Raw genomic sequence first — 57671 nt, 5'->3', positions numbered from 1 at the left:
TAAACAACCAATTGAAGAAGCATTAGTCGATGTAAAATTCAGCGGTATCTCTTGGCTTGGCAACGAGGGATTCTATTATTCGAGCTACGATAAGCCAAAGGGTAGTGAGCTGTCTGCAAAAACAGATCAACATAAAGTTTACTACCATAAGTTAGGCACGGCACAAGCAGATGACCAATTAGTTTATGGTGGCACAGAGGCTCAGAAACATCGTTATATTGGTGCTGATGTAACCCGTGATAATCGTTATTTAATAATTGCTGCAAGTACTTCAACTTCAGGTAATAAACTGTTTATCAAAGATTTAACTAAGCCTGACAGCGAGCTAGTGACTATTTTAGATAACACTGACTCAGATACCTCAATTATTGATAATGACGGCTCGAAACTGTATTTAGTGACTAACTTAAACGCGCCAAATAAACGTGTAGTGACTGTTGATGCAGCTGATCCAAGCCCTGAAAATTGGCAAGATTTAATCCCAGAAACTGACAATGTGCTTAGCCTTTCAAAAGGTGGTGACTACTTCTTTGCTAAGTATATGGTTGATGCGATTTCACAAGTAAAACAATACGATAAATCAGGCAAATTGGTGCGTGACATCAGCCTGCCAGGTGTGGGTACTGCATATGGCTTTAGCGGTAAGCACGATGCACAAACGCTGTATTACTCATTTACTAATTACACTACACCAGGCAATACCTATTCGTTTGATGTTGAATCAGGTAAGTCTGATGTATACCGCAAGTCGGGCGCTAAATTTAATAGCGAAGAATATATCTCTGAACAAGTGTTCTATACATCAAAAGATGGCACCAAAGTTCCGATGATTATTTCGTACAAAAAAGGCACCGAACTTAACGGTAAAAATCCGACTATTTTATATGGTTATGGTGGCTTTAACGTAAGCCTAACACCAAGCTACAGCCCTACAATTGCGGCATGGCTTGAGCACGGTGGTGTATATGCTGTTGCTAATATTCGTGGTGGTGGCGAATACGGTAAAGAATGGCATGTAAATGGTACACAGCTTAAGAAACAAAATGTATTTGATGACTTTATTGCTGCGGCTGAGTACTTAAACAAAAAACAATACAGCTCACCTGATTACCTAGCGGTACGTGGTGGCTCAAATGGTGGCTTATTAGTTGGTGCGGTTATGACACAGCGCCCTGAGCTATTTAAAGTTGCGCTTCCTGCTGTAGGTGTTTTAGATATGCTGCGTTATCACACCTTTACAGCGGGTGCTGGTTGGGCGTATGACTACGGTACGAGTGAACAAAGTAAAGAAATGTTCGAGTACTTAAAAGGCTATTCACCAGTTCATAATGTAAAAGAGGGTGTTAGCTACCCAGCAACCTTAGTAACAACAGGGGATCATGATGACCGTGTTGTGCCTGCGCATTCATTTAAGTTTGCAGCAGAGCTACAAGAAAAAGGTGCGAAACAAAATCCGTATCTTATTCGCATTGAAACAAATGCAGGTCATGGTGCAGGAACACCAACCAGTAAGATCATTGATCAATACGCTGATATTTATGGCTTTACCCTATACAACATGGGTGTTAAATCGCTATAAGATATACTTAACTAAAATGAAAACGCCGAGCTAAGCTCGGCGTTTTTATATCGATTAATTGGGATGTTTATAAATCGATACCCAGCGCGAAAATCATTTTGTAATCTTCTTTTTCTGGTACTACACCGTTTTCATCGGCAATCGGGTCAGCTAAATAGTCCCATACTAATGACATATCAAAATCAATATCATCGGTGATCTCAAACTCAAACGCAGCCATCGCATATTGAGAGTCACCACCTGCATCACTGTTTGCAGTTAGGTAGCGGTAATTAAAGGTAAAATCAATTTTCTTGGTGACCTCTAGCTCGTAATTAGTGCCGAGAAAATATGACCAAGATGAATTTGATTTTTCTTCACCCGTAGCGACAGTATCAAACTCAGTTTTTTGATAAGCAGGGCCTGTTGAAAAATCCCATTCTGTTTTATCGGTATCCATTACATAGTAACCAACACCGGCACCCACAGTGTACTTGTTAGCGATATTTTGAAACGGATCACGGTAGTACTCAAAGAAGATAGGGCGGTAATACATTTTTTGGGTCTGAAACCAGTCGAAGGTACCGTTAGCGCGAATGTTGTTTTTAGTGACTTGCTCATCGCTGGTGGTGCGATAACCTAAAAACTCTGCGAGGAAACGGCTAGACGCCGTACGGCGCTTGATATCTGCACGAGCCGAATATTCGGTTTGGTCAGTATTACCTTTTGATATATCGGCACCTAGTGATATTTTCACTGTCCATGCACTGAGTTCGCTTTCAACTGAAGGAGCAATAGAGACTAAATCGCGATAACGGTATTTAGCTTCTTGTTCGCCAACTTTCACAAAACCACCAGAGATATTTAATGTGCCGCTTAGCTCATTACCATCGTTAAAGCGCACAGTATGGTGACGATCTGAGATAATCATGTAGACATCTTCGCGATCAATAATTAATGTGTCGAGCACATCACTGTCGAACTCAATCTCTTTATCATACATGGAGACTAGCTCGCCTTTGAGCCATTCGCCCGAATTCAGCCGTACCCAATCGAAATGAGTGGCATCTTTTATGATTATGCCGCGTTCTTCAAGAAGCGGATCAGGAAGTGATTCTGCACTATAGCAAGCAAATGAGCTTGCTACAGCAGCACTAATAAGCAGGTATTTTTTGAGCATTATTTCAATCCATGTTAAATAAAATGCATTCAAGGGGTGAGGTTGTTATTACTATAACCTGTTTAATTTTAGAACAATTTCAACTACTGTTCAAAAATTACTTAAGCAGATGGCAAAAACAAGCGCTGATAGGTTTTATAAGCATATTCATCACTCATCCCTGATAAGTAGTCACATATTATGCGCATTGCATTATCACCTTGCTGGTGCGCATTTAGCCACATTTCTTGGGTTGTTTCAGGTAATAAGCGCATTGGGTCGCTGGCAAAAGCACTAAATAACTCAATCAACAGGTTTTGCCCTTTAAATTCAACTTGCTGCATCTTTGGCTCGCGAATTAAACGTTTAAAAACAAAATGTTTTAGCACGTTAAGAATTTCGGCAAATTCATCCGGTAGGCTTACTGTGTATTGCAGTATTTCTGATTCGAAATCTGCGTTTTGTACAACTAACTGAGCGTTAATAATAAAGGTGTTAACCAACTCACCAATAGCGTCTTTACGCTCATACTCGTGATGAGAAAAGAGTCTGGCGGTTATCGAGCTCAAATGGGTGGTTAGCCATGCAGAGTCAAGCTCTTGTAATTGTACAAGGGCATGATTTTGCCAATCAGCCAGCGTTAAAACCTCTGTAGCTATGGCATCTTCTAAATCATGTACGGCATAAGCAATATCGTCGGCTAATTCCATAATTGCTGAGTCTATCGATTTGTAATGGGTTTTAGCTCTAAACTCATCAACCTTATAATGACTACTCAGCAGCGCTTTATCGTTATTCGACAGTGGATCAATGATCCAGTCGAAAACATCTTTATCGTCTTTATATAAGCCTTTGGCTGGTCGCCAATGGTCAGCTTTAATAAAGCTACGCTGCTCACTCAAAGGTGGAATGCTGTGCCATAAATCATCAATAAAGGCTGGGTATTTAATAAAACCTAACAAGGTGCGTCTGGTTAAATTCATACCATAGCCATTTGAATAGGGCTCAAGCTTAGACACAATTCTTAATGTTTGCGCGTTACCTTCAAAGCCTCCATGCTCGCGCATCATGTAATTTAATGCTATTTCACCACCATGCCCAAAAGGAGGGTGGCCAATATCATGAGCAAGACATAGGGTCTCGAGTAGGCTACCGCTCGGAAAATTCGTAAATTCAGGGTGCTGCTTTTTTAGATGACGTAATAAACCACTGCCAATTTGAGCAACTTCTAAAGAATGGGTCAGACGGGTTCTATAAAAATCATTTAAGCCAATACCCATAATTTGGGTTTTAGCCTGCAACCGCCTAAAGGCTGCGGCGTGGATGATTCGAGAGCGGTCAACTTGCCAAGCTGAGCGGTTATCGTTTGGACGATATTTTTGCTGATCAATAATGCGAGCTTGCCAAGATTGGCACATAAAAATAACCTACCTTTTTCTCGTTTGCTTGCTTTTCAGTATACGCAAGCGCTTGAAAATTGCGAGTAAATTGGCGCTAAATCACGCTATTTTGGTAAAGGTTTAGGTAATTCTCTTAGGGCAAATTCGCCAAAAATAGAGGGTTTTGGTATACTTCGCCTTTGTGTGTGCGTGACGTTACCGCACATGAGTAGTAGTTTATATGAGAGAATACATGCTTAATTACGTTTTTCGAGCTTTACTTGCTGCTTTTTTTGCATGGGCGTTGTTATCGCCATTTGTAGATAAAGAAGTAGTAGAAAGTGGGTCTGAACAATCGCAGACAACGCCAAAAGGGACCCAGCGCGTAATCAAAAAAGAAAAGCCATTACATAATGTAAAACTGCCAGATTTTGCAGATTTTACTGATGTGAAAGAAAAGAAACATGCATTTTTTGATTTTATTCGCCCTCATGTTGAGGCCGAAAATAAAAAGATTTTACAGCAGCGTGCGACTCTAGAAATCGCGCGCATGATGCTGGAGTACAATGAGCCACTAAGTAGCAAACAGCAATCAGATATTAAAAAAATACTGAATAGCTACAAGTTGCCTACCACCATAGATACTTTATCGCTTACCCAGGCACTTCGTCGTGTTGATATCATTCCTAAAGAGCTTGCGCTTATGCAAGCAGCTAATGAGTCAGCATGGGGTACGTCACGCTTTGCACGTATTGGCTTAAACTTTTTCGGTCAGTGGTGTTATAAAAAAGGCTGTGGCATGGTTCCTCGTCGCCGTGCCAACGAAGCTGCTCACGAAGTGGCTGCATTTCAATCGGTACGTGCTGCTGTAAACTCTTATTTTAAAAATATTAATACCCATGCGGCGTATAAAGATTTAAGATCAATTCGTGCTGATTTACGTCGCCAGCAAAAGCCAATTGATGCAACTAAGCTAACACAAGGTTTACTGTCTTACTCTGAACGACGTGAAGCGTACATTGAAGAATTGAATAAAATGATAAATCAAAACAGAGCTTACTTTGATGAATAAACTCCTTCCATGGTTAAAAGCAGCAACCATCGCGGTTGCGCTAGGTGCAGTTGCTTCAAAGGCCGCTGCAACAGAATTTGTTGTTGCCTATGATGGCTTTTACGATCGTTTGAAAGTTGTTAATAAAGGCGAGTTTCAATACGCTCAAGTTAACTTTTATTTGTCTGATATTGCTAGCAACGAAGTATGCACAATTAAATCAGGTAAAATAATTACAGAAAAACAAGAGTTTGACCTAACATATACAGATAAGGCTCAGTTACTTTTACCTTTTGATAAGCAACTAGATACTGATAAAGCCGTAATTGTTGTTCAACCTGAAAATCCAAAACATGAATGCCAGTTAAAGTTACAAATTGAAGCAACTGATCTGGCTGATTTTGAACTCAGTAAAGCGAACTTATATACGTTAAATGAAGAATTTGACGAGCTTTTATCTGATTTGTCAGGCTTTTTTGTTAGCAAATTAATGTGGTTTTTACTGCCTGAACAACAAGGTGTTGTTCTTAAATTTAATGGCCAAGATGCTATTTCGGCAAATGACGTTAGCTGTAAAGAGCAGCGTTGTTCAATAAAAGTAACAGACGACTGGCAAGACGATAACACAGTGCTTAGCAGTCATGCTGAGCCCATCAGTGCCACACCGTGGATTGTTAAATAGCGACCATATATTGGTAAAGCGTTTTAATATTGACAAAAGGGACCTTATTAGGTCCTTTTTTCGTTGTGAAGCAGATAGTTCTTATGTCTCTTTTTTTAAAGAGTTTCCTCGTTATTTTGGTTTAGCATCAAAATCTGAAATTCATCGTAAGCAGTGCAGTTACTTTGACTGTTTATTTTATCTACATTATTCCCTTTAATTTATATCTTTTCTAACTATTTGTATTGCTGTGCATTTAAGAATTAGCGTGTTTTTAGATCTGAAAACAGTATGAAGATATGCGTTTTTACTGATTGTTTCTTGCTATAGATAAAAGGTTTAATTTTATTTTAGCATCCTTATTTTTACTTAATTACTAAGTGCTAACCTTCTATTTTTAAATGATTTTTCAAGAATTGAAAATATAGATTTAGATCAAGTTACTTAGCAATAACTGGCTTAAAGTAAAACTATAAAGATCTCAATATAGGTAGTTATAGTTTAAAAGGAGTCGTTATGCAGACAGTCAATGTCGAACCTGTATCAGTTAAACAGCAGAAATTAGCCGAAGCCAATGCGAAGCAGGATGTGGTTTTTGATCTAAATGTTAAAAACCCAAGCTTAAAGTGGAATGCTGACGGTAAATACCCATATAAACGCAAAATGGACGTAGTTGAATACGAGCGTCATAAACACGAACTGCAAATCGAGCTTTTAAAAATGCAAGACTGGGTAAAAGAGACCAACCAGCAAATTGTGATTTTATTTGAAGGTCGAGATGCGGCGGGTAAAGGTGGCACTATTAAGCGCTTTATGGAGCATTTAAACCCTCGTGGGGCGCACGTGGTGGCTTTAGAAAAACCATCTGCAAGAGAGCGTGATCAATGGTACTTTCAGCGTTACATTAACCACCTGCCAACAAAGGGTGAAATTATATTATTTGACCGTTCTTGGTATAACCGAGCCGGTGTTGAGAAGGTAATGGGGTTCTGTGATGATCACGAATATTTAGAGTTTATGCGTCAAACTCCTCAACTTGAACGTATGTTGGTGAATAGCGGTATTAAGCTATTTAAATATTGGTTTTCGGTCAGCAGAGAAGAGCAATTTAGACGCTTTAAATCTCGCCAAAATGATCCACTCAAACAATGGAAGCTAAGCCCAGTTGATATGGCATCACTGGCTAAATGGCATGATTACAGTGATGCCAAAGATGCCATGATGTTTCATACCCATACTAAGGATGCACCTTGGACACAAATTCGCTCTGATGATAAAAAGCGCGGGCGTATCAACTGTATGCGTCATTTCTTAAGCTGTTTGGATTACCCAGAAAAAGATCACGAAATTGTGAATCGTCTCGACCCGCTTATTGTCACAGAACCTACCCGCATGTCTGCACGTCAGTAAAGGAGAATACTATGCAAAATTCACAGTCAGTATTTGAGAAACGTCTTGCTAAGCTCGAAAAAATTCTCGAAAAGAGTAAAAAAGAAGTGGCCAAAACCACTGAAATTGCAAAAGATGCAGCACTTAAAGCACAAGCAGCTGTAGAGTGCGCTAGTGAAGCAGAGAAACTAGCCGAAAATGCTAAAAAGCGCTTGAAAGCAGCAAAAAAGCAATTAAAAGAGGCTAAAGTGTTAAAAATAGCGCAGAAAAATGCGTCGAAAAAGTCGGCAATAAAACGTGCTAAACGAATGGCAAAGAATAAAAAAGCTAAAACTAAAAGCGCTTAAAGTTAACAAAGGGCACAGGGCTCATGTGCCCTTTGTTTTTTATTAAGCGTATAGCTGGACATTTTTACGATTCTCGATATGCTAAACCTTACTTTTTCAGGGACTTAAAAGCATCTTAATGAAAACTTCAGCGCCTATTTTTGTTATTTTACTGCTATGTTCAGCTTGTAGCAGTCATTCACCTATCAACCAAGAAATGCAAACTAAGTTGCAAGGCTCATGGCAGTCTACAAATAGCCCAGTTTGTGAAGCTAATTTTCATACCATAACGTTTAAAAATAAAACATTAGAAATCTCTTATGATGAGCAGGGCTATATTTCCGCGTCTGAAGCGAGAAAAACCTTCGTTTACAATATTCTCTCAGCAGAGAAAAATTTAATCCGTGTGCAGCTTGAAAATGAAACCCGCTTAGATAAAAAGGGCAAGCCTGTGGTTTGGCATCTAAAACCTCTTAGAAATGATAAATACTGTTGGGGCAGAGATGATTGGCCTGACCTTGCTTGTACAGCTTCTCGTTACAAATGCACAGTAAAATAAATCAGTGATCAGTTTACAGAGGTCAGAAAATTAGAGCTTTCAGCCTGTAAATTGAAGAACCTGAGGGCCTATACCCAAAGCGCTTTGCTTTACGTGGTATCTCTACGAGATAAGCGCTTTAATTATCCCACGCTAATCATTTCAACTGACTCAAAAAGTCCGTATAATCCACGCCGAACTTTTTACTATGAAACATGGCTTACAAAGCCTGTATGAGCAGAGCAAATGAATCAAACTGATACTAGAAAAGAAACTCTTGAATTTAATAAACTTCAAAAGCGTCTAAGAAGGCATGTTGGTAATGCGATTACTGATTACAACATGATTGAAGACGGTGATGTTGTTATGGCATGTATCAGTGGTGGTAAAGATTCTTTTGCAATGCTAGATATTTTGCTTAATTTACAAAAAGCAGCGCCGATTAAATTTGAAGTGATTGCAGTAAACCTTGATCAGAAGCAACCTGGTTTTCCTGAGCACATTTTGCCTGATTACTTTGAAACGCTAAATATTCCGTATTACATCGTTGATAAAGATACTTACTCAGTAGTAAAAGAAAAAGTACCAGAGGGCAAAACAACCTGTGGTCTGTGTTCACGACTTCGTCGCGGCACACTTTATTCATTTGCAGAAAAAATTGGTGCAACCAAACTAGCACTTGGTCATCACATGGATGATATCGTTGAGACAATGTTCTTAAATATGTTCCATGGTTCACGACTAAAAGCGATGCCACCAAAATTGCGCTCTGATGATGAACGTAACGTGGTAATCCGTCCGTTGTCATACTGCCGTGAAAAAGATTTAATTAAATACGCTGAGCACAAAGACTTCCCAATTATTCCTTGTAACTTATGTGGCTCACAAGAAAACTTGCAGCGTCAATCAATCAAAGCCATGTTGACTGAGTGGGATAAGAAAACTCCAGGTCGTGTTGAGAGTATCTTTAAATCTTTACAAAATGTTAGTCCAAGCCAGCTTGCAGACAGAAACTTATTTGATTTTGAAAATTTACCACTTGATAGAGAAGGCAATCGTGAAAGCTATGACTTTAGCGAGGCGGTGGTCTCATCAACAAACATTGATGAATCATTATTTATTGATGTAACAAATATATAAAAAGAAAAAAGCCCCAAACTGGGGCTTTTTTAATGCATATTTAAAAGGTTATTTAGCAAGTGGGCTCACATAGCCGTCTGGTTTTAGTGCTAAAACATCGCAGTCAAGGCTATCAATAACATGCTCTGCTGTGTTACCGACAAGCGCTGCACTTAAGCCAGTACGTCCAACTGTACCTATCACTACTAATTCGCTGTTGAGGCGTGCAGCCACATCAGGAATAACATCTTCTGGTAAGCCTTCTTCAATGTGGCAATGAGCTTTATCAATATCAAACCCTTCAGCTAATGAAAGCGTTGATTCAAAGTGATGTTTTTTAACTGATTCGTTATAAACGCCTGGGTTGAATTCAGGGATTTCAATAGCGATATTAACTGGAGTTGCTGGGTAGGCATTAACTAAGTTAAGCGTTGCGTTGGCCAAATCACAAATGAAACGAGCGTCATTGATAATACGCTTATTAAGTTCAAGGTGTTGTTCATTCTCACTCACTGCGTTCACAGCAGCTAAAATATTGCCTTTTTCAGGCCACTCTTTCTCTTTAACAAGCAAAACTGGAGCAGGGCACTTACGAATGAGGTGCCAGTCAGTTGGGGTGAAAATAACAGACTTAAGTGTATCGTGTTGATGAGTGCCTTTGACAACAAGGTCAAAACCATCGTTGATCACGGTATTGATAATGGCTTCGTAAGGGCGGTTATGCCAAACCACACAGCTATCAATGGTAAGCTCTGGGTAAAGTGCTATTTGTTCATTTAACCATTCTTGGCGGTCTTTTATGACGGCTTCGCGCATTGCTTCACGCTCATCAGCAGAAAGCATTGTGGTCATTTCATAAGAGAAGTCGTAGATACTGAGGAAAGCGGTGATGGTCGCGCCAGATTTTTTGGCTAGATCAATTGAGCGGCTTAAACTATGTTGCTGCTCTTTGGTTGGGTCTATAACTGCTAAAATTCGTTTAATTGCGTCCATGTGCTGCTCCTTAACTGTTCCGCAAAAAGTAGTACTTTGAGTGTAACCTAAATTTAGAACAGTTAAAGGGGCAAACAATATAAAGTTGCGTTAAATCAAACTCTATTTACATTTAATCGCTGCTGTTGCTGCAAGCGCTTGCTGGTCCAAAATGGTGATAAATTTACCTTCAACCTTAATAAAACCTGCTTTTTGGAAGCGGCTTAAAAGGCGGCTAATTGTTTCAACAGTAAGGCCTAAATAATTACCGATTTCACCGCGTGTCATGGTCAAACGGAATTCTTTTCGTGAGAAACCACGTTCACCAAAACGCTCTGCAAGATTATAAATAAAACTGGCTAGACGCTCTTCAGCTGACTTTTTATTGAGTAACAATAACATTTCTTGGTCATAGTTAATTTCATTACTCATTAAACGCATAATTTGTTGGCGTAGCTTAGGTAATTTACCTGCTAATTCGTCTAGAGTATCGAATGGAATTTCACATACCATTGAAGTTTCAAGGGCTTGTGAGAAACTTTGATGAGCCATTTTGTTAATAGCATCGAAACCAACTAAATCACCAGCTAGATGAAAACCAGTAATTTGTTCATCACCTTGTTCTGACAAAGTATAAGACTTAAACGAACCAGAGCGTACTGCATAAATGGCATTTAAGCTTTCGCCAGACTCAAATAAATAATCACCTTTATGCAGTGGTTTCTTACGTTCGATGATTTCATCGAGACGATCCATTTCTTGACCGTTTAATGAAAATGGCAAACATAGCTGGCTGATACTGCAATTATTACAGCTAATTGTGCATAAGCCTTTTGACTTGTTTTGTGAGAAGTCCATACATCAAATCCATTCAAATAAGTTAACAACACGTAAGATTAATGAATTAGCTTATCGGTTGCTATAATTAATAAGTATATACCGTACCATATTATTACGCTGCCTAGAATAACCCTAGTCCAAACATGGTTGAAAATAGTGTTAATTTTCTGGCTGACGAGTCCTACGCTTATCATGGCAGGAAAGGTGCCTAACGCGAAAAACAACATCACACCTGCACCATGTGATGCTGATGGGCTAGTCAGTGCCCAGGTTAGCGCTGAATAAACTAATCCACAGGGCAACCAGCCCCACAAAGCGCCATAGAGTAGGGCTTTTGGGGTAGTATCGACCGGTAATAAATAACGATTAAGTTTAGCTAAATGCTGCCATACTAGGGTTTTGCCAAGTTTTTCTAGCCACTGTAGAGTTGCCGCTAAACGCATAATGTAAACCCCAACAAGGAGCATAAAAATACCACTCAAAAACGACAACGCTATCGATATAGAAGTATTTTGCGCTGCAAAGCGACTACTAATTCCTGCTACAAGAGCACCGGCAAGCATGTAACTGAGTGCGCGGCCTAGGTTATAAGCAACCGAAAAGCTCACTGCACGGTTTTTGTTGGCGGCAAGTTGTAAACTACTGGCAATGCCACCACACATCGCTAGGCAATGACCACTACCTAACAAGCCCATTATAAATGCACTAATAAACAGCGGATCAATCATTACTTTTGTTGTGCTGCTCTTTATCGTCTTCGAACAGGATACTGTGGCCCTGTTTGTTTAAATCAGAAAATTGTTCGCTTTTTACAGCCCAAAAGAACACCCCAATGGCAATTAGCACAAATAAAATGGCAATTGGGATAAGCATGTAGATGATACTCATAGTTTTAATAACCTTAATGAGTTGGTAATAACCAAAATGGAGCTTGCAGACATACCAATTACAGCCATCCAAGGAGCAACGAGCCCAAGGGCTGCCAATGGTAAAATCGAACCATTGTAAATAAGTGATAATGCCAAGTTTTGCTTAACAATACGGCGCGTCTTTTTCGAGACAGTAAGCAAATGCTCTATGGCTGTTAGATCACTATTGAGTAATACCACATCGGCACTATTTTTGGAAATATCAGCGCCGGTTTCCATCGCAATAGATAAATGGGCACTGGCAAATACTGGGCTGTCATTCACGCCATCACCCACCATAGCAACAATGGCACCTTTACTTGCAAGTGCTTCGACATGGGTTTGTTTGTCGCGAGGGCTACATGCAGCATGCACGGTATCTAAATTGAGCTGTTTTGCAATTCGCTCACCACTGTTAGAGGCATCGCCCGTTAACATATGGCACTTAATTTGTTGCGAATGAAGTGTAGTAATCAATTTTTCTGCGTTATTACGTAGGCTGTCGGCAAGATAAAAGCGCGCAATGACTTGTTTATCGATATATAAGGTTGCTTGAGCATCTGCTTTTTCGGTATCAAACCAACCGCTTTTGCCTATCGCAAGGTGCTGATCATTTAGTAAAGCGGTAATGCCTTTACCCGGTTCGATAGTCACATTTTCAATAGGGTTCACTGTGTCGTTGAAACCAGCGAATGCATTAGCAATAGGGTGCTCAGAGAAGCTTTCAAGTTGCGCCGCTAAGCGTAATGCATCAGCTTCACTGTATTGGGTGTTAACTAGTTCAACGCGTTCAATGGTAAAGCGACCTTGCGTTAAAGTACCTGTTTTATCAAAGGCGATATCTGTTAATTGTGGTAGCGTTTCTAACACATGGGCTTGTTTAATTAAAATTCCACGCTTCGTAAGGCTGGCTACAGCGCACGTGAGAGCGGTTGGAATTGCTAAGCTAAGCGCACAAGGGCAGGTTGCAACAAGTACAGAAATAGTAACCCAAAAGGCATGTTCAGGGTCTATTTGATACCAACCAATTGCTGTTATTGAGGCAAACACTAATAAACAGGCAACAAACCACTGCGCTACTTTATCTGTTATCTCAACTAATCGCGGGCGCTTGGTTAACGCTGTGTGTTGTAACTTAATAATTTGATTAAGGAGGGTATTTTGACCGATTTTATTGATCTCAATACGGATCACGCCATCATGGTTAATCGTTCCTGCGTAAACTTGATGGCTGACAAACTTATTAACGGGTTGATGTTCGCCGGTCATCATGGCTTCATCAACAGTTGTTTGACCTTTTGTAACAATACCATCAGCAGGAATTGTCTCGCCTGCTTTGATTAATACAACATCACCCAGTTTTAGTTTTTTAGCCGCAATTATCGACTCTTGATTATTCTCATCGATAATACGAGCTGTAAGCGGCAGTAACTTTTGCAAATTAGCGGTAAATTCACTGGCTTTTAAACGGGCTCTAAATTCTAAATATTTACCTAATAACAATAAGAAGGTAAACATACAGATAGATTCAAAATAAACTTCGCCAACCGACATTAATGTGGCATAACAGCTTGCCCCATAAGCACCAAAAATCGCTAATGAAACGGGTAAGTCCATATTCAGCTGTTTGGCTTTTAAACCATTAATGGCATTGGTTAAGAATGGCAGGGCACTGTAAAGAATAACTGGAGAAGCAAGCACTAAGCTTATCCAGCGAAAATACTGCTCAAAGTTCTCTTCCATGCCAGAGAACATGCCAAAATACATGGCAAAAGCAAACATCATTACTTGCATGGTCATCAGACCGGCAACCCCTAAACGGCGGATATAAGCTTTTGCGGCTTGTTGTTTTTGGCTCGCTTCAAGGTCTGCCTGAAACGGATAGGCTTTATAGCCGATTTCGTGTAATGAGGTGATAATTTGGCTAAGCGGTGTAACCGATTTATCCCATTGGATCATGGCACGATTAGTCGAAGTATTTACATCAACACGTTTGATTGCTTTTAAGTTAAGTAGTTGTTTTTCGATTAACCAAGCGCAGGCAGCACAGGTGATGCCTTCAACCGTTAATAGTACTTCTGATAAATCATTAGTGGCTGAAATAAACTCGTCTTGAATATCTTCGTTATCGTAACTTTTAATCAACTCGAGTTGCTCTGGAACAAGTTGTTCAACTTTACCAGAGCGCACAGTTCTAAATTTATAGTAATCGGTCATGCCTTGGGCGACGATATTCTCAGCAACCGTTTGGCAACCAATACAACACATAGGTTGTGCCTTACCGTCTATTTCGACAGTCGCATTAAAGCCTTTTGGCACACTTTCAAGACAATGAAAGCAATTATCGGACATTAGAGTTTACTACTTATATTCAGGGCTAATCGAAATCGTTTTATCAGTTGGCAAAATGACATCTTCTTTAAGTTTCCAACTGTTATCGATTGGTTCAATAAACACTGTGTATGCACCGTCAACATGGGTGTCGAGTAGGGCAGTAAAATCGCCATGGGCGTTTTTCATTAGGCTTACATCAAAGTCATTGGCTTTAATGGTGCGATGATAAAATGACATTTTTAAAGAGTGAACATTGCTTGCATCACCCTTGGTGAAAGTGAAAGTTACTTTGTCGCCTGCAACATTTAAATCGCCATGTAAATAAAGTGCTTTTGCTTTATTAAATTTGCTGAGTTCAAGGTTAATTGCTTTGCCTTTTTTATAGTAATCATCAACAACCATATCTGGGCCGTTGCCAATCGCCATATAAATAAGACCAGCACAGCCGATGATGGCTGCAAGAGGAAAAGAGATTAAAAACCATGGCCAAAAGTTTTTATACCAAGGAGTGGGTTTCATAGTACTTATACCTTTAAAAACGTTGTACGCATTTTATCGGATTTAAAAGCAAAAGACTAAAAAAAAGCCTCCAGATGGAGGCTTTTTTGATCTTAATTAATCTATTGAATTAAAAGATTAATTGTTTATACATTTTATTAACCGCGTGGTTATTTATCTTGCGATAAGCTGTAAACGTACGCTGTTAATAAGTGAACTTTATCTTCACCTAAAATGTCTTTCCATGCTGGCATTACACCGGCGCGGCCATTGATTAGTGTTTCTTCAACAGCACGTTTAGAACCACCGTATAACCAGATGTTATCTGTTAGGTTAGGTGCACCAAATGGTAAATTGTGTGCAACTGAACCTTTACCGTCAGCACCGTGACACGCAGCACACATTGCAAACTTAGCAGCACCTGCAGCAGCGTCTTTTTGGTTAACAGTACGGCCTGAAAGGCTAAGTACGTGAGCAGTCATTTCTTTAATGCCTTGCTCGCCAAGTGCATCACCCCAAGGTGGCATCGCAGCAACACGACCGTAAAGAAGTGTTTCTTTGATCTTGTCTGGTGTACCGCCGTATAACCAATCGTTATCCGTTAGGTTAGGGAAGCCTTGACCACCACGTGCATCTGAACCATGACATTGTGCACAGTTTTGTGAGAATAAACGTTGACCAATCTCAAGCGCTTTTTCATCTTTAACTAGTGTTTCAATATCTTGTTTTGCGAATGACTCAAAGATTGGGCCAAAACGCTCATCAGCAGCGATAAATTCTTGGTCTAATTGAACGTTCTCACCGTTAGCTAATGCTTGTTCAGTCGCTTCTTTAGACTCAGCTAAAGAAGTAATACCTTGGTTAGAACTTGTCCATTTACCTAAACCTTCCCAGTTACCTAAACCTGGGTAAGCAGCAAGGTAGTATACAGACCAAATGAATGTCGCGAAGAACATGTAAGTCCACCATTTTGGTAGTGGGTTGTTTAGTTCTTCAATGCCGTCAAACTCGTGACCACAGCTTTCGCCTTCTTTAACACCTGTGTAGTTTTTTAAGTTCCACAGAAGTAGGCCGAAGATGATAGCAAGACACGCTAGGGTTAATACGATAACCCATATACTCCAAAAGCTAGTCATTTCTCAGACTCCTTTTCCTCGTTAGAGATTGTGTTGTTGTGTTTTTTTTCATCTTCAAATATGGCATTAGCAGCGTTATCAAATCGGCTTTTGCTACGCTTGCTGTATGCCCATACAACAATCACAATAAACAGTACTAAAATTACCAGAGTCAAAATGCCTCTGTATGTTCCGTAATCCATAATAATTACTTCAAGTGTGTGCCAAGCTGTTGTAAGTAAGCGATTAGAGCTTGCATTTCAGTTGCGCCTTCACCATTGTTCATGGCTTCGATTTTCGCAATGTCAGCTTTTAGCTCTTCGTCGCTTCCGTAACCTTTACCGTCGTAACGGTCGCTTGCTTTGTCGATTCCGAAGCTATCACGGAATACTTGAAGCTTTTTAAGTGTATGGGTCGTATCGACTCTGTTTTCGTCTAACCAAGGAAACGCTGGCATGTTTGACTCAGGAACCACAGCACGTGGGTCCATTAAGTGAGCATGGTGCCAATCGTCTGAGTAACGCTCACCAACACGAGCTAGGTCAGGACCAGTACGCTTAGAACCCCATTGGAATGGGTGATCCCATACTGACTCACCAGCTACAGAGTAGTGACCGTAACGCTCAACCTCGTCACGGAAAGGACGAATCATTTGTGAGTGACAGTTGTAACAACCTTCACGCACGTAGATATCACGACCTTCCATTTCTAACGCTGTAAGAGGGCGTAAGCCATCAACAGGTTTAGTCGTATCGTCTTGGAACATTAGTGGAGTAATCTCAACTAACGCACCAAAGCTGATTGCAAAGACAGTCAAGATAGCCATTAGGCCAACGTTCTTTTCGACTATTTCGTGTTTGTTTTGTGAATTATTATTGCTCATCGTGCTACTCCATTATGCCAATTGTGCGTCAGCGTCTAATTGAAGCGAATCTTTCTTCGCTGCAATAGTACGATAAACGTTGTAAGCCATAATTAGCATACCTGTTACGATGAATACACCGCCTAGGAAACGCATGATATAGAACGGATACGAAGCTTCTAATGACTGTACAAAGCTGTACATTAACGTACCGTCTGAGTTTACTGCACGCCACATTAGACCTTGCATTACACCTGAAATCCACATTGCTACGATGTATAGAACAACACCAACAGTGTGTAACCAGAAGTGCGTGTTAACTAGTTTAACACTGTACATACGGCCTTGTGAGAATAGTGCAGGGATTAGGTGATAGATAGCACCGATAGAAATCATTGCAACCCAACCTAGTGCACCTGAGTGTACGTGACCTACAGTCCAGTCAGTGTAGTGAGAAAGCGCGTTAACTGACTTAATAGCCATCATTGGGCCTTCGAACGTAGACATACCGTAGAAAGATAGAGAAACAACTAAGAAACGAAGTACTGGGTCAGTACGTAGTTTATGCCATGCACCTGATAACGTCATGATACCGTTGATCATACCACCCCAAGATGGAACGAATAGGATTACTGACATAACCATACCTAAGCTTTGCGTCCAGTCTGGAAGCGCAGTGTAGTGTAGGTGGTGAGGACCTGCCCAGATGTATAAAGAAACAAGAGCCCAGAAGTGAACTACCGATAAACGGTAAGAGTAAACAGGGCGACCTGCTTGTTTTGGTACGAAGTAGTACATCATACCTAAGAAACCAGCAGTTAATAAGAAACCAACAGCGTTGTGACCGTACCACCACTGAACCATTGCATCTACAGCACCTGCGTAGATAGAGTATGATTTAGTTAGTGAAACTGGAATTGCCATGCTGTTTACAATGTGTAAAACGGCAACAGTAATGATGAAACCAGCGTAGAACCAGTTCGCAACATAGATGTGCGATACTTTACGCTTGATTAACGTACCAAAGAATACAACTGCGTAAGTTACCCAAACAACGGCGATAAGAATATCGATTGGCCATTCAAGTTCAGCGTATTCTTTTGAGCTGGTGATACCTAGCGGTAAGGTAATCGCTGCTAGTACGATAACAAGTTGCCAACCCCAGAAGGTGAAGGCTGCTAGTTTATCTGAGAAAAGGCGCGTTTGACATGTACGTTGTACGACGTAATAAGACGTCGCAAAAAGTGCACTTGTACCAAATGCGAAAATTACTGCGTTCGTGTGTAACGGACGTAGTCGAGAGTAAGTTAACCATGGTGTATCAAAGTTAAGTGCTGGCCAAGCTAATTGGGCAGCAATCAGAACCCCAACACTCATGCCAACGATGCCCCAAATCACTGTCATAATAGCGAATTGGCGTACAACTTTATAATTGTACTCAGTTTGTGATGCTACTGTTTGGCTCATTTTCTGGCTTCCGCTGCAATAAATGCGTTTTAGAAATGAATTACCCACTTTTATACAAAGTGGGGCCTACTATTACTTCACAAGCGTGTTACCTAAAGCCAACTTAGCGGTGCTAGCTTCAGAAAACAAACTCGAGAAACCCTTATTTTTGCGATGGAAATGATAAAATTTTTGACCTTAAAAAGATAGGTCAATTGCATAAAATTATGACATCAATCAAATTTTAGCGCTTTGTTGGTTATTTTTTGTCAGAGATTGTATTTTTATTAGCTTATTCCATCTAGCATGGTTGTCTTTTCGCGGGTAGCTCACTAGTATCCGCTTTTATTTTATACAGGCAAATAGAGTGCGAACTAGTTTTTTACCCGTTTTCCTTTTCAGTGTATTTTTAGCTGCATGTGATAGCCAAAGTATAGAAGAGGGCAGCACAAGTACAAGTTGTGAGAACAATAGTCATTGTTATTACCCTAATAATGCAGAAGTTTGGCTGAGCAACCCAGATGTCAGCCCTGAGTTGCCTTTTGCAATCAACCTAAAGCTGCCGAAAGATGCTAAAAACCTCTCTGCAAAACTTGAAGGGGTCACTATGTATATGGGTTTTATTCCACTGCAGTTTAAACAGACAGGGCAAGTTTGGGTTGCTGATACTATGGTTGGCGCATGCTCTGAGCCTGTAATGACCTGGAAAATGATGCTCACTTATACTACTGGTGACAATCAACCACAAACTTTGCTTTATTATTTCGATTCACTGCAAACTCGATAACATCTTCCCTTATTATTGTTGATCACAGCTTTTGATTATTTAAAAGCTGTGATTGTCGTCATCCCTACGTCATCTTTTTCTACTTTAATGTTCTTTATTAGCCATATCTTTATACGGTATTACAAATTGATGGAACAAAAACAAAAATTCTTCCTCTAATACACTGTTTAACGGGCTAACTTTGTCTATTTAGTTAATTTAAGTGAATAACTATGGTTAGCAGTCTTACCAAGCTTTTACGGTTTTTATAACGTTGTGTGATCAACTTGTAAAAATTTCATTTGTAGCACTAATCGGCCTTTAGTTACACTTGATTACAAAGTGCGTGCAATTGATTTCAATCGTGTTTTTTTTGCTACTTAATAATGTTAGCTTGCTGATGTAGCAGTGTTTTTTTCTGTTAACATTGATACATCGTGAAACCTTATTACCCAAAATGGATACGCTATTTTTGGGTTGTTTTTTCTTTAACCTGTCATTCAGTTTTCGTTCAGTTAACTGAGCCTAAGTTGCCCTCCGCTGACTCGTGATTCTAATAATAACGAGCGCTACCTGACTAAAGGTAAATTTCCAACAAGTAGGGTTTTCACATGAAAAAATCAATTCTTGGTTTAGCTGTTGTTTCAGCAATCCCAATGTTCTCAAGCATGCAAGTTTTAGCTGCTGATGATGCAGCAGAGTCTATTGAAAAAATTCAAGTTACAGGTTCTCGCATTAAGCGTACCGATATGGAGACGTCTAGTCCTGTAACTTTAATCGGCGCAGATGACATCAAAGCAATGGGTGCATCAAGCATCGATGGCGTTCTACAAAAAATGACTGCAGCAAGCGGTGCGATGACTAACCCTGCTGTTAACAACGGTTCAGGCGGTAACGCACGTGTTGACCTACGTGGTTTAGGCGCACAACGTACTCTAGTATTAGTAAATGGTCGTCGTATGATCAACTCTGGTACTGGCGCAGCATCTACTGTTGACTTAAACACAATCCCAGTATCAATGATCAAGCAAGTTGAAGTACTAAAAGACGGCGCATCTGCTGTATACGGTACTGACGCGGTAGCTGGTGTTGTTAACATCATCTTAAAAGACGACTTCGAAGGTCTAGACATGAACCTTAACGGTGCTATCACTGGTGAAGGCGATGCAGACGAAACGTCTTTCGATATCACAATGGGTTCAAGCTTTGACCGTGGTAACGTTGTAATTGGTTTACAATACACTGACCGTGGCGATGCTTCTCAAGCAGACCGTGATTTCTCTGATTGTCCAATCGAAGAAGATTACGATAACGGTAGCTTCTACTGTGGTGGTTCTTCTTACACGCCTTTCGGTCACGTTTGGGCTGAAAATGCAGACCTTCAAGGTCAAGCTGATGGCGAGTGGCATGACTTCACTTCAGCAGGTGATGCTTACAACTACTCAGCAACAAGCTACCTTTACACGCCAATGCGTCGTTTAAACCTAACAGGTATCGGCCATTTTGACGTAACTGATGAAACGCGTTTAGTTTCTGAGTTCACTTACTCTAAGCGTTGGTCAACTCAACAAATGGCTCCACAGCCAGTATGGTTTGACTTCACTTACGATGCAGACGCAATGGGTGATTCACTTCTTTCTCACGGCGTAGCTGACGGTGAAGACATCTCTTACGGTCGTCGTATGACTGACGTAGGTCCTCGTGGCTATGAGCAAGTTGTTGACACTGTACGTGCAGTAATCGGTCTTGACGGTGCATTCGACAACGGTTGGGGCTGGGATACTTCAGTAGTATTCGGTCGTAACGACTCAGTTGACCGCGCAACTAACCTACTTAACATGGGTTCAATCCAAGACGCAATCGAAGAGGGTACTTTCAACCCACTTAACCAAGATGATTGGTCAGGTAGCAACCTTGCACAGTACAACTACACTGAAAACAACTCAGGTGGTAGCCAATTATTAGTTCTTTCTGCTGGCCTTAACGGTGAAGTAATGGAACTTCCTGCTGGTTATGTTGGTTTCGCTGCTGGTATCGAGCGTCGTGAAGAAAAAGCATGGTACGTTCCAGATTCACTAACTTCACAAGGTCTTGCAAATGACCCACGTGTTGAACCAACTGGTGGTCGTTTTGACGTAAACGAAGCTTACGTTGAATTCGCTGTTCCACTTCTAGCTGACGCACCATTTGCTCAAATGGTTGACTTAAGCGCTGCTGTTCGTGCATTCGATTACAGCACATTTGGTTCAGATGAGACTTGGAAACTTGGTCTAACTTGGCGTGTAAACGACGAACTAATGCTACGTGCTGTTCGTTCAACTGCATTCCGTGCTCCGACAGTATCTGAGCTTTACCAAGGTAAATCACCTTCATTCGAACAAGTTAACTTCCCTGGTGCACAAGACCAAGCTGAAGTAACTGTTGGTGGTAACGACCAATTAACGCCAGAGCTTGCTGATACAGTAACTGCTGGTTTCGTATACGCTCCAGAATGGTTCGACGGTTTCTCAATGACTGTTGACTACTACGAAATCGAAATTGAAAACTCAATTTCAAGCGTAAACAACCAGTACATCGTTGAAAACTGTCTTGATGCTTCTACTGGTGCATACAAGAACCAAGATACTGCTCTATGTCAGTCTTCTGCAATCAACTTCAACCAAAGCACTGGTCGCATTAGCTTCAACAACCAATTACAAAACATTGGTAATGAATCTACTAAAGGTTACGACGTAAACTTCAAGTATGCATTTGAAGCTGCAGGTCTAAACTGGCGCACAGGTCTTGATGTAACAATCCTTGATGAGTACATCGTTGATTCAGGCACAAGCACAATCGATTACACAGGTCTTGTAACTTCAGGTATCGGTAGTTACGCGAAAGTTAAGTCTAACTTCACTCTTAACGCGTCTGGCGACAACTGGGATGCACAATACCAAGCACGTATGATCGACGGCCTAGACAGCTACGCATGTCTTGCTGACGACAGCGAGTGTCTAGTACCAAGCGTTGGTACTGTTGTATACCACGACATCAGCGGTTCATACATCCTGAACGACACAGTGTCATTCTCTGCAGGTGTTAACAACTTATTCGATAAGCAAGCACCTTACTACTCAGGTAACAATGACTCAAACACTGACCCGTACACATACGATGTACTAGGTCGTCGTTTCTTCGCTGGTATGAACATCAAGTTCTAATCTAGTTTGAAATGATTACTAAGGCCCAGTTTTTACTGGGCCTTTTTTATTGTCTGAAAGCCTATCAACGCGTAAACTATAGAGGTACTTTTAACAAACGAGGTGATATTGCTTAAACAAGACGAAAACTTATCTTTTATTATTGAGCCTGAGCTAAAACCACGCACAGAGCAACGACTCGACCTGTATTTCTCCATTCCGAATGAAATGAGTGTTAACCCACAAACACTGAGCGAAGAATCATTCTTTAATAATAACTTTAAATCGCACCTTGCGTATAACGCTAACAACATTCACTTACCCTTAGTTAGAAGCCGCTTTGTTAGTAAAAACAAAGGTGAACAGCAAGATTATCGGCAAAACTTAAACTTATATTGTTATCAAGTTCGACTCGCGCTGAATGCCGATATTAAAGACACCCTAAAACACCAAGAAGCCGATGAGTTTTACCCTGCAGCCATTGAGTTGTGCCAGCAAACCAAAGGCTTGTTGAAAAAGCTAAGACGCTATACCCCAGATGATGAAAAGCTACTGCCATTTTATAAAAACGCCGATAACTACTTAAGCTGGCATGTAGAGCAGTCATTTTTGAAACTACTGGATGAAGGGCCGCGCAGTAGTGATTTTGCAAAAGAGCGCAGTGATCTATTAGAGTTTTGTAAAGCTGAAAACAGTTACCGTGAAGAGCAAGAATATAATTCGCAATCAACACTTGAAGATGCCAACCGTATCACCAACAAAATGCGCCTATTACAACGTTTGATTGAGCATGGAGTGGTGCTTACACGTAGCACGCGTCACTTAAACAGTTATTTAAAACGTATGGTAAAGGGCACGGTGACCGCTGTGATCATGGCCTTTGTGATGTTGGTTGTGTTAAATGCTCGCTCAAACTTTACCGAAGTAACAGCGACGTTGATTTTGATCTTGGGTGTTATTTATGGTCTTCGTGAAATATTTAAAGAAGACATAACACGGGTGATCTGGCGAGCCATCGTACGAGGGCGACCTAAATGGCGCTTTCAATTTAAAAACAGCATAACCAAAGACAAAATTGCCAGCCAATACATTTGGCTTGAATACACCAGTTTTAAACGCCTGCCTAAAGCGGTAAGAAGAATTTTTTCAAAGCGCCGCCATCAAAATAAACAGGCTGCTCAGTGGCTGCATTTTGCAAGCGAAACACAAGTTAACGCGAAAGAGTTTTTACCTGGCTACGATACCTTGCAACAAACCATGCAATTTAGCTTGGCACCGTTTGCTCGCTATTTAAAGCGGGGTGAAGGTAAGCTCTATCATCTAGATAGCAATAAAATCTCTAAGAAAGCCGTAGAGAGGCGTTATCAGTTAAATGTGGTATTAGTGTTTACACAAAGCGAAGATAAAACTTTGTATCAGCGCTACAAGATTACGTTAAATCGCAGCAAAATTGTCAATATTGAGCGTATTTACTCGCAAACTGACATTTTGAAAGATGAAAGATGAAAGGGTGGCCTTGGCCACCCATTTCGGTTTATTTAGCGTCTAAACCTGTTTTGCTGTAAAGCGACACTTTGTCTGATACTAAGGTGATTTCGATGTTTTTATCTTTGTTACCCCAGATACAGTTAGTGTGTAGTGTCTTTTCTTCACACTTATCCGCTGAACCTAAAATAGCTTCAACTTCAGTTTTATCCATACCAATTTCAATTTTTTCGTAGTTCTCTAAATTTACTTTTGAGCAACCAGCTAAAGTAAGTGCCGCAGCCGCAGCTGCAATTGCCATATATTTTTTCATAATTGTATCCATTAATGGTTGTAGCGTCTTATTTGCACGATCATCCCCATACGTGGGTGATCAAAATAATGTATCTCGTTACTGATCACACGTTTGAATTGTGAAAAACGTGCTTTTTCGTAATCACCAGTTTCTAAGCGCTGACTAATATCAAAATCTGCATTTATAAACAGGTAGTGACGAACATAAATCTTCATTAAACCGTCTAATTCCCACTCAGGCACATTTTGCAGTTGATCGGGAATGTAGCGCTCAGTAGGGCCGACTAAACTAATAAAATCGTTGTTTTCTTCTACAGGACTTGCGTGTTTTGCTAAGTGCTCGCCGGCAAAGAGGCGGATACTCGGTGCTCTTTTTTCACTCATTTCAGGAAAACGCCAGCCGGTGTGCAAAATAGGGGTTAAGCCTTTTCTATCAAGCTGATTTTTTTGTTCAACAAACTGTAATTGTTCTGGCGCCATTAAATAAATTTCGTCAGTGTCTTCACGGGGCTCAACAACGGGTGTCACAGGCAGTTGATTATAGCTTGCTAAAAAATCAACACTGTCATCACATACGTTTGAGTGAGGATTGGTATTGACTAAAGAATCAGTGAACGAATCTGAGCGAAAGCGGCTATCACCTTCAATGCAAGCCTGTTTTGCCTGCTCTGTGTATGCAGGAGATAATAGATCCTTACTACGCTTAGCCTTGATTTCATCATGTTTTAAACTGAAATCTTCCTGTAAGTAGGGGGCTGGGCGCTGTTTATAAATAAGAACTTCAATTTCGAACCAACGTGTTGCAAATGACGAGCTTGTAAATAAGCAACAAAGCAGTAGTAAACTATTTCTAAACAACATTAATGGCTAACCTTTTTTTCGAAATCTGCAATCATTGCAGTGACCATTTTTAAGCGTTCGCGAGCGTTGGCTTCGCTAATTGCAAAGCGCAGTTTGTTTGCGCCATCCATTTTATACACCTGCGGTGCACTTTGTATCAAACCTATAATGAAGCTAGGGTTAACCTTTGTATGCTGGCTAAACTCAAAATAACCGCCTTTCGGGTTTGCTTCAATCTTCTTAATGCCAATATTACTTGCTTGCAGTTTTAATTGTTGCAAACTGAATAAGTTTTTTGTGGCGTCAGGTAGTAGACCAAAACGGTCAATCAGCTCTACCTGTAACTCGTCCATATCATTGAGGTTAGCACAGCTTGCAATGCGTTTATAGATACCTAAACGAGCATTTACATCATGAATATAATCATCAGGCAATAACGCTGGCAGCTTTAAGTCAACCTCAGTTTGCTGACCTAATAAGTTCTCAAGGGTTGGCTCTTTACCTTCTTTGAGGGAGTTAACCGCTTGCTCAAGCATTTCCATATACAAACTAAAGCCAATGGTTTGCATTTGACCTGATTGATCATCACCAAGCAGTTCACCAGCACCACGAATTTCTAAATCATGAGTTGCAAGCGCAAAACCTGCACCCAAGTCTTCAAGTGACTCTATCGCTTCTAATCGTTTAACCGCATCTTTACTCAGTGATTTAGGGTTACCAGTGAGTAGGTATGCATACGCTTGGTGATGGCTGCGGCCAACACGACCACGTAACTGATGCAGTTGTGCCAGACCGAGTTTATCTGCTCTATCCATAATAATGGTGTTGGCAGTGGGTACATCGATACCGGTTTCGATAATAGTGGTACACACAATCACGTTATATTTTTGGTGATAAAAATCACTCATGATTTGTTCAAGCTCGCGTTCTCGCATTTGACCATGTGCGGTTGTTACGCTGGCTTCAGGTACCCATTCGCTAATTTCTTCAGCAACTCGGTCTATGGTCTCAACATTATTGTGTAAGAAATACACCTGACCACCGCGTTTAATCTCGCGCAGAATTGCTTCGCGAATAAGTTCAGCATCTCTTTGTCTTACAAAGGTTTTAACCGCTAAACGTTTCGCAGGCGGTGTAGCTATGATTGATAAGTCACGCATACCACTCATTGCCATGTTTAATGTACGTGGGATAGGGGTCGCTGTGAGCGTTAAAATATCGACATCTGCACGTAATGCTTTAATTTTTTCTTTTTGACTCACCCCAAAACGGTGCTCTTCGTCAACAATCAATAAGCCCAAATCTTTAAATTGAATATCTTGTTGAATAAGCTTGTGAGTACCAATTACGATATCTAATTTACCCTCAGCCATTTTATCTAGGGTGTCTTTTTGCTCTTTGGTTGAGTTAAAGCGCGATAAAACACCCACCTCAATTGGTAAATCGGCAAAGCGGTCTTTAAAGTTTTCATAATGTTGCTGTGCAAGTAGTGTGGTTGGTACAAGTACCGCAACTTGCTTGTTATCATTCACGGCCACAAAGGCTGCGCGCATTGCAACTTCGGTTTTACCAAAGCCAACGTCACCACATACTAAACGATCCATCGCTTGCTTACTTTGCATATCACCGAGCACAGACTCAATGGCGTTGCGTTGATCGTCAGTTTCTTCAAATGGGAAGCTGTCGCTAAACTGACGATAAGCACTGCCATCAAGCTTAAATTTATTGCCGGGCTTTGCTTGGCGTTTAGCGTAAATATCTAAGAGTTCAGCAGCCACATCACGCACTTTTTCAGCGGCACGTTTTTTTGCTTTTTCCCACGCATCAGAGCCTAACTTATGAAGCGGGGCAGAGGCTTCTTCGCCACCTGAATAGCGGCTCAGCATATGTAACGCTGAAACGGGCACGTATAGCTTTGCCTCGTTGGCGTAGATGATCGTAACAAACTCAGTGATAACACCGGCAGCATCAATGGTTTCAAGGCCTTGATAGCGGCCTACACCATGATCAAGGTGCACAATAGGTTGACCTTCACGTAGCTCAGCAAGGTTACGAATAAGTGCATCTTGGCTGGCTTCGTATTTGTGTTTACGGCGTCGACGTTGCGAGACCTTAATGCCTAGTAATTCTTGCTCTGTGATAATAGTTAAACGCGGCTTACCGTCTAACACCACACTTTGCTCAAGTGGCGAAACAATTAGGCCAACATCACTCGAACTATTGGTAAAATCGCTAAACGATTCAAATTCTTTAAGCTTTAAACCACTTGGCTTTAATAAGGTGAGTAATGATTCGCGGCGGCCATCCGATTCAACCGAGAGCAGCACGCGGCTTTTTTGTTTTTTCTCACTGGCAACATAGTCAATTAAACCTTGGTAAGGTTCATGTAACTTATGATCAATACGAACATTTGGCAGCTCTTTACTAGCAAGGTTGGTGTGACCCGCTTTGGTGCCTAATTTTGCTTGTGATAAGCGAATACGTGCATATTTACCAAACTCACCAAATAGTTCATTAACGCTTTGATACAGCTTTACAGGTTCAAGTAAAGGTCTGAGCGGATCAACACGACGGTTTTCATAGCGTACATTCACATCATGCCAAAACTGATCAGCAGCATGCTCAATATCGCCAAAATGCATAAACGTTGTATTGCTTGGTAAGTAATCGAAGATAGTTGCCAATTCATCAAAAAACAGCGGCATATAATATTCGATACCTGCAGGCCAAGTTCCTTTAGTCACCTGCATATAAATTGAGTCTTGCTCAGAGCTTGCGCCAAATTGTTCACGATAATTGATACGAAAACGCTCGATGTCTGAGTCGTTAGTTGGAAACTCGTGAGCTGGCAGTAACTCAATTTTGTCGACTTTTTCATCAGAGCGTTGGCTTTCAACATCAAATAAACGAATGCTGTCTAGCTCATCATCAAAAAAGTCTAAACGAAATGGGTGCGGGCTACCCATAGGGTATAAATCAACGATAGAGCCACGAATCGCGTATTCACCATGCTCCATCACTTGTTGTACATGTAAATAGCCTGCTTGTTCTAAGTTTTCACGTAGTGTGTGTGTATCTAAGGTATCGCCCACTTTAAAGTTAAGGGTTGAACCATAAATAAACGAAGCAGGGGCAGTACGCAGCATCAAGGTCGAAACTGGCACGATTAATACGCTTTGTTGTTCTTTTTTTAAGGTATTTAACGTGGCTAAGCGCGCTGAAATAATATCTTGATGTGGCGAAAAATGATCGTAAGGGAGTGTTTCCCAGTCAGGGAAGACCATGACTGGGTTTTCAGGCAACAGAAATTCGAGTTCAGTTTCAAGGCGTAGGGCGCTTGGTGTATCTGGGGTGACAATCACAACCAGCTCGTTGTGTTGCTTTACACCTTCTGCGATAGCGATGCTAAGCCCGCTACCGGTAAGTTGTCCCCATTGAATTTTATCTTTTTCAGATTTTACCCAAGGCAATGCTGCCCATTGCGCAAACGCCATTTACTACTCCTTTAAACTGTTTTTACTGCTTAGTCTCGATAAATCTTGGTTAAGTCCTGATAGTGATCGATGCGACGATCACGAAGGTAAGGCCAAATTCGACGTATGTTTTCACTACGCGCTTGGTCTAATTCAACAACTAATAATTGCTCATCGCTGTTATTCGCTTCGGCTAAAATTTCACCTTGAGGGCCCGCGATAAACGAGTTACCCCAGAACTGAATACCTTCACTTTGACCACTTGGATCACTTTCGTGGCCAACACGGTTACAACTGATCACAGGCACGCCGTTGGCAACTGCATGAGCACGTTGTGAAATAACCCAGGCGTCTTTTTGACGTGTTTGCTCGTCTTTTTCATCACGCGGGTCCCAGCCAATGGCTGTTGGGTAAATTAAAATTTCAGCACCGGCCATTGCCATTAAGCGTGCAGCCTCTGGGAACCATTGATCCCAACACACTAATACGCCTAGTTTACCAACAGAGGTTTGAATAGGCTCAAAACCTAAATCACCCGGTGTAAAATAAAACTTCTCGTAAAAACCTGGGTCATCAGGAATATGCATTTTACGGTATTTACCGGCAATGCTGCCGTCAGTTTCAAGTACCACAGCAGTATTGTGATAAAGACCCGTAGCGCGCTTTTCGAATAATGATGACACGATCACCACATTGAGTTCTTTGGCAAGTGCACCTAAGGCGTCTGTACTTGGGCCCGGGATTGTTTCTGCTAAATCAAAAACGTCTACATCTTCGGTTTGGCAAAAATACAAGCTACGGTGTAGCTCTTGAAGAACAATAAGCTTAGCGCCTTGGCTTGCTGCATCACGAATACCAGCAATTGATTTTGCCATATTGTCTTGAGCATTATCGGTGTTTGATTGCTGAACAAGAGCAACCTTTAAATGCGTTGGTTTAGTCATTGTTTGTTCCTGCTAAAAAGCCGCGCGGTAATTGCATTGTAATACAGTGTAAGCTGCCAAATTGGTGAATAATTGGCACACAATTAATACCCACCACAGTGTGATCTGGGTATGCTTTGGCAACCTGACCAAGCGCCAGTTGATCGTTTTCATCACCATAAATTGGTACTAAAACGGTTTTATTGATAATTAAATAATTAGCGTATGTGGCAGGTAATCTGTCACCATCTTGATCGAACACAGCTTTTGGCCAAGGTAAGGCAATGAGCGTGTAGTTTTCACCCTCTGCTGTTTTAAATGATTGCAGTTGCTTTTCCATTGCATCAAGGGCTGCAAAGTGCTCATCATTTTTATCGTCGCACTTAACATAAACAAGGGTGTTGTTTGGTGCAAAACGTACCAGCGTATCAATATGGCTGTCGGTATCATCACCTGCAAGATAACCGTGATCAACCCAAAGAAAAGAGGTCGCACCCAGTTGCTCGACCAGCGTTTGTTCTATATCTGATTTTGTGAGTTCTGGGTTACGATTTGGGTTTAATAAGCACTCGCTGGTTGTGAGTAGCACGCCGTGTTCATTGATCTCGACGCCACCGCCTTCAAGAACCAGTTCACTTTGCTGATAACCATTTTTAGGACATGCGACTTGCTTTACAAGTACTTGATTAATTTGGTTATCAAGATCACTTGCAAACTTATTGCCCCAACCATTAAAAATAAAATCCATTACTTTTAATTGAGTTGCGTCATCAATATTTGCACAGGTCAATGGGCCATGGTCACGTGCCCAGGTATCGTTACACGGTGTAACCACAAAGTGAATGCGATTAGCATCAACCTCTGCATTTGCAAGTAAAGCTGCAATATGTGCTTTGAGAGCATTATCATGGGCCACAATCACAACATCTTGTTGTTGGCTTATTGCTTGGCAAAGTGCTACATACACAGGCTCAACAGCGGTTAAATTTGCAGCCCAATCTGTGTCTTGATGAGGCCAAGTGAGCATAACGGCATCTTGCTCAGCCCATTCAGGTAAAAGTCTAAATTTCATGAAGGTATTAAACAAACTAAGGTGGGGCTAGTTTAGCATTTTAGCCATAGATGTCAGCTTTTTGTGCGCGATAAAGCGTGATTTTTAACTGTCTTGCTGATTGTTTTCTTGCTGACGTTTTTTAAGTTGGCGTGTTTGTGCGTGCAGGGCTGCTCTTACGACTAAATCTTGGTCAGCATCGCGAATGGCAGTAAACAATAAAGTGTATTGGTATTTATCATCATCGCATTTTTCAATGGCGACTAATTCGGTATAGCAATAAATGGCAGATGCTTCGTGCTGCAAGAACAACTTAGTACGAAATGTTTGCCCTAATTCATACACATCAGCTGAGGTAAGTTTTACACCACCACCGCCATAACTATCGCAATAGTTTGCGTTATCGTCAGGCTGCTCTGAGGCTAAGATGTGACTCATGATTAAATCAATTTTACGAGATTGTGCCTGTAAAAAGGCCGCGAGTTCTTGTGCAACATCACCCAGATTACGCAGTGGTCGTAAGCTTGTTTGCTCAAGTTCGTTTACTTCGTTGGCAAGTTTAAATAGGGCAGGGATATCCGCTTCAAGTTCAGCATTGGTTTTTGGCACAGCACTAGGTTCAACCGCATATAAATTGACACGGTTGCTCTCGTTGATTTGAAAAAACTGTTCAAATTCGGCTAATTTTTGATTATTCATGCTGTACTCCACACATCTTTCCTTAATACTAGCGTTCGAAGTAGTAAATTGCTAGTAATCAAATAATCAAAAAAAAGGGCAAACTTATTGTTTGCCCTTCATTTTTTACAGGTTACCCTCTTGGGTTTTAACATGTTCTTGTTGATGATGTTCTGCTATCTCATCAGCAAGCTCTTGTCTTGATCGTTTTTCAGTTAATTTTCGCGCCGTTAACCAATAAAAGAACAGCGGCACAAAGAATACTGCAAGGAATGTCGCTGCCATCATACCGCCCATTACACCGGTACCAACGCTGTGGCGGGCACCTGCACCTGCGCCAGAGCTCAGTACTAAAGGCACAACGCCTAAAATGAAAGCAAGCGAAGTCATAATGATTGGTCGAAAACGTAAACGTGCAGCCTCAAGAGCAGCCGTACTTGCGCTCCAGCCTTGTTGATGTTTCATCAAGGCGTATTCAACAATAAGAATCGCGTTCTTACTGGCAAGACCAAGTAGTGTTACTAGACCAATTTGGAAGTACACATCGTTTGTCATGCCAACAACCCAAACTGCTATAAGCGCACCAAAAGTACCAAATGGCAGGGCAAGCATCACAGACAGTGGTAGTGACCAACGCTCATATAGCGCTGCTAGAATCAAAAATACCATGATCACAGCAAGGCCTAAGGCAATTCCTGTGGTGCCTGAACTGCGTTTCTCTTGGAATGCAGAGCCTGTCCACTCGTAGGTCATATTAGGTGGTAATACTGCTTGTGCAATACGCTCAACTTCAGCAATAGCTTGACCTGAGCTGTAACCCGGCGCTGCATTACCCATCAGTTTAACAGCAGGTAAGTTGTTATAACGATTTAGGTTTTCTGGGCCACGGCTATACTCGATAGTGGTAAAGGCTGAAAGCGGCACCATAGTACCTTGGTTGTTTTTAACATAGATACGGCCAATGTCATCAGGCTTCATTCTAAATTCAGCGTCTGCAGACATTAGTACTTGCCATGCGCGACCAAATTTATTGAAGTCGTTAACGTAATAAGTCCCTAAGTTACCTGCAAGAGCAGTGAACGCATCATCAATTTCGACACCCATTGCACGTGCTTGTTCACGGTCAACATCAACACGTAGCTGTGGTGCATCAGGGCGCCAAAGTGTTTGCAGACCACTGATGATAGGACTCTTTTGTGCTTCAGCTGTCATCAACTGCATTGCATGTTGAAGTTTGTCTGGGTCGCTATCACCTTTGTTTTGAATGTAAAATTCAAAGCCACCTGTGTTACCTAAACCAAAAATAGCCGGAGGATTAAAGGCAAGAACGAGCGCCTCTTTAATACCTGCTGTTTTCATGAATAGCTCTTGCACCAGTGCCTTGGTATCAACTTCACGCTCATCCCAATGCTTTTGAGTCACGAATAAGGTTGCAGCGCTGTTTTTGTAACCACCGCCAATAAAGTCAAAACCGGTAAACGCCACCACGTTTTCGTTCGCTGGGTTTGATTGCACTGCCTCAACAACCTGTTGTGTGACTTGCTCTGTGCGTTCAAGTGACGAACCGTCAGGTAAGAAAATTGCAGAGATGTAATAACCTTGGTCTTCATCTGGCACAAGCGAACCAGGGGTGTTTTGCCAAAGGCCAATTGTTGCTGCAATCATACCTGTCATTAAGATAAGACCTAACAGACCACGGCGCACCATAAAGCCAACAGCACCGACATAACGGCCGGTGATCTTGGTAAACATGTCGTTAAACCATAAGAAGAAGCGAGCAGTTTGCTTGTGTTCTTGTTTTAAAATAAGTACACAAAGGGCTGGCGTCATCGTTAACGCAACGACACCCGATAAACTTACAGCAATCGAAATAGTAATAGCGAACTGGCGGAATAGCTCACCGGTTAAGCCACCTAAAAACGCAATTGGCACAAACACTGAACAAAGTACTAAAACAATTGCCACCACCGGGCCGCTTACTTCGCCCATCGCTTTAACAGCGGCTTCTCTAGCACCTAAACCTTCTTCGTGCATGATACGCTCAACGTTTTCAAGTACCACGATGGCATCATCAACAACAATACCAATCGACAGCACCATACCGAATAAGGTGAGAGAGTTAATTGAGTAACCCAGCATATACATGCCGGCAAATGTGCCCAGTAGTGATACTGGCACTGCAAGGGTTGGAATAAGCGTTGCGCGCCAGTTTTGTAAGAATAAATACACTACTAAGAATACCAATACCATGGCTTCAAGTAGTGTTTTTACAACTTCACGGATTGAGACTTCAACAAAGCGGGTTGTGTCGTATGACGTTAAATGAGCAAGGCCGGTCGGGAACTGGCTTTTCATTTCTTCAATAACACTGTTTACTTCTTCAGCTACATCAAGAGCGTTTGCTCCTGGTTGCAAGAAGATACCTAACAGTACCGCTTCTTTACCGTTAATTGTCCCTTTGAAGTTATAGTCTTTTGAGCCAAGCTCAACGCGGGCTACGTCTTTTAAGCGTAAGCTACTGCCATCGGTATTTGAACGAATAATGATATTTTCAAATTGCTCAGGCTCAGACAAACGCCCTTGTGCAGTTACACTGTAAACCAGCTCTTGAGGAGATTGTGTAGTAGGCGTCGCACCAATTTTACCTGCCGCGTATTGCGAGTTTTGAACGCGAATTGCCCCTGCAATTTCTTCAACAGTGACACCTAATTGGCTCATTACATCAGGGCGCAACCAAATACGCATTGCGTAATCTTTGGCACCAAAAATTTGTACACTGGTAGTGCCTGGAATACGTTTAACACGGTCTAGCACGTTCATAGTGACATAGTTTGATGTCCATAAACTTGAACGTGTTCCATCTGGTGAGTAAAAAGCATGAACTTGTAAAAAGCTAGAAGAACCTTTTTGAACCACCACACCTTGGCGGCGTGTTTCTTCAGGTAAACGCGCTTCAACCTGCTTAACACGGTTGTTTACGTTTACGGCTGCTTGGTCAACATCAGTACCAATTTCAAAAGTAACTTCGATGGTGGTTGAACCTGCACTGGTTGACGTTGATGACATATACATCATGCCTTCAACACCGGTAATGGCATTTTCAATCGGTGTCGCTACCGTTTGCTCAAGCACATCGGCAGATGCACCGGGGTAGGCTGCGGTTACTTGAACAACCGGTGGTGCTATTTCAGGATATTGCGCCACAGGTAAGCTGCGCATCGCAGCAAGTCCCGCAAGCACAATAACAATAGAGATAACAAACGCAAAAATGGGTCTGTCTATAAAGTAACGAGAAAACATAAGACTCCCTGTGCTTATTCTGCGTGGCTTGGGTTAGCGGCAGGTTTGCCAACATTGACTGGCATACCCGGGAAGAAAATACGTGCCATGCCATCAACAATAACTTGGTCGCCTTCTTTTAAACCACTGCGAATTAACCAAAAGTTTTGGTATTGCTCGTTTTCTGGTTTTTTGATCCATTCACCTACAGTAACAGGGGCAGGTAAAGCGACATCCATACCTTGCTCGTTTTTACTTACTACATAAACAAACTTACCAGTGCCGTTATCAAGCACTGCACGTTGCGGAACGATGAAAGCGTTTTTGCGTACTGCACCACTTAACTCAACACGAACGAATTGGCCCGGGCGAAGTTGAAAATCAGGGTTAGGAATAATTGCCTGAAACTCACTGGTACCTGTGTTTGGATTAATACGCACATCAGAGAAGTTAACTTCACCGGTTTGCCCGTATAACGAACCATCTTGCAGTTTAATTTGTGTTTTCCAGTGGCCTTGCTCAGGTAACGTTAGTGAGCCATTTTTAACATCTTGACGCATTTGCAGTTGTTCACGCTCAGATAAGCCAAAACGAATACGAATAGGGTCAAACTGAGTCATTTGAGTCAGTAATAAATCTGGACCAGAAACATAGGTTCCTTCAGAAACAAACTCACGTCCCATTACACCTGCGACAGGGGCTTTCACTTGCGCATATTCAAGGTTTAGTTGCGCTTCTTTTAATGCGACTTTTGCAGCGGCTAAATCAGTTTTAGCAATATCATTGGCTGAACTAGCGTTATCGTAATCACGTTGTGAAACGGACTTTTCGGCACGTAGTTTAGCTAATCGTTTAACGTCACGATCAGCTTGAACAAGCGCTGCTTTTGCACCATCAAGTGCAGCTTGCGCACGATCAACCGCAAGTTGATAAGGTTCAAGGTCAATAGTAAATAATGATTGGCCTTGCTCTACACGCTGACCTTCTTCAAAGTTGCGTGATTCAAGAATACCGGTGACACGGGCACGAACTTCAACTTCTTTTGAGCCAGACAACGTCGCTGGCAGCTCAATCGTAAAAGGGGCATCGTGAGTTTCCATTGTCATAGTCGCTACAGCAGCGGGGTGCATTTGACCCTGTTGTTGCTGTGGCGCTTCAGAACAACCTTGCAGTAGCAAAGGAGCAGAAACAAATAACAACGCAGATAATGATAATTTGGCAGGTGCGAAAGGCAGACGCATGTTTACTCCACAGTCCAATTGTTAAGTAGGTATGCATAAAAAATAGTCTATTAGCAATAAAGACGTCACTATGCATATTCATTTAGCGTTTAGTTTATACCCAAAAAAGAGAAAGGTACACCCTGTAGTTTACTTTTTTGTTAGGCGCAAAAAAACGCAAAGCATTTTCGCTTTGCGTTGATATAACGGTTTAAATCGTTTTTTACTTTTTCGTTAGTAAAGAGGCTAACTCTTCAAGGTTTTTAACAATGTAATCTGGCTGCTTTGCCAGTGGGTAAAGCGCTTTACCGGGCCTTGCGATAAACGCTGTTTGCATACCCGCTTCTTTAGCGCCTGCTACATCCCAGCCGTGCGCAGCAACCATTAAAGCTTCGTGAGGCGCTACATTTAATTGTTCAAGCAACCACTTGTAAGCGCGCAGATCGGGTTTATACACTTTAATATCTTCAACACTGTAACGGCGAGTAAAGTAATCTGTTAAGCCAGCATGTTGAAACTGCGCTTTTACACCGTTATTTGACGAATTTGTAAAGCTGACCAGTTTGTAGTTTTGCTTTAATTTCGCTAAAGCTGGTTTAACATCAGTATGGGCAGGTAAAGATAAAAGCGGTGGCACAATCGCTTGCTTTGCTTGCTCTTTAGTTAAGGAAATTTGATTATTACTTGCCACCATCATCAGTGCAGCAACGCCAATTTCACCAAAGTCATGATAATCATTCGACACCGTACTCACTAAGGAGTGATGCAGCATGGTCGAAAACCAAAGCGGTAATAGCTGGGTATTGCCATTAAGCGCTTCAGCGACTGAGCTTTGCATTTGTTCAAGATCAAGCAAGGTTTCGTTGACATCAAACACAATTACTGTTGGTTTTGCTTGGTGTTGAGACTCTGCCATTGTGCCTCCCGAGTAAGTTAGGGTTACCAATAAAACTAGACTAAAAAATACTTTTTTAAACATGATTTAGTGCCTTAACAGCGTTAAGAACATCTAAAGGCTCTGCTCTTAATGTGTAATCTTCATGAGCAAATGCAAATTGGATCACCCCTTGGCTATCAATAACATAGGTTGCTGGTAGTGGTAATTCGTAGCTTTCGTCACCATTGGCTTTTGGAATATCTAAACCAAGTTGATCGTAAACTGGGATTAAGCGTTCATCTAAGGTGAATACCAAGCCACACTTTTTAGCCAAAGAGTTAGACACATCAGAAAGCACCGTATAAGCCAGCTCGTTTTGCTGTTGGGTAGACAGTGATTCATCAGGTAACTGCGGCGAAACAGCAACTAACTGTGCATTTTGATCAGCAAATGCTTGTTGCATATTGTTAAGCGCGCGAAGCTCTAAATTACAATACGGGCACCAACCACCACGGTAAAAACTCAGTACAAGCGGGCCTTTCGCTAGCAATTCAGTCGAGCTGATTTGTTTGCCCTTGCTGTCGGGTAATTCAAATGCTGGAAACTTATCACCGACTTTTAAAGCATGTTTACTTAATTGTTCTGCAATCAGTTTTTCAGTCGTGACATCCATCAAATTTAAGATATCAGCTGGGACATTTGCTTTCTTTTGCACTTCAAATGCGTCGATTTGGGTTTTTAAAGACATACATACTCCAATCATTTTTTTCAATTTGTAGCAAGTATAGAGTTTTAAATTTTTATATATACAATACAAAACTGAAACCTAAATTCGAAAATATTGAATCCAAAGCCATGTACAGTTTATGTGATTTAGAAACCTTTATTGCCATAGTTGAAAACCAAGGTGTAGTTGCCGCCGCTAAAGCTCAGGGCCTCTCACCTGCGACGGTAAGTCATCGCTTAAGTAAATTAGAAAAAGCATTAAGTACTGTATTGTTGTTTCGTGATAGTCGGCGAATACGCTTATCACCTGCAGGGGAGCTGTTTTATCAACGAGCTGGTGCCATTTTAGAAGCTTTATATGATGCTGAGCATCAAATTGGCGCAAGGGGTTCAGCAGTGTCAGGGCTTTTACGAGTCACTATGCCGCCTTGGGCCTTTTCGAAATTTGTGATGCCTGAGCTTGGCCACTTTGAACAGCAATTTCCCGACTTAAAACTCGATTTTATGATTACAGATCAATTTGTGAATATTGTTGATGATGCCCAAGATGTGGCTATTCGGGTAGGTCAGTTGGCAGATTCAAACCTGCTTTCTCGTAAGCTTGTTAGTAACTCTCGTATTTTGTGCGCAGCACCGAGCTATATTGAAAAATATGGGCAACCTAAGTCGGTGGCTGATCTTAAAGACCATTACTGGGTGTGTTTGCCATGGCAGCGACAGCTTAAATTTAACGAAGGTGGGCAAATAGTTAACTATAATGCGAGAACGCGTTTTACTGTATCTAACTCAGATAACATGACACAGGCGGCGATTGCAGGCCATGGCATAGCGATTAAATCATATATTGCAATTAAAGATGATTTAGCCGAAGGACGGTTAATCGAAATACTCCCTAATAGCCTTGTTGATGCTGACGCGCCAGTATGGTTTTTAAAACCACAAAACAGCCTAGTGACGCGCAAAACAGAGGTTTTTTATGAGTTTATGAAATCTTTGTTTACCTAAGGTACAAAAACTTAACAAATGGCTTGTAATTAAACTGAAATCTCGTACCCTAAAGCAATAAAAATATAATAAAGGTGAGTTAAGGATGACAGATCAAACTGGGGTTATCACCGCTTTTACCGAGATATCGAGCAAGCTTAGGCGCTTTGTATCACGTATCGTCAGCCCTGATGATGTAGAAGATATTGTGCAAGAGACGTTTATAAAAAGTTATGAAGCTGATCTTAAGCAAAATATCGAATATACTCACAGTTACATGCTGAAAACGGCTAAGCATTTGGCGCTAAATCATATTGCTAAATGGGACAATAAATACAAAGAATCGTTAGATGAACAACAGCAGGTTGAGCATCACATGCGTTCAATGGCACTTGAAGATGAAGTGACTTCTAAAGAGCGTTTTTTGTTTTTTTGCCGAGTGACTAACGAATTAAGCCCTCAGGTTAAAAAATGTTTTATCTTAAAAAAAGTCTATGGCTTAAGCCAAAAGGAAATTGCAGCTAAAATGAGTCTTAGCGAAAGTACTGTTGAAAAACATATAGCCAAAGGCTTATTACATGTTCACCGAGCAATGAAATCACACGACGTACAACCACAGGCATTTACCCCTACCACAGAGTTCACTGCAAAAGAGGTGAACAAATGAGTAATGTCCATCTATTTTCATCAAAAGACATGATTCAAGAGCAGGCGAGTCAGTGGATCAGTGCCATTGATCGTGGCCTATCTAAAGATGAAGTAAGCCAACTACATTTGTGGGCTCACCAAAGTGCGGCTCATCAAGAGGCATTGTTTGAACTTGCGACCTTATGGGATGAAATGAGTGTACTTAATGAGTTAAGTAGTTTGTTTCCTTATAAAGCACCGCAAAAACAACCAGCAGTGTTTGGTATGGCAACCGCTGCCAGCTTTTTAGTGGCAATGCTACTTGGTTCTATCATGCTTATCTATTCAAGCTATTGGCAAAGTGAAGAAAACGACTACGCCAAATTTAGCAAAATTTACCGAACCAAAGTGGGTGAGCAAGCTGAATTTGTGCTGCCAGACAGCACTATTGTTCAGCTTAATACCAATACTAAACTCGAAGTTGCCTATTCAGGCGATCGCCGGCAGTTGATTTTGAGCCGCGGTGAAGGGCGCTTCAATGTTGCCAAAGATCCCAGCCGTCCGTTTACGGTTATTGCTGGTGATAAATCATTTACTGCACTTGGTACGGTGTTTAATGTTCAGCGAAATACTGCTTCAGACTTAGAGCTAGTGGTGACTGAAGGCAAGGTGATGATTGCTGATCCGAGTACTCAGGTTGATGCTAGCGACTTTAATCGTTTAAAAGATGCCTCAGATAACAGTGCAGATATTAAAGCGCTTCGCGCTAATGTTGTTGTATCTGGTGAGAAAGCACTGATAAAACAAAGTAAAACTGAGCCAATTAAACAGTTATCGGTTGATGACGTTCAGCGTGATTTGGCATGGCAACAAGAAATGCTGATTTTTAATGGCGAGTCTTTAGGCGAAGCTCTACAAGAGGTGAGTCGTTATACTGCCACACGTTTTGAATTAAATGATCCAGAACTTGCCTCGTTAAAAGTGGCTGGCGTGTTTAAAACAGGCGACATTAAAGGTTTGCTTGATTCTTTACAGGCCAACTTAGGTGTAGAACATCAACGTTTAGGTGAACATCGTGTTAGCTTAACTATCGCTGCAAAAGGCTAGTTTTATCTATGAGAATACGCCAATGTAATGATGTTAATTGTGCGCCACCTTCTCGTCACAAAAAATTAAATAAAAAAAAGTTAAATTTACATAGCGGATTTTTCTTCCTCACTTGTTTGTTTAAATTGCGCAGTAAGCAATTGCCGTTGTTACCTGCCTCTTTTGTTATTTATGGCCTCACAGGAGGCCAAGTAGCAATAGCGGCTGAAAAACAAATGCTGCAATTTGACATCAAAGCGCAACGAGCTGATTTGGCGTTAATCGAATTTGCAAAGCAAACCGAACAAACAGTCATTTTTTCTTTCGAATTAGCAAAGCAATATCAAGCGCAATCTGTGTTTGGTTTTTACACCAAACTTGATGCACTGAATGCGATGCTAGAAGGCACTGAGCTCGATGCGGTTGTTGATCGACAAGGCTTGCTGAGTATAAAACTCAAACAAGTAGATAGGATAGATAATAACATGATCAAAGTATCAGGGGTCAGCGCTGCAGTCGTGCCATTACTGCTTGCCGCCAATACGCAAGCGTTAGCAGAAGATCAATCAGCAGAACAAAACATCGAAAAAATTGCCGTTGTCGGTAGCCGTGTAGCAGGACGCTCGGTTGAAGATTTACCGGTTCCGGTTGATATTTTAAGTGCCGAAGCACTCGAGAATACAGGTCAAACAGAAGTAGGCCGAATGCTTCAGGCTATTGCACCGTCTTTTAACTTTTCAAGCTCGTCTATCAGTGATGGTACTGATGCACTTCGCCCTGCAACATTACGTGGCTTAGGGCCAGATCAAACCTTAGTTCTTATCAATGGTAAACGCCGCCACCAAGCGAGCCTTATTCACATTAATACGTCAGTAGGTCGTGGTACGGCGGGTACCGACATGAATGCTATTCCTGCTGCTGCAATCAAACGTATTGAAGTATTACGTGATGGTGCTGCCGCGCAATATGGTTCAGATGCCATTGCAGGTGTTATTAATATCGTATTAAAAGACGCTGAAGAGGGCGGTAAAGCGGCTATCAACTACGGTGAGTATTCAGAAGGCGATGGCGAAACTGTGACTGTTGATTTCAACAAAGGTTTTGCTTTAGGTGACGAAGGTTATTTAAACACCACAATTAACTACCGTGACCGTGCACCTACTAATCGTGCAGGTCTTCATGGCTCATGTCAATTTTACGGCTGTACTGAACTTGATGATGGTACGCTATTGGCAGGCGACCCTCGTGAGCTAACAGCACCTCGTGATACGTTTAGAATTGGTGATGCAGATTCACAACAATTCGCTCTAACAGTTAATACTGGCTATGAGCTTGCTGGTGGTGAGCTATATGGCTTTATCACTTATTCAAATCGTGAAAATGAATCAGCAGCGTTTTTCCGTCATAACGCAAATGCTAATGGTAACCCTGTATTACAAGATGGTGATGCAACCATTCCTATGGGTTTCTTACCGAAAATTAATACTGTCATTGATGACGTGTCTTATAACTTTGGTTATAAAAAATCGTTCGATAATGACTCAAGCATTGATTTATCGTACACCTACGGTGAAAACAGCATTGATTACACCACAAGTGATACTATCAATGGCTCTTACGCTAACTACCTTCGCTATGACCAAGGTTTAACGGCTGATGAAATTCGTGCCACTATCCCGCGTTCAGCGTATGCATATGGCCTTGAATTATCACTGCAAACTTTAAATCTTGATTACACCAAAGATTACGACAACTTCTCATTAGCACTAGGTGCTGAGCTTCGTACCGATGAGTTCCGCATTCTTGAAGGTAGCGAATACGCATACCGTGATTACGACACTGTTGATGGCATGAGCATCTATTCTGGCTTAAATGGCGGGGTAGGTAGTGTTGACGCTGCAAGCGGTACGCAAGGTTTTGGTGGTTCAGACCCGGCATCATCTGTTGATGAATCGCGCGATGTGATCTCATTCTATATGGATGCAGAAACCTATGTTATCGATGATGTAATTATTTCAGGTGCGGTACGTTACGATAACTACAAAGGCTTTGGTGACACAGTTAACTTTAAGTTAGCGGGTAACTGGTCTGTCACTGAAGATGTGTCTTTGCGTGGTGCATTAAGCACAGGTTTTAGAGCACCTTCTATGCAACAACTTTACTTTAATAACGTAAGTACACAGTTTGTTGTAGGTGATGATGGCAGCTTAGTGGCTGAGCAAGTAGGTACGTTTAGAAACGACAGTACCTTAGCGCAATCAATTGGTATTCCTAAGCTAAAAGAAGAGAAATCACAAAATCGTAGTTTAGGTATTGTATATAACGTAACCGACAATATCAATTTAACCATTGACTACTACTCGATTGATATCGACGACCGTATCGTTATTTCTAACCGTTTAGGTAAAGGTTTATCAGATACGCTAGATGCTGCACTTGAAAGCTCAGGCGCAGGTGCGGGTCAGTTCTTCTTAAATGGTGCAGACACAGAAACAGAAGGTGTTGATTTAGTTGCTACATGGAACACAGAAGGCCTTGGCGGTACTTTAGATTTCACCTTTGCTGCTAACTTCACTAAAACAGATGTAGTTGATTTATTTACGCCATCAGGCAGTGGTCTTGAGACTATTCCGGTAGAAGATGTGTTTTCTGCTCAAGAAACATCAATTATTGAAGAATGGCAACCAGAAGACCGCATTAACTTAAGCGCGCTTTACCGTTTAGAAGATTGGACTGTAAACCTATCTCTAAACCGTTACGGCGAATACACAGTTGAAGATGGTGGTCGTCAAACATACGGTGCTGAAATCTTAACTGATGTTAAAGTTAACTACTTCTTTAACGAAAACCTGTCATTTAACATTGGTGCAAATAACTTATTTGATGTTTATCCAGATAAGAACACCATTGGTAATTCACGCTCGGGTACGATTGTTGATGCCAGCGGCAACACAATTGTTTCAAGCCCAGGTGTATTCACTTACTCACGTCGTTCAGCACCATTTGGCTTTAACGGTGCGTACTACTACGTAGGTGCAGAGTACAAGTTCTAAACTCCCTTTAGATTCCTTTATTATTTAACTTGCAAAGGGCCGTTAGGCCCTTTTTTAGTTATAAAGACGTGCTTATAGAAATTGGCACATCTTGATATTGTTTTATTTTATCAAGCAAGGTTACTAAGGTTTTGTGGCTGCTTTGCTCACTTGCTGTTACTTGCACATTGGTCATTTCAAACTGTGCGGCAAATAACGCAAGGTTAGCGATTATCTGCTCTGGTGTGATAAGCCGGTTTGCAAAGTAAATACTGTCGTTTTCAGTGATAGTAAATTGCGCTTGTTTTTTAGGGTTTTCAAGACTTGGTTTTGCTAAAGGGCGATTCACTTCAATAGCGCGCTCTTTAACAAACGAGGTTGTGACGATAAAAAATATCAGCAAGATAAACACAATATCGAGCATAGGAGTCATATCTACATCAGCGTTTGCAGTGGTTTTTTTATGTTGTTTCACCATAATTAGGTCCTTGTTGTTTTTGACTAACCCACAAAATTTACGATTAAGTGGACTAGCCATAGTCGTGTTAAAAACACGGATTATTTTAAAATGCTGGGCGCCACAGCAGTTTTTCGGATCCTAAATTTAAAGTTAGCAGCTTTTAAAAAAACGGTGGTTAAATAAATATTCTAAGTTTATTAAATGTTTGTAGCGTTTTTGTTGGTAAAAATATTTATTAGCTTTGATGAAATGATTTTGAGGTTAGTCTGGTCATTTTTGTTGGAACTAAGTTTAAAGGATGGATAAATGCTAAAAATTAAGCCTTTAGTTTGTGCTATGTGCCTTGTTTTACCAACAGCAAGTTTTGCTGAGCAACCAGTAAACGGGCAAGATTTTATAAATTTATTTGAAAAGCTTTCAGGAAAGCAGCCCGGTATCAGAAAAGGTCACGCCAAAGGGGTGTGCGCTGTCGGCACATTTACACCTAATCAAGCAGCAAAACAGTATTCAATTAGCCCTTTATTCAATGCGCCATCAAAAGCAAATATTCGTTTTTCTATGGGCGGGGGAAACCCTCATGCTGACGAAACATCACGTTCTCCACGCGGAATGGGGGTGCAGTTTGTGCTAGAAAATGGTGATGTACACAATATTGCAGGGCTAACTACACCTGTATTTGCAGGTAACAGCCCAGAAGCGTTTTTTGGCTTGCTAAGTACTTTAGTACCTGACGAAAAAACTGGGCAAATCGATTTTGCAAAAGTAAAAGCATACAGAGATCAAAACCCGAGTACCTTAGGGCAATTTAATTGGCTGCAAAGCCATAACCCGCCAGCATCTTATGTGTCTTCACGTTATTTTGGTGTGCATACCTTTTACATGGTTGATGAAAAGGGCGCTAAACATGCCTTTAGATGGATCATGGTGCCAGAAGAGCCAGAGCAGGTGCTAACTGAAGAGCAAATGAAAACCTTCCCTAAATCATTTCTGGCTAAGCGACTTGAAGAAGATTTAGCAAAAGGGAAGGTGCATTATCGTTTTCAAGCACAATTAGCCAAGCCCGGTGATGCATTAACTGACCCTTCAGTTCGTTGGCCTGCGGATCGCAAAACAATTAATTTAGGAAAGCTCACCATAGAATCAACAGGTGAGTCAGGTTGCGACCTTACTAATTATGACCCAAATCTACTATCTAAAGGCTTTATGCCAAGTGATGACAAAGTACTTAAATTACGCTCAACAGCTTATGCAATTTCATTTTCGAAGCGTTTAACGGGGCAATAAGTTTCTTGGGGTTAACTCACTAAATTGAATAATTTTTAAGGGTATTTGTCATGCTTGATTAAAAGGAGTTAATAAAACCTGACTGTTGTATAAGCTAAAGGATGAGTTTGATTTCTAATAGTTATAGTTTACCCTTTCATGTATCACGTAAACGGGACAATTACAGTGTTGATAAGTGGTCAAAAAATACCTATTCTTAGAGTATGCTCTCTGCCCTGATACGGAGGATGCATTGAAGCGATTAAATAGAAAGGGAAATGGAATGAAACTTCTAAAACATATAAATATCAAAAACTTACTGTTTATGTTCTCAATCACTCTGCTAGGATTGTATGCTCAGGGCGTAAAGTCGCAACAGATAATTACTTCACCTGAAGAAGCTCATAAGATTGCTAAAGAGGCATTTATCTTCGCCTATCCCATGCTATACGGGTATAAGACCATGGTGGCGCAAACTCAAGATCCACTTGACCCGGGTTTTATTGGCGGATTCGGAAGATATCGTCATTACACTAGACTAAACACCCCTGAAGATAAGGATATAAATGCGCCCAATAATGACACTCCTTATTCCTGGGCGTGGCTCGACTTGAGGGCGGAACCGTGGGTGTTGAGCTTGCCCGAAGTGTCTGGAGAACGCTATTACACACAGCAGTGGTTTGATCTTTACACTCATAATTTTGCCTATACTGGCGCTCGAGCAACTGGATTTGGAGAGGGGAGCTATCTCTTCGCAGGGCCTGAATGGAACGGCGAGGTTCCTGCATCTATTAAGAAAGTATTTCGCAGTGAGAGTGAATTTATAGGAACTCTCACTCGCACAGAGCTCAAAGGTGAGAGTGATGTGGAAAACATGTTGGCTATCCAGCACAAATATGTGTTGCAGCCTCTCAGTGAATTCGCAGGTCAAAAGCCGCCGGTACCCGCTGCAGAGATAGCGTGGCCGGCATGGAATGAGAGTCGTGCATTGTCAGGTGAATTCATCGCTTATTTAAACTTTCTCTTGCAGTTTACTCAGCCTCACCCATCTGAAAAGGAACTTCTAAAAAGATTCGAAAAGATCGGCATCAAAGCTGGTGCGCCATTCGATATCAAAAGTCTACCGCGAGATATCCAACAAGCATTGACTGATGGCGTCGAGCAAGGATTGAAAGAAATCGAAGAGGTGATGCCTACACTCACCAATTCTGGCGAAGTGTATGGCTCACGGGAACAATTGAAAAATAACTATCTTTATCGAGCTGCTGGGGCATTTGCAGGAATTTACGCCAATTCTGTAGAAGAGGCTTTTTATAGCCAGTGGTCTTTGGATTCTAGTGGTCAGCCCTTAGACGGAAAACACAAATACGTCATTCATTTCGAGAAGAAAGATTTGCCGAACGTGAAATTCTTTTGGTCTGTAACATTATTCGATCTTCCCGGTCGCTATCTCGTCGCTAATCCGATCGACAGATATTCACTAGGTCCCAGAACTGATGGTATCCGCTATAACGATGATGGTTCACTTACGGTTTATGTTCAGCATGAGCAACCTAAAGGCGATAAGTACACTAATTGGCTACCTGCGCCTGATGGTCCCTTCTTCGTAACACTTCGATGCTATGGCCCTGACGATGTAATGATAAATGGCGAATATAAGCTGCCAAAGATGAAGCTCCAAACTAATAGTAAAATTCTCAGATAAGATACGAACCGCTTATCTAAATCTAAACAAATAAAAGCCCAGCTTAACTGGGCTTTGCACTCTCACAATTTAATGCTTTTTCATTTTACTCATTTCAGCATGACAACTTTGAATTGTCAGCAGGGTTTTAGATAACGCGGCTTCACAATCATGGGGTTGTGGTTTTTTAAGCGCATGTTTGATTTCGGCTAGTGTTTTATCTTCAACTTCTTCAAGTTCGCTAACATAGGTGGCGTTTTTGTCGGCACCTAGTTTAGTAATTAGTGATGTATAGGCTTTACGTGCTTCTACAGCAAAATCAGAACCATTTTCGCGCTCGCCATTTTCGTTAATGGCATAAGGTTGTAAGCGTTCAACACTTACTTTACGCGCATCTATCATGCGTTGAAATAAGGCAATAATGCTTGGGTCGGTTACTTTTTCCTGTGCTTTTTCATAAAAATCGATACCGCTATTCATAACTTGGATGATATCTGCAATATGATGAACGTCTTGTCCTTGATGAGTATTCATAATGACCTCTTTTTGAATATTAAAAACAATGCAATTAGATACTTGCAAAGCATATTCCAGTTCATTACTTAAATATAAAGTTATTGTATTTCAGTTGGTTATTGGTTTTTAATAGGAGGGATGCTGCTGATAAGCTAAGCTAACACCTTGCTTATCAGCAATAATTACAATTTTGTTGGTAAAATCTTACTTAAGCTCGTCGGCTACTTCTGCAACCTTTTGGCGTAACCAAATATGGCTTGCATCACGGTGTAATAGCGGGCTCCAAATCATATCTAGCTCAAATGGCGGAATAGGGAATGGCGGCTCAAGAATTTTAAGGCCCGGATCATCTAAATAGATATTCGCCGCTTTTGAAGGCAACGTTGCAACCAAGTTTTGTTCTTTCGCTAAGTGAATAGCAACGTGGTAGTTACGGGTAAAGGTGGCAATATTACGGTGTTTACCAAAGTGAGCGAGCGCCTCATCCACCCAACCTAGCTTTTGCACATCTTTAGGGTCCATACCCACACCTACACCAAAGCCTGTTTTACTAACCCAGATGTGGCGCGCTTTTAAATAACTGTCGAGGCTGAAGTCTTTGATAATTGGGTTATCTGCTTTTACTAGGCAACAAAAGCTGTCTTTCCAAATTTGTTTATAGTGAAACGATTGCGGTAAGTTTTCAAAGCGGTTGATAGCCATATCTACCTTACCGTTTTCAACATCGTGGAAGGTAACATCACTTGGGGTCAAAATATCGAGTGTGGTATCGGGCGCTTCTTCGTGTAATTTACTTAATAAGCGTGGGGCAAGGGTACTTGCTGCGTAGTCACTGGCCATGATACGAAAAACACGTTTACTTTGTGATGCTTCAAATTCGCGGTTTGGTGCCAGTGTTTCTTCAAGGGTCATTAAAATGCCGCGGATCACCGGTTGTAATTCTTTTGCGCGCTCTGTTGGTACCATACCTTCGCTGGTACGCACTAAAATAGGGTCGTTAAATAAATTACGGAGTCTTTTTAGGCCATTACTCATGGCAGGTTGGGTAATGCTTAGCTGGTTAGCAGCTTTAGTTACATTACACTCCCTTAGTAACGTATCTAGGTAAACAAGTAAGTTTAAATCTATTTTACTTATATTCATTGTGTGTCCTTGGTGTTTACCAATAATGGATAAATCGTTGTGCAGCAGGGTATGGATAAATGTGGCTAACCACACCTTGCTTATAATTGTATTGTGCTTGTCGCCAATAGGCTGGATCTTCAAGCTCTGGGTGTGTACTCAATAAATATTGCTTATACACCGGATTTGCTGTCACAAAGGTACATAATTGCTCTGGAAACACATCTTGCGGTGCCACAGAGTAACTTTGCTCATTGGTTAAGTAATCATCGTACGACTTTGCTTTTGGTAAGGCGCGAAAGTTCATGTCTGTTAGGTACTGAACTTCATCATAGTCGTAAAAAATAATGCGATTATGTTTACTCACCCCAAAGTTTTTCAACAGCATGTCGCCTGGGAAAATATTTACGGCGATCATTTCTTTTAAAGCTTGGCCATATTCTTCTATTGCTTCAAACGCTTGTTGTTCACTGGCATTTTCAAGAAACAGATTTAACGGTGTCATGCGTCTTTCTATGTACAAATGCTTGATGATTAACCACTCGCCTTCAATAATCATCGAAGAACCAATGGTTTTATGTAACTCTGCAAGTAATTTACTATCAAATCGGGCTAGTGGAAATACGACGTTCGAATACTCTATGGTGTCGGCCATACGGCCAACACGGTCATGGCTTTTTACTAATTGATAGCGTTTTAATACGGTATCGCGGCCAAAGGGTTTGCTTTCTCCAAAGGTATCTTTAATGACTTTAAACACATAACCAAACGACGGCAGAGTAAATACCATCATTACCATACCCGGTGTACCAGGGGCAATTACAAGCTGATCGTTTGAATGATCTAAATGACTTAAAAACTCTCGGTAAAACTCGGTCTTACCTTGTTTATGAAAGCCTATTGCATTGTATAGCTCAGCCAGTGTTTTGTTCGGCATAAGCTGATTTAAAAAGCGTACTAACGCAGATGGCGCATGAGTTTCAACCATAAAATAAGCACGGGCAAAACCAAAAATAACGCGCATTTGTGATGATTTGGTGAGTAGGGCATCGAGGTATAGCCCTTTGTCTTCATGGTGTAACACCGCAATAATAAATGGCTGTACGCCACTTTCTGATACCACACGGCCAACAATATAAGCCGCTTTATTACGGTAAAACGGGGCTTGCAGTATATCAAAGCGCATTTGCCATGCTTGGTGATGTGTATCGGGCGCTTGTTTATAAAAGGCTTTTACCAGCAAGCGAATATCGCGTTCTAAATCAACAAAGGGTGCTTTAAAATCAAACTGATTAATAATTTTGCGTATTGTGGGTCTTAAGCCATCAACAACAGGGTGGTAACTGCGGTATTCAACTTCCATTGGTAGTGCTGGGGCATCCGCAAGCGTCGCTTTTACAAAGATAAAGTCATTATTAAAATAACGACGATGAAATAAACGACAAAAAACAGAGTTGTAAAAGGTTTCGGCAAGTTCTGCCTGAGGGTGAAAGCGCAAAAATTGCTGATAGAGCTGTTTGGTTTCGAGCCAGCAGGTTTGATCTAAGGTAATAATTTGCTGTTCATTAAGCGACTTTAGCTTAGCAATGGTTTCGTTAACCCGATCATCGTAATGGCTAATTCTGAGTTTGCTTATCTCATTTATTTTTTGCCAATCACGATCTGCAAACGCGAGTGGTGCTTTGGCAGTAATTGCTTGAAAGAGTTTATAGTGATTGCGAAACCCAGATAAAATTAACTCTGCAATGTGTTGTGGCTGCATATAAACTCCTTACTTAAACCAATATAGAGCAATAACTCTATTGGTGTTAAGAATATGTTATTTATTCTTCAAACCCAATAGTAAAGTGTATTTAATTATAGCGAGCTAGTTTTTTCTCAAGTTTTGCAAGTTTTTTATTAACGCTTTTTACGTCGCGCCCGTATTGCTTGTTAATTGCTTTTAGCTGCTTTTTAATGTCTTTATTAATTTTTTTAGCTTCTTTATCAGACAAAATTCGGTTTAAGCGCTGTTCTTGCTGGTACTGAGCTCGGTCTCGATCACGGCTTAAGATATCTAAACGGTGTTTATAGCTTCGAATTTCGGCTTCGAGGTTTCTGATAATTTGCTGGCGCTCAAGCTCGTTGAGCTCTTTAACGAAGTTTTGCGGAGCTTGTAAGTCTGGGTCGGTGACTTGAATTTTGTGCTTGGTTGCACGGCTACCACAGGGGAACTCACTAAATACGGTGCCTCTGTCTGTAACACATTTATAGTATTCTGTGGTGGCAGCAAGTGAGGCGTTGGTAAAACAAAGAAGTGTAAGTGATATTAGATAAATGATTATGGCTTTCATGACGTCCGTGTCTCCTAATCAAATAAGGTGTCTAATATCTAAAGCTAGCTCGAAATAAAGATTTATCAATAAGCGCTAGGGCGTATATCGTTTCAGCTTTTTAATGCTTTGCACTAGGAATGGAATATCTAATCCTTGTTCAATGGCAAAGCCTTGTGCTGCTGAAATGTTTTTAAAGTTACCGTCTGAATCTATCAGGGTAATTCTGTCTTTTTTAAATGCGATAAATACATTTTGCGAGTAGTTAACACCGGTGTCGTCATGGCGTTTGTATAAGTTGCTACCCAACATGCTTTGTTTTGCGAGTGTTTTACAACCAAGGTAATGCCCCACGCTGGTGGCGATAATATCACTTGGTTGAATAAGGCCTTCGGTTTGTACAACTTTTTTATCTGAGCTGTATAAACGAGAGGCTGTAACAATACCATTGCTCTGCTGTGCAAGACTAAAGGCAAATACGGCATTAGCAGATTCACGTGCTTGTGTTGTAGCGTCTGCGCGTACAAGGCGAACCGCTGGGTTTTGGTCGTCATTATTAATAAATTCGAATTGCTCAAAACCATTAATTTGAATTGAGCGATTATCAGCAAGCCACACAGGCAGTTGCTGTTTGTCTAGAATAGGGGCTTTGTAAAATGCTGGCAGGCCATACACTAAACTAAATAACGTATCTTCGGTTTCTACAGGTTGTAAGAACAAGTCTGTCTTGCGTAGTGCAGGCTCAGTGGCAACAAATTGCTCTAGGTCAGCATTATTCTCAAATACTAAAATATCGATAGTCGCACTCGACTCAGCTTTACACTCGGCAAGTGGAGTAGGTGCTAAGTAATCGATATTATGTGGGTCAAGCCTCACATCGTGTGCTTCTTTGTAGCTTTCTAAATCGAGCAAATCGTTTTTAGCTAATAAGCTTTTTGCTGTTGTAGGGTAAGACAACGGCAATACATTATCTTGTTTAGTGATATCAAATTTTAAATTGGCATCTGCCCAAATATGAATACTGTGGCTAAGTGCAAAGCACACTAAAATAGTGCTGGTTGCATAGCGCGGGAACTTATATTGCTTTAAGCGCGCTAGGTGGTGCCAGGTGTAGTTACTGACTAATAATTGGAACGCTAGAATTAGCAGCACAATGCCGCCTGCAAGAATTGTTGTTAATGCCGGTGAGCTTGTTAAACGGTGCCACAACAAAGAAACGATTTCAGGTAGAGCAGACGTATTTAAGTGATAACCCAAGTTAAAATATACATAGGCATCAAGCGTTAAGAATGACGCGCCGAGGGTTGCAATAATGGCTGCCATCCCTCGGATATGCCGAGGGTATGGAAACACTAAACTTAATGGAAATATCGTTAAAACAAAGGCAATAAAAGTAATAAAGCTGGTGTGGCTTAACCAGGTCACGAGCATGTATAAATAGCCCATGAAGGTTGTCGGTGCACTGTCTGCAACTAAGTAGCTTAAGCTAATAAATAGCACTAAACCTATGTTTGCAAAGGTGAACCAATGGCCCCAACTTAAAAGCTGACTTACTTTTGAAGAAAACTGACTTTGTTGCGATAAATTCATAAATCTTATTTAACCGACTGTGCTAATGCTTTGGCAAAGTTGTCGGCAACAGCTTGTCTTTTCTCTGATGGTACATGCTCTTTTAAAATATGCGTGATAGAATTTCCTAAACACATAAGGCTTAAATCAACAGGCGCTTTGTGCTCTGTTAGTACATCAATCAGCTGATCAACGATTTGTTCTACTTGGTCATTAGAATATTTTGATATGATAGGCATCAGTTGGTTCGATAAAAAGAGTTATATTCCCGTATTTTAACACCAGAGGCGTGAAAAACAAAGATGACAATAGATGTTAAAAAATTAGTCGTTCATTATGTAGACAAAAAAGATGACGATACAGATATTCATTTACGCAATGATGAGATGGTTGTTAACGATAAAGTAGCCGTTTTTATAGAGCAGCTACACCATGCATATAATGGTAAGCCAGGTAAAGGCTACTGTGCATTCAGCGGCGAGAAAAACAGCATTGTTGCTTCGGCTATGCAAAGTTACCGTAACGACGAACTTGGCTTTTGGCACATGACAGAGCAAGCAACAAATGTGCTAAAAGAAGAGTTAAATAAGTATGCCTTTAATGAAACGGGTTATTTAGTTTTTTGCCATTATCAATATGTTGCAAGTGACTTTTTGTTAATTGCGATGATCAATATTAAAGAGCATTACTCAATTACTTCTGAGCTTGATTTAGCTTCATCACGTCACTTAGATATTTCGCGTATGCAACTAGCTGCACGTGTCGATTTAACTGCGTGGGATACTCAACCAGAAGATAATCGCTATGTGTCGTTTATTAAAGGTCGTGCAGGTCGTAAAGTGGCTGACTTCTTTTTAGACTTTTTAGGCTGCGAAGAGGGCATTGATCCTAAACAGCAAAGCCAAGTTATGCTTAGTGCTGTAGAAGATTATTTATCTGAGCAACAATACGATAAGTCAGAAAAAGACGAGCTACGCAAGCAAGTATTTGATTACTGTAATGATTGCGTAACAACAGGTGAAGATGCCAACGTTAAAGAGCTTTCTGCAACCTTATCGAAAAATGACGACAGCCCATTTGAAAGCTTCTGCCAAGAGCAAAGTTATGACTTAGAAGAGTCGTTCCCTGTTGATAAGAAAACAGTCACTAGTATGGTGAAGTTCTCTGGCATGGGCGGCGGTGTTAGCGTGAGCTTTGAACGTAAACACTTAGGTGAACGCGTAATGTATAACGAAGCAACCGATACACTAGTGATCAAAGGTATTCCACCTAATCTTAAAGACCAGCTTCAGCGCTTTATGGAGCAGGACGAAAGTTAATCGGGTTTAAGCTTCAAGTTTTAAGCGATAAGACGATAGATAACCGTTTTTAGCCCAGCACTTGCTGGGCTTTTTAGTTTTGGGTACTTTAAAACACTATCTACTACAAGGAAGAAACATTGCATCACTATAGTTTTGTAGCGGTAAATAGTTTAGATACTAATATGTTAAATAACTTAGAGTCTCGGTTTGAGTTGCAAGAATCTGTATGCCTGAATAATTTAGAAGAGCTCAAATTATTGCTTGCAATGCTCGGGCTGAGTTTAAGCAAAACAATTAATCTCGATTTAATAGATATAGAGCATTGTTGGTTAGTAGAAGGGGCCTCAAAAGAAATTGCTTATTCTGACTTTGATGACTTTTACCAGCATTGGTTAGGTGTATCTCACAGAGAATCAACTATGGATGAATACGGTCAGTTAATTTATTTAAACTCTTTTATGAATCGCTTTAAAAAAGCAAAGTTTAAACTTATATGCCAAGAGATTAAGGATTAAAAGCCATCTTAATACCATGCTAGGTTGGCACGCTAAGAAGCTTGTAATGGCACATGATAAACTTTTGTTGGGTGATGCTCATTTGTTCTTAGAGAAGTATTTTGAATGGTTAAATAACAACAAAAATTAGCTCGTATATTAATGACAAAGAAACTTATATTATTCATATCACTGTTTGTTCTTGGTTGTTCACCGCTTTGGGAAGAACCTCCATATCAAGTCTATTTTAGTGATAACTCAAAAAAGTTAGGCTACTCGCTTGGTGAAGGTGCATTCATTGGACGTATAGATGAACCTAAATTGATTGCGTCTAACGATAAATACATTTCGGTTTTGGCTTGCCCTGAAAATATTTGTTCTTACTTTTATATTGATAAAGTGAACGATCATAAATATGCAGAACATAATGAGTTCGTTTTTGGGCCTTACACTAGAAATGAATTTACAGCTTTAGAATTTCAACTCGCTTTACCTAAGCTTAAGTAAAAATTTACTTCTAATATTTACTTTGCTTTTGTTCATCGGACAGTTCATGTTCTGACGGCGGCGGTGATTGCGGTGGCGGAGATTAGATAAAGTAGTTCCATTTGCCATCATTGATTTAGTAAAACATCTACAGATGGTTTTTAGAATGATTAATATAAAAATTCGAATAGTGGAAGGCGTAAAAATGCTTTTCTTTTCTTTCAGTATCGCTTAGTTTTAATACACTCAAGGTACAAACTTCCCCGATGGCTAAGGAGAGTCATAAATGAAACTTGCTCAATTGAATATCGCTCTTGCTAAATATCCATTAGATGCGCCAGAAATAAAAGATTTTGTTGATAATCTTGATTTAATAAATGGCGTTGCTGAAAGCAGTGCTGGTTTTGTATGGCGATTAAAAGACGAATCTGGTGATGCCACAAATATTAAAATGTTTGATGATCCGAATATGATAATCAATATGTCTGTGTGGGAAAGCGTTGAAGATCTCAAAAATTTTATGTTTCGTACTCACCACAGAGATTTCATGCGCAGAAAAGGTGAATGGTTTTACCGCTTAGCAGAAGATAGTTATGTTTTATGGTGGATTGAAGATAACCATATTCCAACCCCTCAAGAGGCATTAGAGAGATTGCAGTATCTGCGAGAAAACGGCGACACACCACATGCTTTCACATTTAAAAGCAATTTTACAGCTGAAGAATTTAAAAAATAAATAACAATTAACTGCGATAAAAATAAGGAAAAACTATGCATGTTGTATTAGGTGTTTTAGGTATTGTAGTGACCATTTTGGTGTTACTGAATAAACTTCAAGAAGGTGGGATAGATATTGGTTGGTTGAATCCTTTTAGCTGGCACCGACGTCGTAAGTTCAGAAAACACCATGATTTAAATCCCGCATTTAAGTTAGATTCACCGATGGATGTGGCTGCGTTATATATGGTTGCAGTGGCCAAAATAGATGGAGAAATGAGTAAAGAACAAAAAGAAAAAATTCTAGCTCTTTTTAACAGTGAATTTCATTTAAGTATGAAAGAAGCTACAGATTTATTACGCTCAAGTGTGCATTTATTAGGGCATACTAGTGACGTTTACAATAAACCTCACAAAGTAATTGAGCGATGCTTAGATAAAGTAACAAAAGAGCAAGCAGCTTCAATTTGTTATCTCGTCGATGAGGTAGCGAATGTTGAAGGTGAACCGACGGCTCAGCAAAGAAAACTTGTCACAGAGATAAAAAATGCATGCCCTCGGGAGGCTGCTGGCAAGTGGTAATTCATCCATAAACCCAACCAGCTGAAAATTAAAATGACAATTATAACCCCTTAACTGATTTTGAAACGTTCTAGTGAATATCGTGAAGATGTAACAACAAATCTAATTTTTAAAGATGTTTATAAGAGAGTTTTTATGAAAAAAAAGTTATCAGTGGCTTTATTGGTTTTATCATCTTTTGCTAACTCAACAACGTGGGGAGAGTTAGAAGTAGATGACCCAATCGTTAAGGGTGCAAAATGTGCGGTTGCTGAGCCTGCAAGCTATGGTGGTTATATTTACAGTTGGCCATCAAAATATGATCAGGTGTTTTGGCCGCATACGGATAGAAATGGCATTTGGTTTTGCGAGACATCGGGTTTTATAGCTTTAATTGGTGATTTTGACGAACTTAAACCTGCAGAAATTGAGAGAATAACGGAATTTCTTGCGTCTCAACACATTTCGAAGCCAACTCTAGAGCAAAAATTAGCTTTGCTCGAGCAAACTTACGCACTTCGCGAAAAAGATGAATTTTTTAAAAATAAGTTACTAAGAATCCTTGCTCGTTGGCAGCAGTCTTTAGGGAACCTTGATAAGGCAAATAATTATCGAGCTAGAGCATTTAAAGATATTCAACATGCCCTAAATGGAGATTTAGATGGATATAAACGACTTGAATATCTTTATCTGGCGACTAACTACTCAAAACAGTTTGCAGAGCAAAATAAAAATGTAGATTACTTAGACGATTTGGAAACATCATTGAAATTGGTGACTGATCCTGAGTTAAAAGGCTATGCAGGGTACTTGTCTGAATTGATAAAGGACAGCGTTTATATCAACGAAGGCGGGAAGCTCGACCCTGACTTACCGAAACAGTAATGAATACCGAATAACAAGGTTGATTATATGAAGTACAGGGTTCTAGTGTTGTTAATGCTTGCGTCAAGCTTTCAGGCTAAATCGGTTCAGAAGCTGTCTAATACTGAACTTAGCTTTATACTTTCTTCTATGGAAGTGCTTTATAAGAATAAATCTTTCCCGCAAATTAGGGTCATTCAAAGCTGGGAGTCGCAGACTGAATGTGATGGTGAATATCAAACTTGCCCAAATGCTAGGTTATTCATATCAGTAAATACAGGCGATCTTTACGAAGTTCCAGCCTTATTTGAATTACCAAAATCCAAAGGTTGGCAATACGTTAGTTTTGTAGAACATGATGATTCATTCTTACTTATGATTAAAACAACGCTAGATCATGCAAATGTATCCGCTGAGTCGAGAAGTAAGTGGCGCAGTAAAGCCTATGCAATAAAAATTTCAAAATATGAATACGATGTACTAGAGGTCATAGAAAAGTAACTTCATTTAATAATTTTGCCTTGCAGCAACATGGATATTCAGGGCAGAAGTAATGTAAAAAATGAGTACTAGGAATAAAGCAGTAGCTAAATAAGGGACGCGGCCATGATAAAACGCAACAAAGCTAATACTGGGCTATTTTTTTGTATCGGTGCTGCTATTGGGTTTTCAATCTTCATTGCATACCAGCAACTGCTTATAGGTCTTTTATTTGCTGTAATAAGCGTTAGTGTTGCAATCTTAGTTGTTTCAAATAAATGGTCTAAGTAATAATTCACTTTGTTATTGCTTTTACTAGGTGATGAAAAATGAATTTATCTTTCACTACAAAAAGATTAAATGTGATTGAAATAGACGCAAGCTCGTCAATGGATGAGCATCATCAATTAACGATTGCCTTACCAACGATATTAACCCCTGCTGTAGTTGCAAACTTACCTGGTTATTTTCAGGGGATAGATTCTATAGCTGTTGCTGAAAAGTGGTTGGGTAACATGCTTAACGAGTGCCGCTTATTAATGCTGCAATCTGAACATCAAGAAGTTGTTGGGCTTTTATTTATATATACCGAAAACCATAATGCTCATATTGGTTATTTGTTAGCTGAGCAATATTGGGGGCAGGGTCTTGCATTTGAGTTATTGCAGGGATTTATAAACTTGGCTGATACTCAGCCACACTGGCATAAGCTCATTGCTGGTGTTGATGAATCAAATACACCATCAATTAAACTTTTAAAAAAATTGGCTTTTGAAGAGCAAGCATCTAAGGAAAATGGCATGTTGTTTTATGAATTTAATTTAAACCAAGGCATACAATAATGATAATAACTGCATTTTTAGTTAACTCGTTTAGTGCAAATAATACAGGCGGCAACCCAGCAGGTGTCGTTTTGAATGCAGATAAACTCACAAACGCAGAAAAACTGACTATTGCAAAAGAAATTGGCTTTTCAGAAACCGCATTTGTGGCGCAAGATCATGAAGTTGACTTTGCTGTGTCATTTTTTACGACAATTGAAGAAGTTGATTTTTGTGGCCACGCAACCCTAGCGGTGTTTGCTACGCTCTTCGAACAAAGGTTATTAAAACCAGGTTATTACACTCAGCGAACAAAAGCGGGCTTGTTAGGCGTAACAATCGC

At 40.7% G+C, this 57671-nt stretch carries 54 protein-coding genes (2 of these 54 cut by a window edge); 25 read left to right on the top strand and 29 right to left on the bottom strand.

The window, feature by feature from the left end; genetic code table 11:
* A protein-coding gene (locus tag AN213_RS11565) for a prolyl oligopeptidase family protein (protein WP_055198684.1) crosses the window boundary here: on the top strand, window positions 1-1579 show its 3' portion. It extends 575 nt beyond the left edge of the window; the window shows 1579 of its 2154 coding nt (coding positions 576-2154); its start codon lies off the left edge, out of view; the stop codon is at window positions 1577-1579.
* A 67-nt stretch (window positions 1580-1646) separates the two neighbouring features.
* Here AN213_RS11565 and AN213_RS11560 read toward each other — a convergent pair whose 3' ends face one another.
* Together AN213_RS11560 and AN213_RS11555 are read right to left on the bottom strand one after the other, a co-directional pair.
* Window positions 1647-2738, bottom strand: coding sequence for a DUF481 domain-containing protein (locus AN213_RS11560; RefSeq protein WP_055198683.1), 1092 nt, complete (start codon window positions 2736-2738; stop codon window positions 1647-1649).
* Window positions 2739-2839: 101 nt separating this feature from the next.
* A complete protein-coding gene (locus tag AN213_RS11555) occupies window positions 2840-4135 on the bottom strand; it encodes an anti-phage deoxyguanosine triphosphatase (protein ID WP_054561318.1) in 1296 nt (431 codons plus the stop codon).
* A 214-nt stretch (window positions 4136-4349) separates the two neighbouring features.
* Between AN213_RS11555 and AN213_RS11550 the strand changes: the two genes are divergently transcribed.
* The 6 genes from AN213_RS11550 (at window position 4350) to ttcA (ending at window position 9201) form a co-directional block, all read left to right on the top strand.
* The gene (locus AN213_RS11550) at window positions 4350-5168 is read left to right on the top strand and encodes a glucosaminidase domain-containing protein (RefSeq protein WP_054561319.1); all 819 of its coding nucleotides are present in this window, start codon (window positions 4350-4352) and stop codon (window positions 5166-5168) included.
* Window positions 5161-5829, top strand: a complete 669-nt coding sequence (locus AN213_RS11545; protein ID WP_055198682.1) for a DUF2987 domain-containing protein — start codon at window positions 5161-5163, stop codon at window positions 5827-5829. The genes AN213_RS11550 and AN213_RS11545 overlap by 8 nt, the downstream gene beginning before the upstream one ends.
* Window positions 5830-6324: 495 nt before the next feature.
* A complete protein-coding gene (gene ppk2, locus AN213_RS11540; protein ID WP_095209745.1) occupies window positions 6325-7218 on the top strand; it encodes a polyphosphate kinase 2 in 894 nt (297 codons plus the stop codon).
* An 11-nt stretch (window positions 7219-7229) separates the two neighbouring features.
* The gene (locus AN213_RS11535; RefSeq protein ID WP_054561321.1) at window positions 7230-7544 is read left to right on the top strand and encodes a hypothetical protein; all 315 of its coding nucleotides are present in this window, start codon (window positions 7230-7232) and stop codon (window positions 7542-7544) included.
* 118 nt (window positions 7545-7662) lie between these two features.
* A complete protein-coding gene (locus tag AN213_RS11530; RefSeq protein WP_055021044.1) occupies window positions 7663-8082 on the top strand; it encodes a hypothetical protein in 420 nt (139 codons plus the stop codon).
* 225 nt (window positions 8083-8307) lie between these two features.
* Window positions 8308-9201: a tRNA 2-thiocytidine(32) synthetase TtcA gene (ttcA, locus tag AN213_RS11525; protein WP_054561325.1), complete on the top strand. Its 894-nt coding sequence runs from the start codon at window positions 8308-8310 to the stop codon at window positions 9199-9201.
* Between the two features lie 48 nt (window positions 9202-9249).
* Here the strand turns inward: ttcA and uspE are convergent, their stop codons facing one another.
* The 10 genes from uspE to ccoN form a co-directional block, all read right to left on the bottom strand.
* The gene (gene uspE / locus AN213_RS11520; RefSeq protein WP_055021043.1) at window positions 9250-10173 is read right to left on the bottom strand and encodes a universal stress protein UspE; all 924 of its coding nucleotides are present in this window, start codon (window positions 10171-10173) and stop codon (window positions 9250-9252) included.
* A gap of 102 nt (window positions 10174-10275) precedes the next feature.
* Entirely contained in the window at window positions 10276-11010 is a 735-nt protein-coding gene (locus AN213_RS11515; protein ID WP_054553050.1) for an FNR family transcription factor, read from the bottom strand.
* 38 nt (window positions 11011-11048) lie between these two features.
* On the bottom strand, window positions 11049-11720 hold the full coding sequence (locus AN213_RS11510; protein WP_054561327.1) for a sulfite exporter TauE/SafE family protein: 672 nt from the start codon (window positions 11718-11720) through the stop codon (window positions 11049-11051).
* Entirely contained in the window at window positions 11713-11880 is a 168-nt protein-coding gene (gene ccoS, locus AN213_RS11505; protein WP_054553052.1) for a cbb3-type cytochrome oxidase assembly protein CcoS, read from the bottom strand. Before ccoS ends, AN213_RS11510 begins: the two co-directional genes overlap by 8 nt.
* Window positions 11877-14252, bottom strand: coding sequence for a heavy metal translocating P-type ATPase (locus AN213_RS11500; RefSeq protein WP_055198681.1), 2376 nt, complete (start codon window positions 14250-14252; stop codon window positions 11877-11879). Before AN213_RS11500 ends, ccoS begins: the two co-directional genes overlap by 4 nt.
* 9 nt (window positions 14253-14261) lie before the next feature.
* The gene (locus tag AN213_RS11495; protein ID WP_054561329.1) at window positions 14262-14753 is read right to left on the bottom strand and encodes a FixH family protein; all 492 of its coding nucleotides are present in this window, start codon (window positions 14751-14753) and stop codon (window positions 14262-14264) included.
* Window positions 14754-14902: 149 nt separating this feature from the next.
* Window positions 14903-15868, bottom strand: a complete 966-nt coding sequence (gene ccoP, locus AN213_RS11490) for a cytochrome-c oxidase, cbb3-type subunit III (RefSeq protein ID WP_054561330.1) — start codon at window positions 15866-15868, stop codon at window positions 14903-14905.
* Window positions 15865-16050 (bottom strand): cbb3-type cytochrome c oxidase subunit 3, encoded by a 186-nt coding sequence (locus AN213_RS11485; protein ID WP_054561331.1) that lies wholly within the window; start codon window positions 16048-16050, stop codon window positions 15865-15867. The genes ccoP and AN213_RS11485 overlap by 4 nt, the downstream gene beginning before the upstream one ends.
* A 5-nt stretch (window positions 16051-16055) precedes the next feature.
* A complete protein-coding gene (gene ccoO, locus AN213_RS11480; protein WP_054561332.1) occupies window positions 16056-16730 on the bottom strand; it encodes a cytochrome-c oxidase, cbb3-type subunit II in 675 nt (224 codons plus the stop codon).
* A 12-nt stretch (window positions 16731-16742) separates the two neighbouring features.
* A complete protein-coding gene (gene ccoN, locus AN213_RS11475) occupies window positions 16743-18176 on the bottom strand; it encodes a cytochrome-c oxidase, cbb3-type subunit I (protein ID WP_036967883.1) in 1434 nt (477 codons plus the stop codon).
* A gap of 346 nt (window positions 18177-18522) precedes the next feature.
* On the opposite strand from ccoN, the gene AN213_RS11470 reads away from it, so the two are divergent.
* The 3 genes from AN213_RS11470 to AN213_RS11460 all read left to right on the top strand — a co-directional run bounded on the left by AN213_RS11470 (window position 18523) and on the right by AN213_RS11460 (window position 23609).
* A complete protein-coding gene (locus AN213_RS11470; protein WP_054561333.1) occupies window positions 18523-18942 on the top strand; it encodes a hypothetical protein in 420 nt (139 codons plus the stop codon).
* A gap of 590 nt (window positions 18943-19532) precedes the next feature.
* Window positions 19533-22124, top strand: a complete 2592-nt coding sequence (locus AN213_RS11465; protein WP_055198680.1) for a TonB-dependent siderophore receptor — start codon at window positions 19533-19535, stop codon at window positions 22122-22124.
* A 108-nt stretch (window positions 22125-22232) separates the two neighbouring features.
* A complete protein-coding gene (locus tag AN213_RS11460; RefSeq protein WP_055198679.1) occupies window positions 22233-23609 on the top strand; it encodes a hypothetical protein in 1377 nt (458 codons plus the stop codon).
* A gap of 28 nt (window positions 23610-23637) precedes the next feature.
* Here the strand turns inward: AN213_RS11460 and AN213_RS11455 are convergent, their stop codons facing one another.
* From AN213_RS11455 to AN213_RS11410, 10 genes are all read right to left on the bottom strand, one after another.
* Window positions 23638-23901, bottom strand: coding sequence for a hypothetical protein (locus AN213_RS11455; protein WP_055198739.1), 264 nt, complete (start codon window positions 23899-23901; stop codon window positions 23638-23640).
* Between the two features lie 11 nt (window positions 23902-23912).
* Entirely contained in the window at window positions 23913-24743 is an 831-nt protein-coding gene (locus AN213_RS11450) for a peptidoglycan binding protein CsiV (RefSeq protein ID WP_055198678.1), read from the bottom strand.
* Window positions 24743-28216 (bottom strand): transcription-repair coupling factor, encoded by a 3474-nt coding sequence (gene mfd / locus AN213_RS11445; protein WP_055198677.1) that lies wholly within the window; start codon window positions 28214-28216, stop codon window positions 24743-24745. Before mfd ends, AN213_RS11450 begins: the two co-directional genes overlap by 1 nt.
* A gap of 29 nt (window positions 28217-28245) precedes the next feature.
* Entirely contained in the window at window positions 28246-29139 is an 894-nt protein-coding gene (locus tag AN213_RS11440; protein WP_055198676.1) for a carbon-nitrogen hydrolase, read from the bottom strand.
* Entirely contained in the window at window positions 29132-30190 is a 1059-nt protein-coding gene (locus AN213_RS11435; protein WP_055198675.1) for an agmatine/peptidylarginine deiminase, read from the bottom strand. Before AN213_RS11435 ends, AN213_RS11440 begins: the two co-directional genes overlap by 8 nt.
* 84 nt (window positions 30191-30274) lie before the next feature.
* Entirely contained in the window at window positions 30275-30868 is a 594-nt protein-coding gene (locus AN213_RS11430; RefSeq protein WP_054561991.1) for a PilZ domain-containing protein, read from the bottom strand.
* 105 nt (window positions 30869-30973) lie between these two features.
* Entirely contained in the window at window positions 30974-34147 is a 3174-nt protein-coding gene (locus tag AN213_RS11425; RefSeq protein WP_054553063.1) for an efflux RND transporter permease subunit, read from the bottom strand.
* Between the two features lie 14 nt (window positions 34148-34161).
* Window positions 34162-35367 (bottom strand): efflux RND transporter periplasmic adaptor subunit, encoded by a 1206-nt coding sequence (locus AN213_RS11420; RefSeq protein ID WP_055198674.1) that lies wholly within the window; start codon window positions 35365-35367, stop codon window positions 34162-34164.
* Between the two features lie 202 nt (window positions 35368-35569).
* Complete coding sequence (locus AN213_RS11415; RefSeq protein ID WP_055198738.1) at window positions 35570-36262, bottom strand: haloacid dehalogenase type II; 693 nt, start codon at window positions 36260-36262, stop codon at window positions 35570-35572.
* A 55-nt stretch (window positions 36263-36317) separates the two neighbouring features.
* Complete coding sequence (locus AN213_RS11410; RefSeq protein ID WP_055198673.1) at window positions 36318-36971, bottom strand: peroxiredoxin-like family protein; 654 nt, start codon at window positions 36969-36971, stop codon at window positions 36318-36320.
* Between the two features lie 107 nt (window positions 36972-37078).
* Between AN213_RS11410 and AN213_RS11405 the strand changes: the two genes are divergently transcribed.
* From AN213_RS11405 to AN213_RS11390, 4 genes are all read left to right on the top strand, one after another.
* Complete coding sequence (locus tag AN213_RS11405; RefSeq protein WP_055198672.1) at window positions 37079-37954, top strand: LysR family transcriptional regulator; 876 nt, start codon at window positions 37079-37081, stop codon at window positions 37952-37954.
* Between the two features lie 85 nt (window positions 37955-38039).
* A complete protein-coding gene (locus AN213_RS11400) occupies window positions 38040-38600 on the top strand; it encodes an RNA polymerase sigma factor (RefSeq protein WP_055021034.1) in 561 nt (186 codons plus the stop codon).
* Window positions 38597-39667, top strand: a complete 1071-nt coding sequence (locus AN213_RS11395; RefSeq protein WP_054561344.1) for a FecR family protein — start codon at window positions 38597-38599, stop codon at window positions 39665-39667. The genes AN213_RS11400 and AN213_RS11395 overlap by 4 nt, the downstream gene beginning before the upstream one ends.
* 125 nt (window positions 39668-39792) lie before the next feature.
* A complete protein-coding gene (locus tag AN213_RS11390) occupies window positions 39793-42699 on the top strand; it encodes a TonB-dependent receptor plug domain-containing protein (protein WP_408002935.1) in 2907 nt (968 codons plus the stop codon).
* A 58-nt stretch (window positions 42700-42757) separates the two neighbouring features.
* Here AN213_RS11390 and AN213_RS11385 read toward each other — a convergent pair whose 3' ends face one another.
* Window positions 42758-43156 (bottom strand): biopolymer transporter ExbD, encoded by a 399-nt coding sequence (locus AN213_RS11385; protein ID WP_055021032.1) that lies wholly within the window; start codon window positions 43154-43156, stop codon window positions 42758-42760.
* A 288-nt stretch (window positions 43157-43444) separates the two neighbouring features.
* Between AN213_RS11385 and AN213_RS11380 the strand changes: the two genes are divergently transcribed.
* Window positions 43445-44422 (top strand): catalase family peroxidase, encoded by a 978-nt coding sequence (locus AN213_RS11380; protein WP_054561347.1) that lies wholly within the window; start codon window positions 43445-43447, stop codon window positions 44420-44422.
* A gap of 262 nt (window positions 44423-44684) precedes the next feature.
* The gene (locus AN213_RS11375) at window positions 44685-46106 is read left to right on the top strand and encodes a DUF1254 domain-containing protein (RefSeq protein ID WP_055198671.1); all 1422 of its coding nucleotides are present in this window, start codon (window positions 44685-44687) and stop codon (window positions 46104-46106) included.
* 69 nt (window positions 46107-46175) lie between these two features.
* Here AN213_RS11375 and AN213_RS11370 read toward each other — a convergent pair whose 3' ends face one another.
* From AN213_RS11370 to AN213_RS11345, 6 genes are all read right to left on the bottom strand, one after another.
* Window positions 46176-46619, bottom strand: coding sequence for a PA2169 family four-helix-bundle protein (locus tag AN213_RS11370; RefSeq protein ID WP_054554697.1), 444 nt, complete (start codon window positions 46617-46619; stop codon window positions 46176-46178).
* A gap of 186 nt (window positions 46620-46805) precedes the next feature.
* The gene (locus AN213_RS11365) at window positions 46806-47744 is read right to left on the bottom strand and encodes a LysR family transcriptional regulator (protein WP_054554698.1); all 939 of its coding nucleotides are present in this window, start codon (window positions 47742-47744) and stop codon (window positions 46806-46808) included.
* A 16-nt stretch (window positions 47745-47760) separates the two neighbouring features.
* A complete protein-coding gene (gene aceK, locus AN213_RS11360) occupies window positions 47761-49485 on the bottom strand; it encodes a bifunctional isocitrate dehydrogenase kinase/phosphatase (RefSeq protein WP_054561349.1) in 1725 nt (574 codons plus the stop codon).
* A gap of 91 nt (window positions 49486-49576) precedes the next feature.
* Entirely contained in the window at window positions 49577-50056 is a 480-nt protein-coding gene (locus tag AN213_RS11355) for a DUF4124 domain-containing protein (RefSeq protein WP_055198670.1), read from the bottom strand.
* A gap of 75 nt (window positions 50057-50131) precedes the next feature.
* Complete coding sequence (locus tag AN213_RS11350; RefSeq protein ID WP_054561351.1) at window positions 50132-51625, bottom strand: DUF3413 domain-containing protein; 1494 nt, start codon at window positions 51623-51625, stop codon at window positions 50132-50134.
* Between the two features lie 5 nt (window positions 51626-51630).
* Complete coding sequence (locus tag AN213_RS11345) at window positions 51631-51843, bottom strand: DUF1414 domain-containing protein (protein WP_054554702.1); 213 nt, start codon at window positions 51841-51843, stop codon at window positions 51631-51633.
* A 63-nt stretch (window positions 51844-51906) separates the two neighbouring features.
* Between AN213_RS11345 and yejK the strand changes: the two genes are divergently transcribed.
* The 9 genes from yejK to AN213_RS11300 all read left to right on the top strand — a co-directional run.
* Entirely contained in the window at window positions 51907-52923 is a 1017-nt protein-coding gene (yejK, locus tag AN213_RS11340; protein ID WP_054554703.1) for a nucleoid-associated protein YejK, read from the top strand.
* 119 nt (window positions 52924-53042) lie between these two features.
* On the top strand, window positions 53043-53420 hold the full coding sequence (locus tag AN213_RS11335) for a hypothetical protein (protein ID WP_055198669.1): 378 nt from the start codon (window positions 53043-53045) through the stop codon (window positions 53418-53420).
* Window positions 53421-53561: 141 nt separating this feature from the next.
* On the top strand, window positions 53562-53906 hold the full coding sequence (locus AN213_RS11330) for a hypothetical protein (protein ID WP_054561353.1): 345 nt from the start codon (window positions 53562-53564) through the stop codon (window positions 53904-53906).
* A gap of 265 nt (window positions 53907-54171) precedes the next feature.
* A complete protein-coding gene (locus tag AN213_RS11325; RefSeq protein WP_055198668.1) occupies window positions 54172-54621 on the top strand; it encodes a DUF3291 domain-containing protein in 450 nt (149 codons plus the stop codon).
* 35 nt (window positions 54622-54656) lie between these two features.
* Window positions 54657-55184 carry a TerB family tellurite resistance protein gene (locus AN213_RS11320; protein ID WP_055198667.1) on the top strand — a complete coding sequence of 176 codons (528 nt, stop codon included), beginning with the start codon at window positions 54657-54659 and terminating at the stop codon, window positions 55182-55184.
* A 135-nt stretch (window positions 55185-55319) separates the two neighbouring features.
* Window positions 55320-56048, top strand: coding sequence for a hypothetical protein (locus tag AN213_RS11315; RefSeq protein WP_055198666.1), 729 nt, complete (start codon window positions 55320-55322; stop codon window positions 56046-56048).
* A 27-nt stretch (window positions 56049-56075) separates the two neighbouring features.
* Window positions 56076-56528 (top strand): hypothetical protein, encoded by a 453-nt coding sequence (locus AN213_RS11310; protein WP_054561358.1) that lies wholly within the window; start codon window positions 56076-56078, stop codon window positions 56526-56528.
* Between the two features lie 308 nt (window positions 56529-56836).
* Window positions 56837-57349, top strand: a complete 513-nt coding sequence (locus AN213_RS11305) for a GNAT family N-acetyltransferase (protein ID WP_055198665.1) — start codon at window positions 56837-56839, stop codon at window positions 57347-57349.
* Window positions 57349-57671 carry the beginning of a PhzF family phenazine biosynthesis protein gene (locus AN213_RS11300; RefSeq protein WP_055198664.1) on the top strand. 544 nt of this gene lie beyond the right edge of the window, so only the first 323 of its 867 coding nucleotides appear in the window; its start codon is at window positions 57349-57351; its stop codon lies beyond the right edge, outside the window. The genes AN213_RS11305 and AN213_RS11300 overlap by 1 nt, the downstream gene beginning before the upstream one ends.

It is taken from the genome of Pseudoalteromonas sp. P1-8, assembly GCF_001399985.1.
Lineage (GTDB): Bacteria > Pseudomonadota > Gammaproteobacteria > Enterobacterales > Alteromonadaceae > Pseudoalteromonas.
Note: the sequence above shows the minus strand (reverse complement) of the source record. Positions and strands in the feature narration are given on the sequence as shown.

Excerpts from the sequence above, each read along its gene's own strand:
- AN213_RS11495 (WP_054561329.1), bottom strand. The coding sequence starts at position 14,753 with ATGAAACCCACTCCTTGGTATAAAAACTTTTGGCCATGGTTTTTAATC.
- AN213_RS11455 (WP_055198739.1), bottom strand. The coding sequence starts at position 23,901 with ATGAAAAAATATATGGCAATTGCAGCTGCGGCTGCGGCACTTACTTTA.
- AN213_RS11330 (WP_054561353.1), top strand. The coding sequence starts at position 53,562 with ATGACAAAGAAACTTATATTATTCATATCACTGTTTGTTCTTGGTTGT.
- AN213_RS11440 (WP_055198676.1), bottom strand. The coding sequence starts at position 29,139 with ATGACTAAACCAACGCATTTAAAGGTTGCTCTTGTTCAGCAATCAAAC.
- AN213_RS11350 (WP_054561351.1), bottom strand. The coding sequence starts at position 51,625 with ATGAATTTATCGCAACAAAGTCAGTTTTCTTCAAAAGTAAGTCAGCTT.
- AN213_RS11555 (WP_054561318.1), bottom strand. The coding sequence starts at position 4,135 with ATGTGCCAATCTTGGCAAGCTCGCATTATTGATCAGCAAAAATATCGT.
- AN213_RS11400 (WP_055021034.1), top strand. The coding sequence starts at position 38,040 with ATGACAGATCAAACTGGGGTTATCACCGCTTTTACCGAGATATCGAGC.
- AN213_RS11320 (WP_055198667.1), top strand. The coding sequence starts at position 54,657 with ATGCATGTTGTATTAGGTGTTTTAGGTATTGTAGTGACCATTTTGGTG.
- ccoO (WP_054561332.1), bottom strand. The coding sequence starts at position 16,730 with ATGAGCAATAATAATTCACAAAACAAACACGAAATAGTCGAAAAGAAC.
- ccoN (WP_036967883.1), bottom strand. The coding sequence starts at position 18,176 with ATGAGCCAAACAGTAGCATCACAAACTGAGTACAATTATAAAGTTGTA.
- ppk2 (WP_095209745.1), top strand. The coding sequence starts at position 6,325 with ATGCAGACAGTCAATGTCGAACCTGTATCAGTTAAACAGCAGAAATTA.
- AN213_RS11415 (WP_055198738.1), bottom strand. The coding sequence starts at position 36,262 with ATGGCAGAGTCTCAACACCAAGCAAAACCAACAGTAATTGTGTTTGAT.
- AN213_RS11450 (WP_055198678.1), bottom strand. The coding sequence starts at position 24,743 with ATGTTGTTTAGAAATAGTTTACTACTGCTTTGTTGCTTATTTACAAGC.
- AN213_RS11535 (WP_054561321.1), top strand. The coding sequence starts at position 7,230 with ATGCAAAATTCACAGTCAGTATTTGAGAAACGTCTTGCTAAGCTCGAA.
- AN213_RS11375 (WP_055198671.1), top strand. The coding sequence starts at position 44,685 with ATGAAACTTCTAAAACATATAAATATCAAAAACTTACTGTTTATGTTC.
- AN213_RS11365 (WP_054554698.1), bottom strand. The coding sequence starts at position 47,744 with ATGAATATAAGTAAAATAGATTTAAACTTACTTGTTTACCTAGATACG.
- AN213_RS11405 (WP_055198672.1), top strand. The coding sequence starts at position 37,079 with ATGTACAGTTTATGTGATTTAGAAACCTTTATTGCCATAGTTGAAAAC.
- AN213_RS11420 (WP_055198674.1), bottom strand. The coding sequence starts at position 35,367 with ATGCGTCTGCCTTTCGCACCTGCCAAATTATCATTATCTGCGTTGTTA.
- AN213_RS11465 (WP_055198680.1), top strand. The coding sequence starts at position 19,533 with ATGAAAAAATCAATTCTTGGTTTAGCTGTTGTTTCAGCAATCCCAATG.
- AN213_RS11425 (WP_054553063.1), bottom strand. The coding sequence starts at position 34,147 with ATGTTTTCTCGTTACTTTATAGACAGACCCATTTTTGCGTTTGTTATC.
- AN213_RS11550 (WP_054561319.1), top strand. The coding sequence starts at position 4,350 with ATGCTTAATTACGTTTTTCGAGCTTTACTTGCTGCTTTTTTTGCATGG.
- AN213_RS11385 (WP_055021032.1), bottom strand. The coding sequence starts at position 43,156 with ATGGTGAAACAACATAAAAAAACCACTGCAAACGCTGATGTAGATATG.
- yejK (WP_054554703.1), top strand. The coding sequence starts at position 51,907 with ATGACAATAGATGTTAAAAAATTAGTCGTTCATTATGTAGACAAAAAA.
- AN213_RS11345 (WP_054554702.1), bottom strand. The coding sequence starts at position 51,843 with ATGCCTATCATATCAAAATATTCTAATGACCAAGTAGAACAAATCGTT.
- AN213_RS11515 (WP_054553050.1), bottom strand. The coding sequence starts at position 11,010 with ATGGACTTCTCACAAAACAAGTCAAAAGGCTTATGCACAATTAGCTGT.
- AN213_RS11305 (WP_055198665.1), top strand. The coding sequence starts at position 56,837 with ATGAATTTATCTTTCACTACAAAAAGATTAAATGTGATTGAAATAGAC.
- AN213_RS11485 (WP_054561331.1), bottom strand. The coding sequence starts at position 16,050 with ATGGATTACGGAACATACAGAGGCATTTTGACTCTGGTAATTTTAGTA.
- AN213_RS11545 (WP_055198682.1), top strand. The coding sequence starts at position 5,161 with ATGAATAAACTCCTTCCATGGTTAAAAGCAGCAACCATCGCGGTTGCG.
- uspE (WP_055021043.1), bottom strand. The coding sequence starts at position 10,173 with ATGGACGCAATTAAACGAATTTTAGCAGTTATAGACCCAACCAAAGAG.
- AN213_RS11410 (WP_055198673.1), bottom strand. The coding sequence starts at position 36,971 with ATGTCTTTAAAAACCCAAATCGACGCATTTGAAGTGCAAAAGAAAGCA.
- ccoS (WP_054553052.1), bottom strand. The coding sequence starts at position 11,880 with ATGAGTATCATCTACATGCTTATCCCAATTGCCATTTTATTTGTGCTA.
- AN213_RS11510 (WP_054561327.1), bottom strand. The coding sequence starts at position 11,720 with ATGATTGATCCGCTGTTTATTAGTGCATTTATAATGGGCTTGTTAGGT.
- AN213_RS11560 (WP_055198683.1), bottom strand. The coding sequence starts at position 2,738 with ATGCTCAAAAAATACCTGCTTATTAGTGCTGCTGTAGCAAGCTCATTT.
- AN213_RS11500 (WP_055198681.1), bottom strand. The coding sequence starts at position 14,252 with ATGTCCGATAATTGCTTTCATTGTCTTGAAAGTGTGCCAAAAGGCTTT.
- AN213_RS11355 (WP_055198670.1), bottom strand. The coding sequence starts at position 50,056 with ATGAAAGCCATAATCATTTATCTAATATCACTTACACTTCTTTGTTTT.
- AN213_RS11430 (WP_054561991.1), bottom strand. The coding sequence starts at position 30,868 with ATGAATAATCAAAAATTAGCCGAATTTGAACAGTTTTTTCAAATCAAC.
- AN213_RS11325 (WP_055198668.1), top strand. The coding sequence starts at position 54,172 with ATGAAACTTGCTCAATTGAATATCGCTCTTGCTAAATATCCATTAGAT.
- ccoP (WP_054561330.1), bottom strand. The coding sequence starts at position 15,868 with ATGACTAGCTTTTGGAGTATATGGGTTATCGTATTAACCCTAGCGTGT.
- AN213_RS11395 (WP_054561344.1), top strand. The coding sequence starts at position 38,597 with ATGAGTAATGTCCATCTATTTTCATCAAAAGACATGATTCAAGAGCAG.
- AN213_RS11310 (WP_054561358.1), top strand. The coding sequence starts at position 56,076 with ATGAAGTACAGGGTTCTAGTGTTGTTAATGCTTGCGTCAAGCTTTCAG.
- ttcA (WP_054561325.1), top strand. The coding sequence starts at position 8,308 with ATGAATCAAACTGATACTAGAAAAGAAACTCTTGAATTTAATAAACTT.
- aceK (WP_054561349.1), bottom strand. The coding sequence starts at position 49,485 with ATGCAGCCACAACACATTGCAGAGTTAATTTTATCTGGGTTTCGCAAT.
- AN213_RS11315 (WP_055198666.1), top strand. The coding sequence starts at position 55,320 with ATGAAAAAAAAGTTATCAGTGGCTTTATTGGTTTTATCATCTTTTGCT.
- AN213_RS11370 (WP_054554697.1), bottom strand. The coding sequence starts at position 46,619 with ATGAATACTCATCAAGGACAAGACGTTCATCATATTGCAGATATCATC.
- AN213_RS11530 (WP_055021044.1), top strand. The coding sequence starts at position 7,663 with ATGAAAACTTCAGCGCCTATTTTTGTTATTTTACTGCTATGTTCAGCT.
- mfd (WP_055198677.1), bottom strand. The coding sequence starts at position 28,216 with ATGGCGTTTGCGCAATGGGCAGCATTGCCTTGGGTAAAATCTGAAAAA.
- AN213_RS11380 (WP_054561347.1), top strand. The coding sequence starts at position 43,445 with ATGCTAAAAATTAAGCCTTTAGTTTGTGCTATGTGCCTTGTTTTACCA.
- AN213_RS11435 (WP_055198675.1), bottom strand. The coding sequence starts at position 30,190 with ATGAAATTTAGACTTTTACCTGAATGGGCTGAGCAAGATGCCGTTATG.